The following is a 57,368-nucleotide window of genomic DNA, read 5'->3' on the forward strand; positions in this document are numbered from 1 at the left end:
CGTGCAGATGTTCGGCGGCTACGGCTATATCGCCGACTACGGCATCGAGCGTTTCTATCGCGACGTGCGGCTGTTCCGCCTGTACGAGGGCACCAGCCAGATCCACCAGCTCAATATCGCCAAGCGCACGCTGGCGCAGGCCGGCGCCTGACCTTTGCGCCGCAGCCGAAAAAACACAACAGGAGACACCATGTTCAAGACCCTTGTCGCCACGATGGCGCTGGCGATCGGCACCGCCATGCTCTCCGGCGCGGCCCACGCCGAAGCGCCCTACCCCGGCAAGCCAATCCGGCTGGTGGTGCCGTTTGCACCGGGCGGTTCGTCCGACATCCTGGCGCGCCTGCTGGCCGATCGGCTGAAGGCCGAACTGGGCCAGGTGGTAGTGGTCGAAAACAAGCCCGGCGCGGGCGGCAATATCGCCGGCGAGAGCGTCGCGCGCGCCGCGCCCGACGGCTACACGCTGCTGCTGGCCGCGGCCGGGCCGACCGTGATCAATCCGAGCCTGTACAGCAAGATGCCGTTCGATCCGGCGCGCGATCTCGCTCCGATCACGGTGCTCGCGCGCGAGCACAACCTGATGGCGGTGAAGGCGCAGCTGCCCGTGCGCAATCTGTCGGAGTTCCTGGCCTATGCGCGCAGCCATCCGGGCAAGCTGTCGTTCGGCTCGCCCGGCAACGGCACCGTCGCGCATCTGGGCGGCGAGCTGCTGAACCGGACCGCCGGGCTGAACATGCAGCACGTTCCCTACAAGGGCAGCGGCCCGGCCGTCGCCGACCTGATGGCCGGCCATATCGACCTGATGATCGACAACATGCCGGCGCTGCTCGCCCAGGTGCAGGGCGGCAAGCTGCGGCCGATCGCGGTCGCCAGCGACAAGCGCGCCGCGGCGCTGCCCGACGTGCCGACCTTCGACGAGGCCGGCGTCAAGGGCTATCTGGTCACCGCGTGGAAGGGCCTGATGGCGCCGGCCGGCACGCCCAAGCCCGTCATCGCGAAGCTGCACGAGGCCTGCGCCCGCATCCTGGCCACGCCGGAGATGCGCAAGCGGGTGATCGAGCTCGGCGCGGAACCGGTCGGCAACACCCCCGAAGCGTTCGCGGCGCAGATCCGCAGCGAGACGGCGTGGTGGGCCGCGCAGGTCAAGGCGACCGGCACACGGCTCGATTGATGCCGATTGACGGCAACATCGCTGACAAGCACCGTATATGCATGACGTCGGCCGCCCTGTGACGCCAGGCAACTGGCCGCGTTGCGCGGCCAGACCGTCATCCAGCGGGGACGCCAGCCGCGCGGAGCGTTGCGCCTGCGGCCCCATCGGCCATTGCGGAATTACATGCCGCTGTAAGAACGACGCGTCCGCATCGACGGCATCGACGGCATCGACCGCACGCGGTGCGCGCCGCCTGACTCACAGCGTGCCGCCGCCGGACAGCCAATACGGCTCGCGCTCGTAGTACTGGTGCAGCTGCGTACCCCACTGCGGGTCCGCCATGCGGGGCCATTGGTCCTTGTTGAAGCCGGGCGCCGACTTGATGCGATCGGCCGTGATGCCGAGGCGGAAGCATTTCTGGTCGGTGTCCATGACCAGCGCATTCCACGGAATCGCGTGCAACGTATCGCCGATACCCAGAAAGCCGCCGGTGGTCAGCACGGCATAGGCAATGCGGCCGCGCGGTACATCCAGCATGATTTCGCTGATTTCGCCGACATGCTCGCCGTCGGACGAATAGACCTTGGTGTCCTCGAGGCTGGATGCCGCCATCACTTCCGGGCCGGGGCCTTCGCCGACGCCCGATCCTACGATGCTGGCACCGCCCTGATTCGTGCCGGGTTGCGAGGGGTTCATCGCCATCTCCTTGATCGTGGTACGCGGAAACCGGTGTTTCGCAACGACCATGCCATCCCGGTTCAAACCGCCTGTCCCGACGGGGGCGCCGGCTTTCATCATTCTTTCGCAATCGCCCGCTAAGGTCCTGCCTTTCCCTTCCCCACCCCCCAAAAGGCAAGAGGCAGGACATGACCCGATCCCCCTACCCCCGTCGACGTTTCCTGATCCACACCGGCGCACTTGGCCTTGGCACCAGCTTCGGCCTGGCCGCCTGCGGTTCCGACGACTCGCCCGAGGCGCCGGCGGTGATCGTGCCCGACAGCGAACGCCCCAAGCTGCCTTACGGCATCCAGATCGGCGATGTGGGCGGCGGACGCGCGGTGGTCTGGGCGCGCGCCGACCGGCCGGCGCAACTGCGCGTGGAGTACGACACTACCGACAGCTTCCGCAATCCGCGCAAGGTGCTCGGGCCCACCGTCAGCGCGGCATCCGATTTCACCGGCCGCGTGGAACTGACCGATCTGCCGGCCGGCGAATCGATCTTCCTGCGCGTGGCCTACGACAGCATCGACAACCCGCGCGCGACCGGCGTGGTGGTGCCGGGCCAGTTCCGCACGATTCCGCGTACCGACGCCAACCGCGCGGTGCGCTTCGTCTGGGGCGGTGACGTCGCCGGTCAGGGCTGGGGCATCAACACCGAATTCGGCGGCATGAGGATCTTCGAGGCGATGCGCCGCCGCGAGCCGGACTTCTTCCTGCACAGCGGCGACACCATCTACGCCGATGGCCCGATCCTGGCCGAAGCCACCGCGGAGAACGGCCGCGTCTGGAAGAACCTGGTGACGCCGGAGGTCTCCAAGGTCGCCGAGACGCTGGACGAATACCGCGGCCGCTACCGCTACAACCTGATGGACGAGAACGTGCGCCGCTTCTCCGCCGAGGTGCCGCAGATCTGGCAATGGGACGATCACGAGGTGACCAACAACTGGTCGCCGACCAAGGACCTGAGCGCCGATGCGCGCTACACCGAGAAGAACATCGCCACGCTGGTGGCCCGCGCCACGCAGGCCTTCCGCGAATACGCGCCGATGCGGATCGGCAGTACCGCGGCCGAGCAGACGCTCTATCGCAAGGTCTCGTACGGCCCGCTGCTGGACGTGTTCGTGCTCGACATGCGCACGTATCGCGGCGGCAATACGGCCAACCTGCAGACCACCGAGAACGGCGACACGGTGTTCCTCGGCAACGAGCAGCTCGAATGGCTCGTCAATGGTGTGAAGCAGTCGCAGGCCACCTGGAAGATCATCGCCGCCGACATGCCGATCGGCCTGTGGGTGCCGGACGGCAAGGACGCGGCCGGCAACGCCCGCTGGGAGGCGATCGCCAATGGCAACGACGGCGCCGCCATGGGCCGCGAACTGGAAACCGCGCGGCTGCTGCGCGCGATCAAGGGCGTGCCCAATGTGGTGTGGCTGACCGCCGACGTGCACTATTGCGCCGCGCACTTCTACGATCCGTCGAAGGCGCAGTTCACCGACTTCTCGCCTTTCTGGGAATTCGTCGCCGGCCCGCTGAACGCCGGCACCTTCGGCCCCAATCAGCTCGACGGCACCTTCGGTCCGCAGCTGGTGTTCCAGAAGGCGCCGCCTGCCGGCCAGGCCAACCTGTCTCCCTACTCCGGGTTCCAGTTCTTCGGCGAGGTCAATATCGATCCGTCGACGAAGGCACTGACGGTGGACCTGCGCGACCTGGATGGCGTCAGCGTATTCAGCAAGACGTTGCCGGTGGCTTGAGGCTGCGGGCGCTGGCGGACCGCCGACACTGATTGTTGCCGGCGGTATTCTCCCTCTCGCCCTCAGGGGGAGAGGGTTGGGGAGAGGAAGGTGGTTTTTCGAGCGTTGGCCGCATGACGAACGCCGCTCGCCCTCTCCCCCGCCCCTCCCTCCCGCAAGCGGGAGAGGGGCGAACACCTCGCGCGCCTGCACGTGTTGTGGCTTTCGCTGCTGCCCTCTGCGCTACCTCAACATGAACGACATCGCCGACAGGCAGTTCAGCATGCGTACCGCGTCGGTCACGTTGGGCGCATCGAAGCTTAGCGTGACGCCGTCGAGCCGCTGCAGCGTGGGCCATTGGCAGAACAGGTCGGCATGCGCGGGCGTCAGCGTCCGCAATCGGCAGTTCACCGGGCCAGCGATGGTGAAGGGCCGAACGGCAGCCGGATCGGTTCGCAGCGAGCGGACCGCGGCTTGCGCCGCCGCGGCGATCGCCTCGCACGCGGCGGCGGGCGTCATCGAGTCGCCGGTGCCCTGCCCCTGCGCGCGCTTGGTGGCGACATAGCGGACCCACGGCAGCAGTGCCGACGTCTCGTCGACGAACACATCGTCGCCGCTGGCCATCAACACCGGCACACCGGCCTCGCCAGCGAGGGCCGCATACAGGCCCGCCTCGCCGAGCTCGGTGCCGTTGAGCCTGACGCTGGCGAACGCGCCGCTATTGATCGTATGCGCCAGGATGCCGTGCCCCTGTGCACGGCCGTGATAGCCGATCATCAGCACACCATCGCAGCCCTGCTCGATGCCGCTCATCATGCCGGCGTAGCGCGGCTTGCCGAGTACGAGGCGCACACGCGGGTCCAGCAGGTCCGGCAGCAGATTGCGGAAGCCGCCGTGCGAGTCGTTGACCCAGACGGCCTCGGCCCCGGCTGCAAAGGCGCCGCGCGCCGCGGCGTCGGCCTCCCGCGTCATCCAGGCGCGGGCACGCTCGTATTCGCGGTTGCCCGGGCGCGTCTGTTCGGGATGGAAGACGCCGGCGACGCCCTCGATATCGGTGGAAATCAGGATCTTCATCGGATAGGCGCTCCGGCGCAGGCCGCGAGCAGGCAAACGGTTCAGTCGACGGAATTCAGTTCAGGCATCACCGCCAGCAGACCGCGGCGGCAATGGCCGTCGCGGCCGCTGACGGTCTGCGCATGCCACAGCGCATGCACGATGGCCTGCTCGACGCTGTCGGCAGCGGCATGGAACAGCGGATCGAGCGCGGTCTCATGGACCATCGCGATGGCAGGCATCGGCACGGCAGCGTCGTGCGGCACGGTATAGGCGGTGCTGAAGGCCAGCGCGATATCGCCGGAGCCATGGCCATAGACCGAACCGGTGCGTGCCAGTCCCGCTCCGGCGCGCCGTGCCAGACGCCCCAGCTGGCGGGAATCGAGCGGCGCGTCAGTGGCGACGATCATGATGATCGAGCCCTTCTCCGGCGCGGCGTCCGCTGCCGCAGGCGCGGCAAGCCGTTGCGCCAGTTCCAGACCGATCCGCTGGCCGGCGAACGTCAGTGTCGACGGCGTGCCGTAATTGGCCAGCACCAGCGCGCCTACGCGGTACGGCCCGGCAACACGAGACGCCGTACCGATGCCGCCCTTGACGCCGAACGCCGACATGCCGCGCCCGGCCCCCACCGCGCCTTGCGCAACCTCCACGTCGGCCGCTGCGCAAGCCTGCAGATAGTGCGTGTCGCCGATGGCCATCGCCTGGATGTCGTTCAGATAGCCGTCATTGCATTCGAACACCAGCGGATTGACGGTGGGCCAGCCGCGGCCGATCTCGGCGTGGGCAGCGATCGCCTGGCGGATCTGCGCCTGCGCCACGGCCCCGACCGCAAAGGTATTGGTCAGTGCGATCGGCGTCTCCAGCACGCCAAGTTCGTCGACCTGCACCAGGCCGATGCTCTTGCCGAAGCCGTTCAGCACCGCGGCCGCGGCTGGCACCTTGTCCAGATATGGATCGCCGGCGTGCGGCAGCACCACGGTGACGCCGGTCTGCACGGCGCCGTCGGCCAGCGTGCAATGGCCGACGCGCACGCCCGGCACGTCGGTGATCGCATTGCGCGCGCCGGCCGGCAGCTCGCCGATATGGGGCGGTACGCCGGACGCGGCGGAAGGTTCGTGCGGCATCGCGATGGTCCCCGGTCAGCGACGATCGATCTTCGGATCGAGCGCGTCGCGCAGCCCGTCGCCGAGCAGGTTGAAGGCGAGCACCGTCAGGAAGATCGCCAGGCTGGGGAAGATCGCCACATGCGGGGCCGTCACCATGTCGGCGCGCGCTTCGTTCAGCATCGCGCCCCACTCGGGCGTCGGCGGCTGCGCGCCCAGGCCGAGGAAGGACAGGCTCGCCGCGGTGATGATCGAGGTGCCGATCCGCATCGAGAAATAGACGACGATCGACGAGATCGTGCCCGGCAGGATATGCCGCATCAGGATGGTCCAGTCGGACGCGCCGATGCTGCGCGCGGCCTCGATATAGGTCAGGCGCTTGAGCATCAGCGTATTGCCGCGCACCAGCCGCGCGAACGCCGGGATGCTGAAGATCGCGACCGCAAAGATCACGTTGACCATGCCGTTGCCCAGGATGGCGACGATGCCGATCGCCAGCAGGATGCCCGGGAACGCGAACAGCACGTCGGAGATCCGCATCACGATCCGGTCCCACCAGCCCTCGTAGTAGCCCGCCAGCAAGCCGAGCAGCGTGCCGACGATGGCGCCGACGATCACCGAGAAGAAGCCGGCGGCCAGCGAGATGCGCGTGCCCGCCAGGATGCGGCTGAAGATGTCGCGGCCCAGCGAATCGACGCCGAACCAGTGCGCCGCCGATGGGCCGGCGTTCAGCGCGTCGTAGTCGAAGTAGTTCTCCGGATCGTAGGGCACCAGCTGCGGCGACAGCACCGCGACGATCACCAGCAGGATCACGAACACGCCGGCGGCGAGCGCCAGATGCTGACGGCGGAACTTGCGCCAGAACTCGGTCCACGGCGTGCGGACGGGCTCGGCCTGCGCCGCCGCGCCTTGCACGCCCGCCGAGGCGGCCTCGTTGGCCACGGTCGATAGCTCGGTCATGGACGGCCTCACTTGTAGCGGATGGTGGGGTTGATCACCGTGTACAGCAGATCCACCACCAGATTGATCAGAATGAATTCCAGCGAGAACAGCAGCACCTCGGCCTGGATCACCGGGTAGTCGCGCATCTCGACGGCGTCGACCAGCAGCCGGCCGAGACCGGGCCAGTTGAACACCTTCTCGACCACGATCGAGCCGCCCAGCAGAAAGCCGAATTGCAGCCCCATCATCGTGACGACCGGGATCATCGCGTTGCGCAGGCAGTGCTTGGCGACCACCAGCGACTCGCGCACGCCCTTGGCGCGCGCCGTGCGCACGTAGTCTTCCTGCAGCACCTCGACGAACGACGCGCGCGTAAATCGCGCCATCACCGCGGCCACCGCCGCGCCGAGTGTCAGCGACGGCAGGATGTAGTGCTTCCAGCTTTCCGCGCCGATCGACGGCAGCCAGCCCAGCTGGACCGAGAAGATCTCCATCAGCAGCATGCCGAGCGCGAAGGCCGGGAACGAGATGCCCGACACCGCCAGCGTCATGCCGATGCGGTCGGGCCAGCGATTGCGCCAGACGGCGGAGCCGATGCCGATCAGCATGCCGAACACCACGGCCCACAGCATCGAGGCGACGGTCAGCCACAGCGTCGGGAAGAAGCGGTCGCCGATCTCCTCGCTGACCGGTCGCTTGGTGCGCAGCGAGGTGCCGAATTCCCCTTGCAGCGCATTGCCGAAGAAGGTGACGAACTGCTCGTGCAGCGGCTTGTCCAGCCCCAGATCCTTGCGCACCAGTTCGACGGTCGCGGCATCGGCCTCGGGCCCGGCGGCCAGCCGCGCCGGATCGCCGGGCAGCAGATGCACGAATAGGAAAACCAGCACCGCGACGATCAGCATCGTCGGCACCACGCCCAGCACGCGCTTCAGAAAGTAATTCAACATGACGACTCCAGACCCGCTTTTCCTCTCGCGGCTCGACGTGTCGCCCCCGCGAACGCGGGGGCCCAGCGGCTTTGATCCGCCACGGCGCGTCGAAAGCCGCTGGGTCCCCGCCTGCGCGGGGACGACGACGGCATGCGCAAAAGACGAACGCGGGCGCGACGCTTACTTGATATCGATGTTCTCGAACTCGAACGAGCCGTCCGGCATCACATAGGCGCCGCTCAGCCGCTTGCTGCGGGCATACAGCACCTGCTCGGTCACCAGGAAGGCCCACGGCGCGTCGTTCCAGATGCGCTGCTGCGCGTCCTTGTACAGCCGCGCCTTCTCGTTGCGATCGGTGGTACGCAGCGCGCCCGCGATATCGGCATCGACCTGATCGTTCTTGTAGTAGGCCGTGTTCAGCAGCTTCGGCGGCATCGATTCGGATGCCAGCAGCGGACGCAGCGCCCAGTCCGACTCGCCGGTCGACGACGACCAGCCGACGTAGTAGATGCGCACGCCGGCGTCTTCCGGCTTGGGCACGCTCTCGACCTTCTCGACGCGCTGGCCGGCCTCGAGCGCCTGCACCGAAGCCTTGATGCCGACCTGCTGCAGCTGCTGCTGCACGAACTGGATCACCTTCTGCGCGGTGGTGTGGTTATAGGCCGACCACAGCGTAGTTTCGAAGCCGTTCGGATAGCCGGCCTCCTTCAGCAGCGCGCGTGCCTTGGCCGGATCGTACGGCCACGGGCCCAGCTTCTCGGCGAAGTCGACGCCCGGCGGCACCACGCCCTCGGCCGGCACCGCATAGCCGGCGAACGCCACCTTGGCCAGCGCCTGCTTGTTGATCGCGTAATTGATCGCCTGGCGCACCTTCGGGTCGTTGAACGGCTTGACCTGCGTATTGAGCGACAGATAGCGCTGGATGATCGACGGCGCGGCGATCAGGTCGACCTTCGGGCTGGCCTTGAGCACCGCGGCCTGCTCGAACGGAATGCTGAACGCAAAGTCGGCCTCGCCGGTCTGCATGATCGCCGAGCGGCTGTTGTTGTCGACCACCGGCTTCCACGTAATGGTGTCGATCTTCGGCAGACCGCTCTTCCAGTAGCCGGCGAACTTCTTGCCGCGCAGGTGATCGGGCTGCTTCCACTCGACGAATTCGAAGGGACCGGTGCCGACCGGATGGAAGGCGATGTCCTTGCCGTACTTCTTCAGCGCGGTCGGCGAGATCATCACGGCCGACGGATGCGCCAGCACGTTGATGAACGGCGAGAACGGCTCCTTCAGCGTGATCTTGACGGTGGTCGGGTCGACCACGTCGGTGCGCGCGACACGGTTGAACAGCGTGTAGCGCTTGAGCTTGTTGGCCGGATCGGTGACGCGGTCCAGGTTGGCCTTGACCGCGGTGGCGTCGAAGCTGGTGCCGTCGTGGAACTTGACGCCCTTCCTGACCTTGATCGTATAGACCAGTCCGTCCTTGCTGACGTCATAGCTGTCGGCCAGCACGTTGACGAGCTTCATGTCCTTGTCCAGGCCGAACAGGCCCTGGTAGAAGGTCTTCGAGACCGCCTGCGACAGCGTGTCGTTCGAATCGTAGGGATCGAGGGTGGTGAAGGTCGAGGCCACCGCCATCACCGCATCCTTGGCGGCGAAGGCCGGTCCGGCCGCGAACGCGGCCATCAGCAGGCCGCCGGCAAACAGGCGCGCCGCGCCACGTCGGGACAAACTGGCTTGGATCATTGTCGATTCTCCTTGGTAAGACGGACAGGTAGCACAGGGTGAACGGGCTGGACCGGCTCTTGGTGGCCTTGCCGCCCGGGTTGACTCAATAGGCTTGTTCGGCAGGCCCGCTCGACGTCAATAGGCGCCGCCGACCGCGTGCCGCGCGACGAAGTGGTCCGGCGCGACGGCGACCAGCGGCTGCACCACCGGCTCGTCGCCGATCGCGCGGATCGGGCTCGGCAGCTCCTCGGTCCGCGGCTCGCGCCGCAGATGACGGCGCGCCGGGTCGGCCACCGGCACCGCCGACATCAGCTTCTTCGTATAGGGATGCTGCGGGTTCTCGAAGATCGCGCGGCGCGGGCCGATCTCGACGATCTGGCCCAGATACATCACCGCGACCCGATGGCTGATGCGCTCGACCACCGCCATATCGTGCGAGATGAACAGGAAGGCGATGCCCATCTCGCGCTGCAGGTCCAGCATCAGGTTGACGATCTGCGCCTGGATCGAGACGTCCAGCGCCGACACCGACTCGTCGGCAATCACCACCTTCGGGTTCAGCGCCAGCGCGCGCGCGATGCAGATGCGCTGCCGCTGGCCGCCGGAGAACTCGTGCGGATAGCGCGCGGCATGGGCCGGCGACAGGCCGACCTTGTCCAGCAGCCATGCGACGCGCTGCTCGGCCTCCTTGCCGCTGGCGACCTTGTGCACCAGCAGCGGCTCCATGATCGAATAGCCGATCGGCACGCGCGGATCGAGCGAGGCGAACGGGTCCTGGAAGATGAACTGGATATTGCGGCGCAGGCTCTGCAGCGCGGGCCCCGACAGTTCGCCGATGTTCTGGCCGGCGAACTCGATGGTGCCGCTCTGGCTGTCGACCAGCCGCAGCAGCGAGCGGCCCGTCGTCGATTTGCCGCAGCCCGATTCGCCGACCAGCGCCAGCGTCTCGCCGGGATACAGGTCGAAGCTGACGCGCTCGACCGCGTGCACGCGGCGCGTCGGCCGGCCGAACAGGCCGCCGGGCACGTCGAAACGGGTCACCAGGTCGCGCACGCGCAGGATCGGCTGGGCCGAGGCATCGGGACGCGTCGCCGCGGCCGGCGTATCGCTGCGGCCATCGGCGCTCGCCTGCCCCTCACCGCCTTCGACCCGCACCAGCGGAAACTTGGCCGGCAGATCGGTGCCAGCCATTGCGCCGAGCTTGGGCACCGCGGACAGCAGCGCGCGGGTGTAGGGATGCGCGGGCCGCGCGAACACGGTCGGCGCCTCGCCCTCCTCGACCTTCTCGCCGCGGTACATCACCAGCACGCGGTCCGCCATTTCGGCGACGACGCCCATGTCGTGGGTGATGAACAGCACGCCCATCTGCATCTCCGCCTGCAGATTGCGGATCAGCTGCAGGATCTCGGCCTGGATGGTGACGTCCAGCGCGGTGGTCGGCTCGTCGGCGATCAGCAGCGCGGGCCGGCACGACAGCGCCATCGCGATCATCACGCGCTGGCGCATGCCGCCGGACAGCTGATGCGGGTAGCGGTCCAGCACGCGACGCGCCTCGGGGATGCGCACCAGCTCGAGCATCCGCAACGCTTCGGCGCGGGCCGCCGCGTGGCTCTTGTTCTGATGCAGCCGGATCGATTCCGCGATCTGCTCGCCGACCGGGAACACCGGATTCAGCGAGGTCATCGGCTCCTGAAAGATCATCGCGATATCGGCACCGCGAATGCCGCGCATCGTGCCGCCATCGGCCTGGGCGAGGTCCAGCACGTCGCCGCCACGGCGGCGCAGCATCATGCTGCCGCTGGCGAGGCGTCCGCCGCCATGTTCGACCAGGCGCATCAGCGCCAGCGAGGTCACCGATTTGCCGGAGCCGGACTCGCCCACGACCGCCAGCGTTTCGCCGCGGTCGATATGGAAGGACAGGCCGCGCACGGCCTCGACGGTGCGCTCGGACGTGGCAAAGCGCACCGTCAGGTCGTTGACGGACACGACGCGCTGCGACGGCAGCGCCAGGCCGGATGCGGAAGACGAAGTAGACGCGGAAGTCGATGGGGCCATGGAGTGTTCCTCGAAACCTGCGGGCATGGTGTCAGCGGTAGATCGCCACGTGGACCGGCTCGCCCACGCGGGCATGGCCTCGGTACATGCCTTCGGTATTGAACGGCAGCGCGACATTGCCGGACGCGTCGATCGCGACCAGCCCGCCCCGGCCCTGGATCGCCGGCAGGCTCTGCATCACGACGGCATGCGTCGCCGCTTCCAGCGAGCTGCCGGCATAGCGCATGCGCGCCGAGATGTCGTAGGCGGCCACCGCGCGGATGAACATCTCGCCGGTGCCGGTGGTCGACACCGCCACCAGTTCGTCGGCATAGCAGCCGGCGCCGATCACCGGCGTATCGCCGACCCGGCCGAGCTGCTTGTTGGTGATGCCGCCGGTGGACGTGGCCGCGGCAAGCCGGCCCTGGCCGTCGAGCGCGACCGCGCCGACGGTGCCGAACTTGGTACCCGGATCGAGCGGCTCGCCACCCGCCTCGTCGGCGCTGGCCCGTGCGGCCAGCGCGGCGGCATCGTGATCCAGCAGGGCCATGCCGCTGCCCGCGCGGGCGCGTTGCCACTGCGCGTGGCGCTCCGGCGTGTAGTAGTAGTCCGCCTCGACCAGCGGCAGGCCTTGCGCCTGCGCAAACGCTTCGGCGCCGTCGGCGGCGAACAGCACATGCTCGCTGTGCTCCATCACCGCGCGCGCCGCCAGCACCGGGTTGCGCAGCCGCTTGACGCAGGCGACCGCGCCGGCATCGCGCGTGGCGCCGTCCATCACCGCGGCGTCGAGTTCGTAGGTGCCGGCGTTGGTCAGCACGGCGCCCTTGCCGGCATTGAACAGCGGGCAGTCCTCGAGCAGCCGCACCGCTTCGGTCACCGCATCGACGGCGCTGGCGCCATCGGCCAGCAGGCGCTGGCCCGCGCGCAGGGCGTGTTCGAGGGCGGCGATGTACTGCGCTTCCTTGTCCGCGTCCATCGCGGCGCGGGTGATGGTGCCGGCCCCGCCATGGATGGCGATCACGGGCGTGGGCTTGGAGGTCGATCGATCTGCGTTCATGGTGCTTGGGCCCGCCTGGATGGCGGGCAACTCGGTAAGGCTCGGAAGCGTTAGTCGTTATCGGTGTCCGGGCGCCGGCGCCGCGGCGCCTTGCCGGACCCCGGACGGGGCCTGGATTGCGGATCGCCGGCCGCGGCGGTGCGGCCGGCGTCGGCGCGCGCATGGGTCTGATGCAGCCAGGGCAGCACGAATTCGGTCATGTCGGCGGCGGCCTTGACCGAGCCCGTGGCGCGGTGCGCGACCGCGCCGCACAGCGCCTCGATCATCGCCAGCACCGCCGCGTCGGAGTTGGCCGACAACTGCCGGCCGGCGCTGACATACAGCGCGATATCGGCAAAGGGCGCCAGCGGCGAGGTGGGCCCATCGGTCAACGCGAGGATCCGCGCGCCATGGGCGCGGGCGCGCTCGGTCAGCGCGACGCTGTCATAGACATAGCGGGGAAAGGCGATCGGAATCACCAGATCGCGGCTGGTCAGCTTGAACAGCTGCCGCGCCGCGGTCGACGCGCCGCCGACGCCGGCGACCGTGATCACCGTGCGGCAGTACATGTCGAGGCCATGTTGCAACAGGCCGGCCAGATAGCCGCTCGCCCCGAAGCCCAGCACATAGACATGCTCGGCCTCGAGAATTGCCGTCACCGCGCGTTCGCACGCATCGGCATCGAGCGCGCGGCGCGTGGCCTGCAGGTTGCGCTCGTTCTCTTCCAGCGAGGCCGCGATGATCTCGGTGATCGTCGCCGGCCGCTCCAGTTCGGTGCGCAGCTTCTCCACCGGCGCCAGCGTGGCTTCGAATCCGCGCACCGGTTCGGCGCGAAATTGCGGGTAACCGTCGAAGCCCAGCGCATGCGCGAAGCGGTTTGCCGTCGCCACCGACACCTGCACCGCCTGCGCAAACTCGTCGATCCGCATCGTCGCCGCGCGGAACGGGTTGGCCAGCACGTAGTCCGCCATGCGCTGGTGCGCCGGCGTCAGCGACGGGAATACCTTCGCAATGCGCTGGGAGACGGTGGTCTCGGGCGCGGGGTCTGGCGGGGAATCGGCCGGCCTGGCGGCCGGGTCCGGACGGGAAGCAGTCATGGCTCTGCGGTGGGCCGGACGCAAATTGGTGCATCCGGCGAACGGCTATCGATGTAAACAAATTTACACGCAATAGCTGTGCCATGAAAATAGAGTTTACGAGAGCAAGGGTTTACCCGTATCTATTCGGCGGCTTCGCTCCCTGCTGTCATTGACTGTGCTGTCCAACTCGTTTAGATTGCCTGGATCGAAGCGACTGACCGGATGAGATCGAGCGCTTCCCAGCGGCGAAAGCCGTACCCGCGCAAGGCGAGTCGAAAGTGGTGTCCGGATCTGCTGTACAGAAAGGCGCCCCAGTGGCGCCTTTTTTATTGTCGGCTTATCTTTTGGTGACCACTGGGTGACCCAGATACACCTTTCCACACAGCAAGACAAAGCCTATGGAACCAAGGAAGACTGGCGCCCGTTCGGTCTGGTGGTAGGCAATCTCCACGATCAGATTCAGGTCCTGGGACCGCCTCCGCTCGCCCAAGGCTCGACGGACCTCAAAGAAGACATGATATGGACCTCAGGGGTCCTGGACGGTCATCGAGTACGCCCAGTTACGCCGTGACGATGTTTGCCAGACTTTTGCCTTCGGATGATTTAGCCCAAGAATCACGCTGGGAAGCTTCCGAGACAGACGATAGCGCACCGGGCAAAAGACACGTGGCCGGTGCGTGTTGCCGTCGAAGATGGGTTGTTTGAAGTCGGGCGCCGCATCCAGGCACCTTTTCGTGAAGCAATGATTCGAAAAGGTGACGCGCATGCGAAGCGTCTTCTTGGCGAGGCCGCTTTCAACTTCCAAATTGAACGGCTCCAGGTGTGCAAAATCGATGATCTCGCCCTCGACCGCTGCAGGCGGGAAGTAAGGTCGTGCCACGAGCTGGTCCTTGCAGTCGCCCCTTGAACGAGGCACAAAGCGGCGATTCTCGGACAAGCGCTACCGTATCGCTTGCCATGCGGAACGCTTCTTGCAACTTTCGAACTTCCCCGAAAAAGCAGGAGGCACCCATGCCAGCGCAACGCCGAATCCTGGTGGTCGCGACCAACGTCGACCAGTACCAAAAAGTGGGCTTTCGTACCGGCCTGTGGCTCAGCGAACTGACGCACTTCTGGGATGTGGCCGAGGAAGCGGGCCATACGCTGCAGCTGGCGTCGCCGTCGGGCGGCAAGATCCCGATCGATCCCGAGAGCCTGATGCTGTCGGAACTTGCACGAAGTGCCGGCATGCGCAGCAGTGTTTTCAAACGCTATGAAGACCGGATCTTCATGGACCTGCTGAACGACACGGCCAACGTGGCGGCGGTCGATTCCGGCGAGTTCGATGCGATCTACCTGACCGGCGGCCACGGCGTGATGTTCGACTTCCCGGGCTGCGAGCCGCTGGCGCGGCTGATCGCGGCGATGTACGAGCAGGGCCGTGTGGTCGCGGCGGTATGCCATGGCCCGGCCGGACTGCTGGACGTCCGGCTGTCCAACGGCGAGCCGCTGGTGCAGGGCAAGCGCGTGACCGGCTTCTCGTGGAACGAGGAAATCATGGCCAAGCGCGACTTCGCCGTGCCGTTCGGGCTCGAGCAGGAGCTGGGCAAGCGCGGCGCGCAATACAGCAAGGCGATGCTGCCGTTTGCGCCCTATGTGGTCGAGGACGGGCGCCTGATTACCGGACAGAACCCCGGCAGTGCGTATGGCGTGGCCAAGGCGGTGCTGCGCACGTTGCGGTTGTCGGAGCCGGCGGCCGAGCCGGCCTGAACGTGCCGGCTGGAGCGTGCCGGCTTGAATTGCCGGGTGACTGCCCGGGCGGCGGCCCGAACGGTCAGCCGCCCTCGCCCATCGCCGGCAATACCCGGCCCGGATTCATCAGGTTCTTCGGGTCGAGCGCCCGCTTGACCTGCCACATCAGTTCGAGCTCGACCTGCGACTTGTAGCGGCGCAGGTCGTCGCGCTTGACCGCGCCGATGCCGTGCTCGGCCGAGATCGAGCCGCCCTCGCCATGGGCGAGGCCATCGACCAGGTCGGACACCGGCTTGTACCACTGCGCGAGGAACCCCTTGGCGTCGGCGTCCTTGGGACGCAGCGGATTGAAGTGGACGTTGCCGTCGCCCATATGGCCGTAGATCACCATGCGGGCATCGGGCACCAGTTCCAGCACGCGGCGCGACGCCTCGTCGACGAAGCCCGCGATGCGCGACAGCGGCACCGACACATCGCACTTGATGCTGCCGCCGGTGCGCGTCTGCGCGTCCGAGATTTCCTCGCGGATGCGCCAGAAGGTCTGCGCGTCGGCGACGCTGGCGGCGATCGCCGCGTCCCGCACCAGTTCCTGTTCGTAGCCGCTCTCGAGAATTTCGAGCAGCGTCGCTTCGAGGCTGGCGGCATCCGCGCCCGAGCTCAATTCGATCAGCACCATCCAGTCGTGCCGCTGCGCCAGCGGCGAGGCGACATTGCCCAGATAGTCGAGCACCAGGTCCAGCGCCGCGCCCGAGATCAGTTCGAACGCCGTGACGGCGCCGCCCGACAGGCGCTTGGCTTCGCCCAGCAGGCGCACGGCCGCGTCCGGCGACGCCACCGCCACGAAGGCCACCGCGCTCGCGCGCGGTTGCGGCATCAGCTTGAGCACCGCGGCGGTGATGATGCCCAGCGTTCCTTCGGCGCCGATGAACAGGTGTTTCAGGTCGTAGCCGGTGTTGTCCTTGCGCAGGCCCCGCAGCGACGAGTAGATGCGCCCGTCGGGCAGCACCGCCTCGATGCCGAGCACCAGGTCGCGCATATTGCCGTAGCGCAGCACCGCGGTACCGCCGGCATTGGTCGACAGATTGCCCCCGATCTGGCACGAGCCTTCGGAGCCGATGCGCAGCGGAAACAGGCGTCCGGCTTCTTCCGCCGCGGCGCGTGCGGCGGCCAGCGTCACGCCGGCCTGCACGGTCAGCGTGTCGTTGACCGTATCGATCGCCAGCACCTGGTTCATGCGGCGCAGGTTCAGCACTACGGCATCGCCGCGCGTGTCCGGCACCGCGCCGCCCATCAACGAGGTATTGCCGCCCTGCGGCACCACCGGCACGCCGTGCGCATGGCACCACGCCATCACCGCGGCAACCTGCTCGGTGGTCGAAGGCAGCACCACCACGCTGGCCTTGCCGCGGCTGATGCGCCGGTAGTCGGTGACGTAGGACTCGGTATCGGCGTCGGCGATCAGGCAGGCATTGTCGCCGACGATGGCTTGCATGGCGCGCAGCGTGGCGTCGCGCGCGGAACTATCCAATGGCATGGTCGAAGAAATCGGCAAAGCGTTCAGTAGGCGGCGGAGGGCCGTTGCGCGGGCGCGGCGCCTTCCTGGCGGAAGGAGGCGGCCAGCTGGCGTGCGGCCTTGGCGAACAGCAGCACATCGACGCCGGTCGCCACGAAGGTACAGCCCAGCTCCAGATATCGCCGGGCCAGCGCGGAATCGGAAGTCAGCGTGCCCGCCGCCTTGCCGCTGGCGACGATGGTACGCATCGCGTTCTCGATCGCGGCCTGCACTTCGGGATGGCCGGGATTGCCGCGATGGCCCATCGACGCCGCCAGATCTGCCGGTCCGATAAAGACGCCGTCGATGCCATCGACCGCGCAGATCTCCTGCAGATTCGCCAGCGCGGTCACGGTCTCGGCCTGCACCAGCAGGCAGACCTCGTCGTCGGCGACATCGAGATAGTCGGCACGGCCGCTCCAGCGGGAGGCCCGCGCCACCGCGCTGCCGACGCCGCGGATGCCTTGCGGCGGATAGCGCGTCGCGCTGACCAGCATGCGCGCCTGCTCGGCGGTATCGACCATCGGCACCAGCAGCGTGGTGGCGCCGATATCGAGCAGCTGCTTGATCAGCGGGACGTCGCCGGCCACGGCGCGCACCACCGGCGCGCTCGGATAGGCCGAGACCGCCTGCAACTGGGCCAGGACGCTGCGCACATCGTTGGGGGCGTGCTCGCCGTCGATCAGCAGCCAGTCGAAGCCGGCGGTGGCCGCAACCTCGGCGAGGTACGGCCCGGCCATCGACAGCCACAGGCCGATTTGTGGCCGGCGGGCGGCCAGTGCGGTCTTGAAGGGATTGGATGCGGGCATGACGGGTCCTGTCAAAGCGATACGGGTTCGATGGACTGGGGACTGGGCCGTGTACGTGCTTGTACGGCTTGGGTCGGGCTCAGTCCAGCAGACCCTGGCACAAATACTTCAAATGCAGATAATCGTCCAGTCCATGGCGCGAGCCCTCGCGGCCATAGCCGGATTCCTTGACGCCGCCGAATGGTGCGGCCTCGGCCGCGATGGCCCCTTCGTTGATGCCGACGATGCCGGTCTCCAGCGCCTGCGCGACGCGCCAGATGCGGCGCACGTCGTTCGAATAGAAGTAGGCTGCGAGCCCGAACGGCGTGTCATTGGCGTGGCCGATCACCTCGTCCTCGCTGGCGAAACGGAAGATCGGTGCCACCGGGCCGAAGGTTTCCTCGCAGGACAGCGCCATCTCCGGCGTGGCGCCGACCAGCACGGTCGGTGCGTAGTAGTGCGGTCCGTCCCCGGTACGCACGCGCCTGCCGCCGGTGACGACGCGCGCGCCCCGTGCCACCGCATCCTCGACGTGGCGGGCGATCTTGTCGACCGCGCGCGCATTGATCATCGGGCCGATCTGCGAGCCCGCCTCGCTGGCCGGCCCGACCTTCAGTGCGCCGACGCGCCGCGCCAGCCGTTCGACGAAATCGTCATGGACGGCCTCGTGCACGTAGATGCGGTTGGGGCAAACGCAGGTCTGGCCGCCATTGCGGAACTTCGATGCCATCAGCCCTTCGACCGCGGCATCGAGGTCGGCGTCCTCGAACACAATGAACGGCGCGTTGCCGCCGAGCTCCAGCGACAACTTCTTCAACGTCGCGGCGGACTCGCGCGCCAGATGCTTGCCGACCGGCGTCGAGCCGGTGAAGGTGATCTTGCGCACGCGGCTGTCGGCAAGCCAGACGTCGACCACCTCGGGCGTGCGTTCGCGCGACGCGGTGACGATGTTCAGCACGCCCGCCGGCACGCCGGCGAGCTCGGCCAGATAGACCAGCGCCAACGCGGTCAGCGGCGTGTCCTCGGCCGGCTTGGCGACCACGGTGCAGCCGGCCGCCAGCGCCGGCGCGATCTTGCGCGCGATCATCGCCAGCGGGAAGTTCCACGGCGTGATCGCCGCGACCACGCCGACCGGTTCCTTCAGCACCAGCATCTTTCGGCCCGGCATCGGCTCGGCCACGATGTCGCCGCAGATCCGGACCGCCTCGGCCGCGAACCACTCGACATACGCGGCACCGTACTGCACCTCGCCGTGGCTCTCGTGCATCGGCTTGCCCTGCTCGGCCGAGATGATGCGGGCCAGGTCTTCCTGGTGTTCGAGGATCAGCGCGTGCCAGCGCTGCAGCAGCCTCGCGCGTTCCTTCGCCGGGCGGCGGCTCCAGCCGGCGAAGGCGGCGTGGGCGGCATCGGCGGCGCGGCGCGCATCGGCGGCGCCACTGTCCGCGACCTGCGTCAGCGTCGACCCATCGGCAGGATTGGTGACATCGAGCCGATCGCCGGCCGCTGCGGGCTGCCACTGGGCGCCGATCAGGTTCTGGCCGCGCAGCAGCGCGGCATGGGAAAGCTGCAGGGACATGATGCGATGGAAGTCCTGGAAAGGATGCGGCCGGTCAACTGACGATGCCCATATGCCAGGGCACGAACTCGTTGTCACCGAGGCCTAGCAGTTCGCTGCGGGTCTTCTCGCCGGAGGCGACGCGCAGGATATGTTCGAAGATGCGCTGCCCCATCTCGGCGACGGTCAGTTCGCCGTCGACGATGACGCCGCAGTTGATGTCCATGTCGTCGGCAAGGCGCCGGTACATCGGCGTATTGGACGCCAGCTTGATCGTCGGCGCCGGTTTGGAGCCGAACATCGAGCCCCGGCCGGTGGTGAAGCAGATCAGGTTGGCGCCGCTGGCGATCTGGCCGGTCACCGCAACCGGGTCATAGCCGGGCGAATCCATGAAAACGAAGCCGGCCTTGTCGATCGGCTCGGCGTACTGGTACACGGCCTGCAGCGGCGTGGTGCCGCCCTTCATAGCCGAGCCCAACGATTTCTCGAAGATGTTGGCGAGCCCGCCCTGCTGGTTGCCGTGGCCGACCACGCCATTGAACTGCGCGTTGTGGCCGGCGGTGTAGCGCTCCCACCAGGCCAGCCGGTCGAGCAGCTTCTGGCCGACCTCCGGCGTGACCGCACGTCGCGTCAGCATGTATTCGACGCCGTGGATTTCCGGGGTTTCGGACAGGATCGCGGTGCCGCCGTGGCGCACCAGGATATCCATCGCGGCGCCCAACGCGGGATTGGCGGTGATGCCGGAGAACCCGTCCGAGCCGCCGCATTCGAGGCCGATCTTCAGATGGCTGGCGGGAACCGGCTGGCGTCTCGCCGCATTGGCCGCCGGCAGCATCGATTCGATCGCCCGGATGCCGGCGGCGATGGTCTCGCGCGTGCCACCGGTGTCCTGCATCACCATCGTATGCAGATGGCTGCCGGGCTCCAGTTGCTGCGACTCGACCAGCGAGGCGACCTGATTGCGTTCGCAGCCCAGGCCGACGATCAGCACGCCCGCCAGGTTCGGATGGCGCGCATAGCCGGCCAGCGTGCGGCGCAACAGATCGAAATGCTCGCTCGGCGACGACATGCCGCAACCCGTGCCATGAGCGAACGCCACCACGCCATCGACGTTCGGATAGGCCGCCAGCCGCTCCCGCGTGAAATGGTCGGCGATATGCCGGATCACCGTGGCCGAGCAATTGACCGACGACAGGATGCCGATGAAATTGCGCGTGCCGACACGGCCGTCCGGACGCACGAAGCCCTGGAAGCTCGCGCGCTCGGCCTCGGGCACATAGTCGATCGGCCGCACGTCGCTGCAGAAGGCCGGATCGCGATAGAAGTCGACCAGCTTCAGGTTGTGCGAATGCACGTGCTCGCCCGGCGCGATATCGCGATCGGCCACGCCGATCACGGTGTCGTACTTGCGCACCGGCTCGCCCTTCGCGATCGCGCACGCCGCGATCTTGTGGCCGGCAGGCACCTGGGCCCGCGCCCGCACGCCAAGCTCGGGCAGCGGCTGTCCCAGCGCCAGGTCCTGGCGGGCGATCAGCACGTTGTCGTTGGCGTGCAGGCGGATGACGGCATTGACGTTCACGTCGAACAATTCCTGTGGTTGGCGAGGGCGATGGTGGTCTGCACTAGGCACATCGGCGCTGAAGGGATCAGCTCTGCTGCAGCATTTCCTTCAGCTTCAGGCGCTGGATCAGCTGGGTTTCCTGCTCGTAGACCGCCGCCACGTACTTCTTGTAGTCGGGCCCGTCGAGGTACATCACCGGCGCATCGATACGCGACGCAACCTGCTTGAATTCCTTGCTGGCCACCGCGGCACGGAAGGCGTCGCGCAGCTGTTTCTCGATCGCCGGGTCCAACCCCTTCGGTGCGCCGATGCCGTTGGGCGCTTCGACCACGACGTCGTAGCCGAGCTCGCGCAGCGTCGGCGTGTCCTTGAAGCGCGGCGTCCGCTGCTCGCCCCATGTGGCCAGCAGGCGGAGCTTGCCGGATTCGACATGCGGCGCCCACGAGCTGGAATCGGCCAGCAGATCGACCTGACCGCCGAGCACATCCTGCAGCGCCGCCGAGCCGCCCTTGTAGGCGATCGCGTTGAAGCGCACGCCGGCGGCCAGCGCGAACTGCTCCATGCCGACATGGGTCGCCCCGCCGATACCGGCGTGGGCATAGGTCAGCTTGCCCGGGTTGGCCCTGGCCGCGGCAACGACATCCTGCAGCGTCTTGTACGGCGAGCCGGCCGGCACCGCGATGCCGAAGGTCTGGCCCGAGGTACGCGCCAGATAGGTCAGCTCGGTGCGCGGATCGATCTCCAGCATGCCGAGCTGCGAGAAGCGCGTGACCGAGATCGGAATCTGGCCGATGGTGTAGCCATCCGGCTTGGCTCGCGCCAGCGCGCGGGTGCCGATCATGCCCGAGGCGCCGGCGCGGTTCTCGACGACGATCGACTGCTTCAGGATGCCGGAGGCGACCTGGCACAGCGCGCGCATCGACTGATCGGCGGTGCCGCCGACCGGCCACGGGCAAATGAAGGTGATTGGGCGATCGGGATAGGTTGCGGCGCTGGCGCTCCGGGCCAGCAGCATGCCGGCGGTACCGGTGGCCGCCGCAGCGGCGGCCGTGGCAACACCGGCGCTGGCGCCGAGGATCAGGCGGCGGCGCGCGGGATTGATGGGGGAACCCTGGTTCATTGTCGTCCTCGCACTGTGTTATCGGTGGTGGCCGGCGCGCTTCGAGGCAACGCCATGGGCGGCATTGTGGCCGGCTACGACATAACGATCCAATCCAATATCGTCATTGCTTGATAACCTTCCCGTTAAGTAGGCCGCGAGGTAGACTGCGCGCCATGCCTCATATCGACCGCGCGCTGCGCTCCAATATCAAGCTACGCCATCTGCAGTTGCTGGTGGCGCTCGACGAGTTCCGCCATCTCGGCAAGACCGCCGAATTCCTGTCGATCAGCCAGCCGGCGGTGTCGAAGACGCTGACCGAAGTCGAGAAGATGCTCGGCCTGGTACTGTTCTCCCGCTCGACCCGCGGCACCGAACCGACCACGGCCGGCGAAGCGCTGATCCGCTTCTCGCGCCGCGTGCTGGCCCAATACGACCGCACGCGCGAGGAGATCGAGGCCGTGGACACGGGCGCGGCCGGGCGCGTACGCGTCGGCGCAATGGGCGCCGCGCTGCCGGTGCTGCTGGCACGCGCCACCGCCCGGCTGAAGGCGCGCTCCGCGCAGGCCGCCGTGCTGATCGAGGAAGGCGATCTGACGCACCTGCTGCCCAAGCTGCGCCTTTCCGAGCTCGACCTGATCGTGGGTCGGCTCGAGCCAGGCTATGCGGCGCCGGACCTTGCAACCGAGGCGCTTTACAACGAACCAATGGTGGCCGTCGTCCGGCCCGGACATCCGCTCGCCGGCAAGCGCAAGGTTGGCTGGGCCGATCTGGCGCAGCTGCCATGCGTGATGCCGCCACCGTGGGCCTCGCTACGGGTCAAGCTGGAGCAGGCGTTTCTCGCGCAGGGCCTGGAGCCGCCGTCGGACCGGATCGAAACCTCGTCCTATCTCGCGGTCTCGACCTTCGTCGCGCAGCGCGAAGCCGTCGGCTTCCTGGCGCGCTCGGTGGCAAGGCAGTTCGCCAGCGAACGCAGGCTCGACATCGTGAAGATCGCCGTGCCGATCGAATTGCCGCCGGTGGGAATCATCACGCTGCGCGCCTCGCGCGAAGCCGGACTGGGCGCCAGCGCGGACCATCTGATGGATTGTTTGCGGTTGGCGGCGGCGGAGATGGGTGAAGCCCCGCGGCGGCGAGGTGTACGACAGGGAAAATGAGTTCCGTTGAGGGTGTTATCAAACGTCGGCAATTTTCCCGAATTTGCCGACGTTCGATAACGGTGTGTGCGCCACTGTCCCGACGACAGACACGCCGCTCCGGCACCTCGCTTCCAGAACGCGAATAGTCACCGGCCCTTCCCTGCTGGCACGCCGCCCTTGGTAAGCGCCTCGATGGCGCGGGCCGCGGCCAGATGCTGGGGCACCGACAAGCCCTGCGTTGCCGTGGCAGGCGAGATCTGCGCGCCTTGCGCACTGCCGCGCGCGGTGAAGTCGGCGCCTGGTGCATAGACGTTGCGTGCGATCGCGCCGACCTCGGCGTCGGACAGGTCGGCGGCTACCAGCAATTGCGCGGCGACGGCCACGGTAGCCACGCTGTCGGACTGGTTCGCATAGGTGCCTGCGGGCACCGTATAGCGCAAATAACCACGGCCGGAATCGGCCAGCGCGGCGGCGGCCTTCTCGCTGAGCGGCAACAGACGCAGGGGAATCGCGGCCAGCGCGTCGCGGATGCTTTCCGATGGCACGCCGATGATCTGGATCACGGCGTCGACCTCGTTCTGCCGAAGCGCCACCAGCGATGCGTTGATGCCCAGCTCGCGCCCGGAAAAATCCGCCGGCCGCAGCCCGTGCGCCGCGAGGACGCGCAGGGCAGTCCGCTGCGACGCGCCGCCCTTCTCGCCGATGGCGATGCGCTTGCCGCGCAGATCCGCCACCGTCTTGACGGCGGCATCGGCGCGAACGAGAACATGGACGGCCTCCGGATACAGGCTGCCGATCGCGCGTAGTGAGGTGAAGGGTCCGTCGGTGGCAAAGTCGCCGTCGCCGCGGTAGGCGTCGAGCGCCGCATCGGCTTGCGCCAACGCCAGCGAGGCCTTGCCCTGGCGCAGCATGCGCAGGTTCTCGTCGCCGCCTCTCGTGACCAGCGGCACTACCCTGGCGCCCGGATTGGCGGCCAGCGCCTGGGCGAAGCGCAGGTATTGCCCGCCTTCGGCGCCTCCCGCCAGCGGATAGCCCTGGTTGGCGCGCGCGAGCCGGGCGCGAATGCTGGCGTGCGCGGCGGCAAGTTCCTGCGTGATCATCGCGTGCTGTTCGGGTGAGGACTCTGCCGGCACGGATTCGACGATGCGGCGGACCGCTTCGAGCATCGCGGCCGCGCCCTGCGGAGCGCTGGCCGCATAGGCGGGCGCGGCGACCGGACGGTAGCCGCCGGATGCGACCGGTACCCAGCGGCCATCCTGCTCGCGGTAGACCGCGGCGCCGTGCGCGCGAATGATGTCGCCGGCCTTGTTGCCGCCCAGCGCAATGCCCTGCACGCCCTTGGGCGCGGCACCGAGTGCGGAGATCAAGCCGGCAACGCCAGCGGCATCCCATGCGCCGAAGTCGAAGTCGCGCGTCAGCTTCAGCTCGGCGTCGAAGTAGACGACACGCCGGTCCTCGCCGGGCGGACCGCGCCGATCGGTCTGCGAGCCTTGGCGCCGCAGCTCCGCCAGTTCCACTGTTCCGGGCGGCAGCGCCTGCCCAAGCCGCGCGGCGACATCCTTTCGCAACGCGTCGGCATCCGGGCCGCGCTGGCATCCGGCCAGTAGCAACACCACGGTCGCGGCAAACAGCGCGGCAAACAGCGTGGGGAACAGCGCGGGGAACAGCGCGGGGAACAGGCGGCGCACGATCAGCCTCCCATCAGCGGCATCGCCAGCATCAGCGTCAGCACGAAGGCATTCATGATGTCGACGAAGAATGCGCCGGCCAGCGGCGCCACCACGAAGCTTTTCGGTGCCGGTCCATGCTTGGCGGTGATCGCCTGCATATTGGCCATCGCGGTCGCGGTCGAGCCCATGTTGAAGCCGATGAAGGCGGCAGACAGTACCGCGGCCTCATAGTCGCGCCCCATGAAGCGGAAGCAGACCAGCACCACGTACAGCACGATAAAGACGACCTGCATCGCGATGATCGCGAGGAACGGTCCCGCGGACAGCGCCACGTCGACCAGGTCGAGCGCCATCATCGTCATCACCAGGAACAGCGACAGGCTGACATTGGAAATCAGCTCCGCGGGACGGTCGTCGAAGCGCACGCCTGCCAAGGGCAGCAGGTTCCGGATCGCGATGCCCGTCAGCATGCACCAGAGGAAGCCCGGGATGGTGATGGCCTGACCCGAGAACTGCGCGGCGAGCCAGCGGCCGATCACCACCGCCACCAGGATGCCGCCCAGCGCGCCGATCGCGGCGACGGTCGTGATGGGGAAGCCATGCGCTTCGGCTTCGACGCTGGCTTCGTCCTCCCCCTGCGAGCGCAGCCGATACCGCGAGATCAGGTACTGCGCGACCGGCCCCGCGATGATGCCGCCGACGATCAGGCCGACCGTCGCCACCGTCATCGACAGCTCCATCACCGACTGCAGGTTGTTGATCTCGGCAAAGCGCTCGGCATAGGCGGCGCCGGTGCCGTGTCCGCCGACCAGCGTGATCGAACCGCCGACCAGCCCGAAGATCGGATGCAGGTCCATGGCCTTGGCCATGCCGACGCCGACGATGTTCTGTACGGCGATATAGGGAAACAGCACGATCAGGAAGATGACCAGCGCCTTGCCGCCCTGCTTGAGCGCGCGCAGGTCGGCGCCCATGCCGACGCCGGCGAAGAACATCAGCAGCAGCACCGGCTTGATGCCGGCGTCGATGACAACGCGGAAGTCGAACAGCGCCACCGCGATCGCCGCGACGGCGGCAAACAGGATGCCGCCGGTGATCGGGTCGGGAATGTTGTAGCGCGACAGAAAGGCGACCCGGCGATTGATCAGCGTACCGAGCAGCAGGACCAGCACGGCGATCAGCACCGAGGCGACCGGATCGAGGCGAATCTGCATCGAGTTCCCATCCTTGCCCGCCGGTACCGGCGGAAAAGTGACGCGTATGGATCTATGCCAGCATAGACGCGACAAATGCGAACTGCAATGCGCAAAAAAAATGCCGGACGCGATCGATCGCGTCCGGCCTTAGCTTGCTTGCGAATCCGTCGTCCCCGCGAAGGCGGGGACCCAGTGACTTGGAAAGCCGCTGGATTCCCGCATGCGCGGGAATGACAAGCGAGGGCTACGCCGCCGACTGCGTCAGCTCGGGCGTGCCCGGCGTATTCGACGCGGCAGGCGCGACGGCTTCGCCAGCCATCGCCTTGCGCAGCTGCTCCTTGTCCAGTTCGCCCTCCCAGCGCGCGACAACGATCGCGGCGGTGGCGTTGCCGACCAGATTAGTCAGCGCGCGGCATTCCGACATGAAGCGGTCGACGCCAAGGATCAGCGCCATGCCCGCCACCGGCACCGACGGCACCACCGCCAGCGTGGCGGCCAGCGTGATGAAGCCCGCGCCGGTCACGCCGGCCGCGCCCTTGGAGCTGAGCATCGCGACCAGCAGCAGCAGGATCTGGTCGCCGAACGACAGGTGGATGTCGCAGGCCTGCGCGATGAACAGCGCCGCCATCGTCATGTAGATATTGGTGCCGTCCAGGTTGAACGAATAGCCGGTCGGCACGACCAGGCCGACCACCGACTTGGCGCAGCCGGCCCGCTCCAACTTCTGCATCAGCGTCGGCAGCGCGGCTTCCGACGAGCTGGTGCCCAGCACCAGCAGCAGTTCCTCGCGGATATAGCGGATCAGCTTGACGATCGAGAAGCCGTTATAGCGCGCGACCAGACCGAGCACGATCAGCACGAACAGCAGCGACGTCAGGTAGAAGGTGCCGACCAGCATCGCCAGGTTGGCCACCGACTTGATGCCGTACTTGCCGATCGTGAACGACATCGCGCCGAACGCGCCGATCGGGGCGACCTTCATCAGGATCGACACCAGGCGGAACACCGGCAGCGTGACGGCCTGCAGGAAATCGACCACCGGCTTGCCGCGCTCGCCGACCAGCGCCAGCGAGATGCCGAACAGCACCGCGACGAACAGCACCTGCAGGATGTCGCCATTGACCATCGGGCTGAGCACCGTGGTCGGGATGATGTTCATCAGGAAGCCGGTGATCGTCGAATCGTGCGCCTTGGCGACATAGCCGGACACCGCGTTCGAATCGAGCGAGGCCGGGTCGATGTGCAGGCCGTGGCCGGGCTGGACCACGTTGCCGACGACCATGCCGACCGCCAGCGCCAGCGTCGAGAACGTCAGGAAGTAGACCATCGCCTTGCCGGCGACGCGGCCGACCTTCTTCAGGTCCGACATGCCGGCGATGCCGGTGACCACGGTCAGGAAGATCACCGGCGCGATGATCATCTTGACCAGCTTGATGAAGCCGTCGCCGAGCGGCTTCATGCTCGAGCCGAGATCGGGCCAGTAGTGGCCCAGCGCGATGCCGGCGACGATGGCGACCAGCACCTGCACGTACAGATGGCGATAGAACGGACGAGGCTGCGCGGCCGTGGCCGCGGCGGTGTGGGTGTCGATCATGCGGGTGTCCCCTGCCAATGGGCTGCCGGGCGCCATGGGAACGCGCGGCTGCGAGTTTCTTGAAATATCCTGGCCGAGCGGATGCGGCGCCGGACCCGCCGCTATCGCAATGCGTGTGCCAACCAGGATGTCTTTCGCAACCCGTTGATCTTTAAAGAAAAAATCTGGAAGCGGCGTCCGCCTCGCTGGCGCTTGAGTGGAATTCCACATAGAATTCGGGCCGGTTGTATGGAAATCCACACAACCTTTGCCGTACACAGCCCGAGATCGCAACTCAAAGTGCGTCCCCTAGCCCGTTCAGTGGTCCACCGCTTCCACCCACCCCTCGCCGATGGCCCAACCGCCCCCCTCCACCCTGCCGACTGACCACGCGCCCGTACGCCGGTCCCTGTCGCCGCGCAGCGCTGCGGGCGTCGCGCTGGCGGTGCTGGTGATGCTGGCGCTGACCGTCGCGGTGCTGCGGCTGGTCGAACGGGCGGCGCATCGCGAGGCCGCCGCGACGGTGACCCAGCGTGCGCTGACGGCCGCCCAGTTCAACGTCGCCACGCTGCGGCGCGATCTCGACAAGCATCGCGCGCTGCCCTTCGTGCTGGCGCAGGACCCGGACCTGAAGACCGCATTGGCAACGGCCGACCCGCAACGCATTGCCGCGTTGAACGGCAAGCTGGAGGCATTGGCCGCCGGTACCGGCGCTTCGGTGATCTACGCGGTCGATCGTCGCGGCCTGGCGGTCGCCTCGAGCAATTGGCGTGGTCCAGACAGCTTCGTCGGCGAGAACTACGCCTTCCGCCCGTACTACCAGGGGGCGATGGCCCGCGGCGCCGCCGAGCACTTCGCCCTGGGCACCATCAGCCGCCGTCCCGGCCTGTACCTGTCGCACCGGCTGGACGATGCCGGCGGACAGCCGGTCGGCGTGGTGGTCGTCAAGGTGGAGTTCCCCGGCCTGGAGGAAGACTGGGCACATCTGGCCGAGCCGGTCTTCGTCACCAACAGCGACGGCGTGGTGCTGCTGACCAGCGAACCCGGCTGGCGCTTCCGTTCGCTGGTGCCGCTGGGCGAGCCGGCGGCCGAGCAGTTGCGGCGCAGCCTGCAGTTTGGCGATGCAACCTTCGCCCCGCTGCCGATCCGGCCATTTTCGGCCGCGGCCGGTGGCGCGCCGGCGCGCAAGCCGCCTGCCAGCGGCGAGGAGGTGCGTGCGGACGTGCCCGGTCATCCGGCCGGCGACAGCTATATCCACGTTGCGCTGCCCGTACCTTCCACGCATTGGACCTTCCACCTGCTGGCACCCAGCCGCGGCGAACGGACCGGCATCGCGGCGCGGATGCAGGCCCAGGCGCTGGTGGTGCTGCTGCTCGCCTATGTCGCCATGGCCACCGCGTTCTATGCGCGGCGCCGGCTGCGGCGGCACAACGCCCAGCAGGCGGCGATCCGTGCCGAACTGACCGCGCGCGTGGAGGCGCGCACCGCGGAATTGCAGGCGGCCAACGACCAGTTGCGCGCGGAAATGGAGGAGCGCCGCCAGGCCGAACTGCGGTTGCACGCCGCTCAGGAAGAACTGGTACAGGCCAACAAGCTGACCTTTCTCGGCCAGATCGCCGCCGGCGTCGCGCACGAGATCAACCAGCCGGTGGCCGCGATCCGCAGCTATGCCGACAACGCCGGCAGCTACCTGGAGCGCGGCGAGGCCGAGGGGGCCCGCTCGAGCCTCGCGCGCATCGGCGCATTGACCGAGCGTATCGGCGCCATTACGGGCCAGCTGCGCGCGTTTGCCCGCAAGGGTTCGGGCGCACGAGAGCCGACGCCGGTGGACGACGCGATCGACGGCGCGCTGCTGTTGCTCGGGCCGCGCCTGCGCACGCAGTCCGTCGCGCTGGTGCGTTCCGGCGACAAGGGACTGCGCGTACAGGCCGAACGCCTGCGGCTCGAACAGGTGCTGGTCAATCTGCTGCAAAACGCGCTGGACGCCGTCGCCGGCCGCGACGATGCGCGGATCGATATCGTGACGCATGCCGACGAAGCGCGCGTCCGCATCGAGATCGCCGACAACGGCCCGGGCATCGCGCCCGACATCGCCGAGCGGCTGTTCACGCCCTTCTCCACCTCGAAGCGCGAAGGCATGGGGCTGGGGCTGGTGATCAGCCGCGACATCGTCGCCGACTTCGGCGGCACGCTCGATACGCGCTCCGGCAGCACGGAAAGCGGCGGGCCTGGCGGCGCCATCTTCACCATCACATTGAATTCATCCCCATGATGCAAACCACCGAAGGCCAGGCCAGCCATGGCCCGGTGCGCCGGGTCGCCCTGGTCGACGACGACCACGATGTCCGCGCAGCCGCGGCCGAGAGCCTGACGCTGGCCGGCTATCGGGTCGACGCGCACGCCAGCGCGCAATCGTTTCTCGACAGCCTGCGCGACGGCTATCCGGAGGTGCTGGTCACCGATATGCGGATGCCGGGGCTCGACGGCCTGCAACTGTTCGAACGGGTGCTGGAGCGCGACGCCAGCCTGCCGGTGATCTTCATCACCGGACATGGCGATATCGCGCAGGCGGTCGAGGCGATGCGCCGAGGGGCCTACGATTTTCTGGAGAAGCCTTACGCCACCCATCGGCTGCTGACCGCGGTCGGTCATGCCTGGGAACAACGCCGGCTGGTGCTGGAAAACCGCCGGCTGCACGACGCCGCATCGCAGGCCGAAAGCGCCTGGCCGCTGATTGGCGTCACGCCGGCAATGGAGCGGCTGCGCCAGACCATCCGCCATATCGCCGATGCTGACGTCGACGTGCTGGTGGTCGGCGAAACCGGCAGCGGTAAGGAAATGGCCGCGACCGCGCTGCATCGGTGGAGCCGTCGCAGCGCCGGCGAACTGGTGGCGCTCAATTGCGCGGCGCTGCCGGAGAGCGTGATCGAGAGCGAGCTGTTCGGCCACGAGCCCGGCGCCTTCACCGGCGCGCAACGCAAGCGAATCGGCCGCATCGAACATGCCAATGGCGGCACGCTGTTCCTCGATGAGATCGAAGGCATGCCGCCGTCGGTGCAGCTCAAGCTGCTGCGCGTGCTGGAGACGCGCAGCGTCGCGCCGCTGGGAACCAACGAAATGCGGCCGGTCGATCTGCGCGTCATCGCGGCCAGCAAGGTCGATCTGGGCGACCCCGCACAGCGCGGCGATTTCCGCGAGGACCTGTATTACCGCCTCAACGTCGTCACGCTGTATATGCCGCCGCTGCGCGAGCGGCGCGAAGACATTCCGCTGCTGTTCGAGGTCTTCACCGGCCAGGCCGCGCGCCGCTTCCAGCGTGAGGCGCCGCCGGTCACCGATGCCGTACGGCGCTACCTGAACACGCACACCTGGCCGGGCAACGTACGCGAACTGCTGCATTTCGCCGAACGGTTCGTGTTGGGGGTGCATACGCTGCCGGCCGCGCCTGTCGCGGCGAGCACGACGTCAGACGGTACGAGCGGCGAAGGCACATTGGCCGAACGGATGGACCGCTACGAAGCCCAGCTGATCCGCGACACGCTCGCCGCGAACGGCGGCAATGTACGGGCGACACTGGAATCGCTGGGCATCGCGCGCAAGACGTTCTACGACAAGCTGCATCGGCATGGGATCGAACGGCGGGAGTATTTGGCGGAGAAGGGGGAGTAGTCGAGGAGACGCTGGCTATTCGCGCGCTCTTCATTGGCCGAAGGGACCGTCTGATCCAGCTTGGTGAGGTGCTGAACTCGTTGGGCGCTCAGACTTCTCACCATAGGCGCTCCGGCATTGAGGCGCCGCCAGCAGTCGAGCCTGCGGCGCCTTGTCCGCCGCTATCCAGGCAGACCAGGCAGCTTGGAGTCGACAATGGCCGTTGCACCAGCGCGGCACCGTGTCGTCTATCCACGCGAGCATGGCGACGCCGTCCTGATAGATCTTCCCGAGATCCGTGGGGCTGAGCCACAACACTGGTTCGTGGTGGAAGACGCGATTTCGCAATGCCCGTAGGCGGTTCAAGATCGGGGACACGTTGTGGCGTTGACGTTCGACTTTGGGCAGGTGCCGAAACGCCTTCCTCAAAGGTTTCCACAGCAGCGACTGGAATTCCGCATTGAACAAGGTCACCCAGAAACCAAAGGTCAGTTCGGCGATGACCTTGTCCGGCGTACCGCGCTCTTTACGAAAGTGGAGTTTCGCTTTTGCAGCCTGGATTTGCGCAAATTGCCTCTCAAACAACGGGACGCCTATCCATGCCTCCCACCAGTCCAAGCGCCCGTAGTGTTCGACCAACTGCCGATTGACGGCATTGCGAAGACACACCTCTACGACGGCCAGAAACGGAGTCAGCGCGCCGGCGATCAGGAGGTTATGGCGGTATGCCTCCATCGCCCTGATCCGGTCGCCACGACAGTGCGCCAAGTAGCGGCCAACTCTTGGCGATGAAAAGGCCTGCTCAAAGTTTCGCCAATCCACAACGCCTCCATGCTTTCGTGCGGTGCGCTATGGTGTGCCAGCTTCGGAGTTTTTTCGAGCGAAGCTCGTCGCGAAGTTTCGAATACGCCAAAGGTGGGGTAGAATCGCCGGGCAGCCCTAATCTGTCCTCTCCCGGATGACCATGCCGGTGATGACTCTAGGTACGTCAGTGGCCCGCCTCGCGCGGGCCACTTCATTTGGTACGCCGCACAGCCGATGCCGGAAGAAGTTTGGTCCAGCGGACCACGATCCGATGCGCTACGGCTGCTTCCGTTGCGTGGCAGCGCGACGGCGCGGCGCGGCCAGCGGTTCGGCCGCCTCTCCGCCGGGCGCCTCCCCTGGGAACGCCGGCTCGGCCAAGCGCCGCACATGATCGCGCAGATCGCGCGGCCATGATTCGGTCAGCATCACGAAGCGCTCGCCGTCACCGGCATACAGCGCGCGGGACGCGTCCTCGTAGCCGGGCCGGTTGCCAAGCATCGCAAGCATGAAGCGGTCGGCTGCCTGCTGCGCTTCGCGCATCGCCTGCCGTCCTCCGTCCTGGGCACGCGCGTGCTCAACCAATTTGCGCAGCGTCACTGACGCGCCGCCCGGCTGTGCGGAAAGCCATTCCCAGTGGCGCGGCAGCAGGGTTACCTCGCGTGCCACCACGCCGAGCCTGGGACGGCCTGGCGTCCGGGGTTCGCCCCTGCTCTCTTCCCCTTCGCGTTCCGCCTGCTCCGAGGCCGGCTGTCGCCCGTCCGGTTGCAGCCTCGCGACAACCTCCTGATCCGTGCCGCGCAGATCGAAATCGATCTGGCGGCCGCTGCGATCGTCGAAGATCAATACCGCTGGCGCCGACGCGTCGTCGCCCCGTTGCGCGAGGGCGCGCTTGACGGCAAGGGCCACGGCGCCGGGCGCGCCGGAAGCCAGAATGCGTTCGCCGATGAACGCGGTGCAGGTGTCTGGTTTCGACATGTTGGATCTCCGTGAACTGGCGGTATTTTATCCGGGTAAAACAAGATGTCAATATTACCCGGGCTAAATTCGCCAACACGGTCACGCCCCTGCTGTCCACTCACTCCACCGAAATCCCCCGCTGCTTGATCACCGCTCCCCAACGCGCCGTCTCCTTCTGGATCGTCTCTCCCAGCTGCCGTGGCGTGCCGCCGCCGACGTCCATGCCGAGCGTCGCGAGCTTGCTCTTCAACGCCGGATCCGCGAGCACCTCGCCGGTCTGGCGGTTCAGTTGTTCGACGACCTCGCGCGGCGTGCCGGCCGGGGCCATCAGCGCATACCAGGACACCGCCTCGAACTGCGGGAAGCCCTGTTCGGCGACAGTCGGCACATCGGGCAGCACGGCGGAGCGCCTGGCGCTGGCGACGCCCAGCGCGCGCAGGCGCCCGGCCTGGATATACGGCAACGCCGCCGACATCTGCGCAAACATCATCGTGACCTGGCCGCCGACGAGGTCAGTCATCGCCGGACTGACGCCCTTGTAGGGCACGTGGATCAGCTTGACGTTGGCGTCGAGCTGCAGCAGTTCACCGGCCAGATGCGCCTGGCTGCCCGCGCCCGGCGAGGCGAAGGTCAGCTTGCCGGGCTGCTGGCGTGCGAGCTTCAGCAGGTCGGCAAGCGACTTCGCCGGGACGCCGGGGTGAACCACCAGCACGTTTTCGGCCGTGGCCAGCATCGCGACCGGCACCAGGTCGGCCGCCTTGTACGGCAGGTTCGGCATCAGCGACGGATTGACGGCGATATTGCCGACCGGCACCACGGCCAGCGTATAGCCATCGGGCGCGGCCTTGGCGACCTGATCGACGCCGATCGTGCCGGCCGCGCCGGCCTTGTTCTCGACGACGACCGGTTGGCTCCAGCGTTTGGACAGCCCCTCGCCTACCGTACGTCCGAGCACGTCGGCCGGACCGCCCGCCGCAAACGGCACGACCAGCCGGACCGGCTTGGCGGGATAGGCCTGCCCGCCGCCCTGCGCCGACGCGCCAAGCGGCACGCTTGCCGCGAGCAGCGCGCCCAGTATCGTGGAAAGCAAACGCATCATCGTGATTCTCCGAGAGTGGATCAGGCCAATGGATCGGATGGGTGCCGCGAGGACTCCAGCGAAGGCTCCGACAATGACGCCGGCACGGACTCCGGCAAAAACGGCAAGACACCCTGCACAACCGGTGTCGCCGCGGTCAGCGCCACTCCCGCGCGATCCGCCTCGTGCGCCCAGCGGACCAGGCGCCGATAGTCGTCCGGCACCATTGCCGCAAAGCGCGACAACCGCAGCGCGGCAAGCGCCTCGCCGCATTCCGGGTCGCGATGCGCATGCAGCAATGCCTCGCGCAGCCGCGCCGCGATGTCTTCGCCGATGCCGGGAGAAGCGACCAGCGGCGGAATCGGCGAGGACTGCGTCACCGCCAGCGTGCGCACGGCGGCGATCCGTTCCGGCGCATGCAGCCGCAGCAAGTCGAGCACATAGCTGTCGACCACGCCGACCTCGGCGCGCCCCGCGATCACCGCGTCGATCACGTCCTGCGGTGTCGGCGTGGCGTCATCGGTCGGCAGATACAACGCGCCCTCGACCAGCCCGAACTCCATCAGATAGCGGCGCGGCGCGTTGTAGCCCGAATTCGATTCCGGCAGCATGCACGCAAGGCGCGTGCCGAAGGTCTGTGCCAGCGAGGTGCAGGGCGCATCGGCGCGCACGATGAATTCGCTGAAATAGCGCGGCATGCCGCCGTAGCGCGGCAGATCGGGCACCGGCGCGGCCAGCAGCCGGTAGCGCACCGGCGACGCCGCAAACGGATAGCCGCACATCAGCACGCAGGCGCAGTCGTCGCGCTCCCACAGCGCGCGGATCGGCGCCGGCGCGTCATGCTCGACATAGTCCAGTGCCACGCCGGCGCGCTGCGCCACGCGCATCAGCAGCGTCCGCCAGGCGCTGGCTGCCTGCGGCGACACCGAATACATCCTGGCATTGGCGATCATGCGTAGACCAGCCTTTGGCCGATGCCCATGCGCTGCGCCTTCTGCATGATCGCGTGGCCGAGCGCGATATCGCTGAGCGACAGGCCGCGATGCCAGAACAGATTGGTTTCGTCGTCGCTCTGCCGCCCCGGCTTGCGGCCCGCGACAATCTCGCCGAGCTCGGCATGCAGGGTCTGCTCCGACAGCTTGCCGGCCTCGACATGGGCGCGCAGCGAGCCGAACATGCCGCCCTTGCATTGGCTCCAGTCGTCGACCACCAGCTTGTCCATGATGTCGGTCAGCGACAGCTCGACCGCGCTCATCGTGCCGTAGGGCACGACGAAGGCGCCGCGCGAGATCCATTCGGTCTTCAGCAGCGGCGTCGGCCGCTCGAGCCGCGAGGCCTCGACGACGATATCGGCGCCGCGCAAGCAGGACTCCCAGTCCTCGGTCACGATGATCGCCTTGCCGAGGTCGCGCTCGAGCTTCGCGGCGAACGCATTGCGGCTTTCGGGGCGGCGCGAGTGCACGCGGATCTCGTCGAAGTCGAACAGGCTGTCGAGCAGCCGGATATTCCAGTACGAGGTACCGCGCGCACCGATATGGCCGAGCACCTTGCTGTTGCGTCGCGCCAGATGCCGCGCGCCGAGCGCGGTCAGCGCACCGGTGCGGGCATCGGTGATGAAGGTTGCGTCGATCACGGCGACCGGCATGCCGGTGCGTGGATCGAACAGGTTCAGCAGCGCCATTTCCGATGGCAGGCCCCGCTTGTAGTTGTCGACGAAGTCGCCGACGATCTTGACGCCCGCCAGCCCGAGCGGCGCGACATAACCGCGCAGCACGTTGAAGTGCCCGTTGAAGGCGGGATCCGGAATCAGATGCATGCGCGGCTCGATCACGGTCTGCCCATTGCCCTGCGCCACCAGCCCCTGCTCGACCGCGGCAAGAATCTCCGCGTCGGTCATCGCCAGCCGGGCGATGTCCTTGCCGTTGAGGTAAGTCAGATGGATGTCGCTCATACCGTCTCCTGATGTCGTGGAACCGTGAAATCGTCGAAGTCAGTGTAGGGAGCGCGGCCATGACTGTCATATGCTTATATATCGGTGACGCTTAACATCGTGTTATGTGATGAAAATCAATCTGCGCCAGATCGAAGTGTTCCGCGCGGTGATGCTGACAGGTTCCATCAGCGCGGCCGCCAAGCTGTTGTATGTCTCGCAGCCGGCGATCAGCCGCCTGCTGTCGCATACCGAGCAGCGCCTGGGCTTCGCGCTGTTTCGGCGCACCAAGGGGCGGCTGTATCCGACGCCGGAAGCGCGCCGCATGCTGGCCGAGGTCAACGCGGTCTATGACGGCATCGAGCGCGTCAACGAGATCGCCGAGGATCTGGCAGCAAACCGAACCGGCAGCCTGCGCGTGTCGTGCAGCCCCAATCTGGGGCAGACGGTGCTGCCCCGTGCGATTGCGCGCTTCCGTCTGGCGCATCCCGAAGTCCGCATCGTGGTGCGCACGCAGATTCCCGCCAACATGCTGCGCGCGCTGCTGTCGGGGCAGGCCGAGCTCGGCGTATCGACGATGCCGCTGACGCATCCGAACCTGGAGGCGCGCGTGCTGGCGCGCAATCCGCTCGTCGCGCTGGTGCCCGAGGGCCATCGCCTCGCCGGCCGCAGTGCGGTACGGCCCGCCGATCTGGCCGGCGAGCCGCTGATCGGCTACGGCGACGATGTCCCGTTCGGGCTGCTGATCCGGGAGATGTTCGGCGGCGAGGCCGATCAACCGGACTTCAGCGTGCAGGTGGAACAGGCGCACGTCGCCCGTGCGCTGGCGCAGGCCGGGGCCGGCATCGCGCTGGTCGATGCGATGACGGTGTTCGGCCAGAGCTGGCCCGATATCGTCGCGGTGCCGGTCAGGACGCGCGTCACCGCGTCCGCGCAGATCTTCCATGTCGAGACCGAGCCGTTGTCGCGGCTGGCGCTGGACTTCGTCGACACGCTGGTGGCGATGATGAAGCGATAAAGATCACGGCGCGTACGGCCACGCACCGCGGCTGGGCCTTCCGCTAATGCACGATGCCGCCCTTGACGAAGCGCACCGGCTCGGCGTCCATCCGCAACAGCACCGCGGTCAGGCCATCGGGCGCCGGCTTTTCGGTCGTCGCGCTCGTCGTCGGCTTCGCCCCCTGCCCCGACTCGCACAGCAGATCGGCATCGGACCAGCCCTTCTGCTGCGGCGTACCCCGCGCGCGCAGCCAGCCATCGCGATCGGCCAGCAGCTCGGTGCCGCCGAGGCGCTCCGGCGCGACGCCGGCGAGCCGCGCGACGGTATCCCAGGCCTGCGGCGACACCGCCGCGCAATCGCTGCGGAACTGCGGCACAAAAGCGGGGGGCTTGCCGTCGGGCGTCACGAGCAAGGTCAGGAAGCGCGGGTCCTCGAGCGGGATGCGGTCGGACGAGCCATCGAAGGCCACCAGCCTCAGCCGCTGGCCGTCGCGCCACTGCGCCAGCCGGCGCGGCGTGCCGGCTCCGCAGCGGATCGCCATGTCGGGAAGCGCCACGGCCATCGGCCAGCTGCCGGCCGACTTCGCGCCCTCGCCCGCGGCCAGCGCCTTGGCATAGTCGAGCACCGCCCAGATCTCGCCGTCGCTCAATACCCCGGCGAATGCGGGCATGACAGGGCCGCCATGGTCCTCACGCATGCCATCGGCGATACGCCAGAACAGCTCGCCATCGGCGCGGCGCCCCAGCAAGGGCCCGACCAGCGTCGGCGGCCAGCGCGGCAACGTCGCCGCCAGTGGCCCTTCGCCACGGCCATCGTCGCCGTGGCAGGCGGCGCAATGCTGCCCGTAGATTCGTGCGCCGAGGGCAATCGCTTCCACCGAAAATCCGGTCGGACTCGCATGAAAGCTGGTCGGCGCGGCCGGCACGAACAACAGCACCGGCGCAGGCCAGGGAGCCAGCAGCAGGCCGGCGGCGGCGATCGCCAGCAGCATCGCGCGGCGGCGCCGCCATGGCAGCGCCAGCAGCATCGCCATCAGCGACAGCGCGACGGCGATGCCGGTCCAGGCCAGTTGCCTTGCCACGCCAAGATCGATCAGCAAGGTTTCGCCGGCGATCCGATGGCTCCATGGCCAGGCCGGTTGTCCGTGCACATCGCCGGTCAGACCCAGCCAGTGCCATAGCTGCAGCAAGCCGAACTGCGCCTGCTCGACGATGGCCAACAGCGTATCGAGCCAGGCCGGCAACACCACGCCATTCATCGCACCGCTCGCGCCACGGCGTCTCCAGACGCCGCTCCCAACGCCGCTGCCAACGCCGCTCCCAACGCCGCCGCCAACGTGTCGGTCATCACCAGCTCGCGTCCAGGCCCAGATGACGCAGCGCCTCGTGCCGCATCTCGGTCAGCCTGGGGTCGCCGCGATGGCGGGGATACGGCAGATCGACGTCGATCTCCGCGCGGATGCGGGCCGGCCGATCGCTGAACACGATCACGCGCTGCGCGAGGAACAGCGCCTCCTCGACATCGTGCGTGACCAGCAGGGCCGAGAACCCGGCGCGCTGCCACAGCGCGACCAGTTCGCTCTGCATCGCCAGCCGCGTCAGCGAATCGAGCTTGCCTAGCGGCTCATCGAGGACCAGCAGGCGCGGATCGTTGACCAGCGCGCGCGCCAGCGCCACGCGCTGCGCCATGCCGCCGGACAGCTGATGCGGAAAGGCGCGCGCGAAGTCCTTCAGGCCCACCCGTTCGAGCGCCGCGTCGACCCGTTGATGCTCGCGGCCCAGCAGCCCGCGTGCCTGCAGGCCGAGCGCCACGTTGTCCCAGACGCGTCGCCACGGAAACAGTGTCGGGTCCTGGAACACGACGATGCGCGACGGGTCCGGGTCCGTGATCGTCGCGCCGTCCTGCAGGATCTGTCCTTCCACCGGCGCGTCGAGGCCCGCCACCAGCCGCAGCAACGTCGACTTGCCGCAGCCGCTGGGACCCAGCAGCGCGACAAATTCCCCCGGCTCGACGTTCAGGTTCACGTGGTCGAGTACCTGCAGCCGCGTCTCGCCTTCTCCGAACCAATGGCTGACCTGCCGTACCTCGATGCCAGCTCCGGCGCCCTCGCCCTCGATGCCCCCACCCGTTCCGTTGTTTTGTTGTTGATGCGAGCCGGCCAGTCCCCGCGCCACCGTCGCCCCTGCCTTGTCCGCAATCGCCGCGCTCACCATTTGACGGTCCCCTTCTGCCACGACAGCGCCCGGTCGCGCAGCGCAAACAACAACGTGATGACGCCGGAGAACAGCAGCGCCATCACGATCAGCGCCGCGTACATGTTCACGTAAGAGGCCCAGCCCTGCGCCCACGTCAGATACCAGCCAAGTCCCGACTTGACGCCCATCATCTCGGCGGTGACCAGCACCGAGAACGACGCGCCCAGCCCCATGAACAGGCCGACGAACACCTGCGGCAGGGCCGCCGGAATCGCGACGCGCAGCACCAGGAACCAGCCCGACGCGCCCATCGTCCGCGCCACGTCGTAGTAGCGCTTGTCGACGCTCGCGACGCCGGACCACGTCAGCACCGCGACCGGGAATGCCGTGGCCAGCGCGATCAGGAACACCGCGGCCGAATAGCTGGACGGGAAGAAGTAGAAGGTCAGCGGCAGCAGCGCGGTCGATGGCAAGGGGCCGAGCACGCGCAGCACCGGATGCACCCAATAGCCGATCCGGCGCGACCAGCCGATCGACACGCCGATCAGGAAGCCGACGACCGCGCCGTGCGCAACGCCGAAGCCGAGCAGCTTCAGCGTGTTCAACGCGCTGTCGCCGAGCCGGCGCCAATCATCGAGATAGACCTCGATCAGCGCCTGCGGCGGCGCGAAGAACGGCGTCGGCAGTGTTCCGGTCTTGGCGGTCAGATATTCCCAGGCGGCCAGCACCAGCGGCACGGCCACCAGCCACGGCCCGGCGGCGCGAAGTGCCCCCCAGGCGCGATGCCGGGCCCACAAGCGCGGACCGACCGCGGCCGACAGCGCGAGCACTGCGGCCACGACCAGTGCGGCGACGCCCAGCTCGGCGGTATAGGCCCAGTCGCTGAACCCGGCGACCACGTTGGGCCGGCGCCAGGTCAGCAGGCCGAAGCCGGCCCATGCCAGCGCGGCAACGTAGCCGACCGGCCATGGCCTGGACACGCCCGCCCCCGCGCTCCGGCGCTTGGTCCGGCCGGCGTCGCGCGCCGCCTCGAACGCAGCTTGATGCGTACTCATGATTTATCCCAGGACATTGGCGTAGACATGCTGCGCCAGGCGTTGCGGATCGGTGGTCTTCTTGATCACGCCGATCTTGCGGAAATCCTCGGCATAGAAGGCGATTTCATCGCGCAGGTCGACGCCGGTCGGATGATGGGTATAGGTCAGCGTCGCGTAGAGCTTGCGCAGATCGTCCAGCGAGATCTTCGGCGAGTACCTGGCGAACACCTTGGCGGCCTCGTTCGGGTTCTCGTGCACGAAGTCGGTCGCCTGCACGATCGCGCGCGCCAGCGCGGACGCCGTGGGCCGATCGTTGCGGACCAGTTCGCCGCGCGCGCCGACCACGCAGCAGACCTTGCGCGCGTACTCGCCGCTCAGATTGGTCGCCAGTTCGACGTAGGCGCCATGGGTGCGCTTCTCCAGCAGATAGAGATTCGGGTCGCCGTCGGCGATCGCCTGGATCTCGCCCTTGTCGACCGCGACGCCGAGCAGGTCGGCCGGATACTGGCGCCAGGTCACGTCCTTGTCCGGATCGATGCCGTTCTTGGCCAGCAGGATCGTGAAGAAGTGCTTGCCCGGCGCGGCCAGATCGCTGACGCCGACCGTCTTGCCCTTCAGCGCCCGCAGGCTGGTGACGCCGGCCGCCTTCGAGCCGACCAGCCGCACGCATCCGCCGTGCGAGCTGCCGATGATCTTGACGTCGAAGCCCGCCTCCAGCGGCTTGAGCCAGCGGTGGATCATGCCGACCGCGGCATCGGCCTTGCCGGTGGCGATCGATTCGAGCAGCTGGTCGGTGGAGCCGCTGTAGTTGATCAGATCGACCTGCAGGCCGTTCTTCTCGAAGAAGCCCTTCTCCTGCGCGACCACGATCGGCGTCAGGCAGAACGAATTCTGGTTCCAGGCGAAGGTCAGCTTGCGCGGCGCGGACCAGGCGCGCCGGCCGAGTATCAGCGCCGGGGCGGCGATGGCCGCGGCGCCGGCCAGGCGCAGCACGTCGCGCCGCCGCCCGGCGCTTGGCGCTGCATCGGCAGTGGGTTCGAGATGGCTCATGGTGATACGGCTCCCGTGGTTCTACGTGTTGTTGGTTTCGTCTCGGTATGTCGTGCGCGGTGTTGCCGGCGCGGCGGTCATGCCGCCTGCCGTTGCCCTTCTGCCTGCTCGAGCCGCCGCTGCGCATCGCGCTCGGCGACCAGCGCCCGCAGCCGCGGAATAAGCTCGCGGCCATAGTCGACCGCATCGTCGAGCGGATCGAAGCCGCGGATCAGGAAGGTGGTCACGCCCAGGTCGTAGTAGTCGAGCAGCGCGTGCGCGACCTGCTCCGGCGTACCGACCAGCCCCGTCGAATTGGACCGGCCGCCGGTCTCGCGCGCGATCGCGGTCCACAGCCGGGTATCGACGCGATCGCCCTGTTCGGCGGCGGCCAGCAGGCGGCGTGCGCCCTCGCTCTGCTGCGGCCCGCCGCGGCTGTAGCCCTGCTGCACGCGCAGCGCACGGGTGCGCTCGAGAATGCGGTCGGCACGTTCCCATGCCTTCTGCTCGGTGTCCGCCAGCACGGGACGGAACGACACCGAGAAGCGGATCTGCCGGCCGTGCCGCGCGGCCTCGGCACGCACCCGCGTGGTCAGCTCGCGGACCTGGTCCAGCGACTCGCCCCACAGCGCATAGACGTCGGCGTGCTTGCCGGCGACCGCGATCGCGGGCGCCGACGCGCCACCGAAGTAGATCGGCACATGCGGCTGCTGCGCCGGCTTGACCTCGGAGAAGCCGCGCTGGAAGCGGTAGTGGCGGCCCTCGTGATCGAACGGCTCGGGCTCGGTCCAGATCCGGCGCAGGATGCCGAGGTATTCGTCGGTACGCGCATAGCGTTCGTCGTGATCGAGGAAATCGCCATCGCGCTTCTGCTCGTCGTCCGAGCCGCCAGAGATGAAGTGCACGCCGAGCCGGCCGCCGCTGAACTGGTCCAGCGTCGCGATCTGCCGTGCGGCCAGCGTCGGCGCGGTAAAGCCGGGCCGATGCGCCAGCATGAAGTGGATCCGCTCGGTCACCGCGGCCGCATACGCGATCGTCAGCGTGGCCGACGGGCCGGTGGAATGGTGCGGCACCAGGATGCGGTCGAAGCCGGCCTGCTCGTGCGCCTGCGCGAAGGCCCTGACATAGTCGCGATCCACCACGGGCCCGCTGGGCGGATGGATCTCGGATTGCTTCTGGCTCTGGATCATGCCGATGATGTCGACGCTCATGGGTTCTCCTGTGTCGCCCGCTGCGGTCACGGCGGCGGAATCTGGCGACAAACGTAAGGCAAACCCGCGTGTGGCCGAACGAATAAAAACGAAACTCCATATTCGATTTGCATCGTTCATCGAAGCGGCGTCTCGGCGTTACGCTAGGCGCCCATCCGAATCCGCACAGGGAACGACCGTCATGCCCTCTTCCACCTTGCTTCGACTGCGAGGCAGCGAGCCGCATCTGGACCGAATGCGCGACCGCATGCGCAACGACACACTCGACGACACACTCGACGAGACGCTCGACGACACGCTCGACGCCTTGCGCACCGCCTTCGCGGCGAGCGCCGCACGGCACGACGCCGATGGCAGCTTTGCGCACGACAACTTCGCGCTGCTGCATCGCCACGGCCTGATCGCGCAGGTCGTGCCGCAATCCCATGGCGGCGGCGGCGCGAACCTGGCGCGCGCGCGCCGCATCGTCGCGGCGGTCGCGGCGGGCGATGCCGCCACCGCGCTGGTGCTGACGATGACCTATCTGCAGCACCGCGCGATCGCGCGCGACGACACGCATTGGCCACCGGCAGCCACTCAACAGGTGTTCGACAGCGCGGTGTCCGAGGGCGCGCTGATCAACGCCCTGCGCGTCGAGCCGGAACTGGGCTCGCCTTCGCGCGGCGGACTGCCGGGCACGGTGGCAACGCGCACGGCGGACGGCTGGCGCCTGCACGGGCGCAAGCTCTATTGCACCGGCATCCCGGCGCTGCGCTGGCTCGCGGTCTGGGCGCGCACCGACGAGCCGCAGCCGCGCGTCGGCGTGTTTCTGGTGCCGGGTCCCGCCGATCCGGCACGCGGCATTCGCGTGGTCGAAAACTGGAACCATCTGGGGCTGCGCGCTTCGGGCAGCCACGAGACGGTGCTGGACGATGTGTGGATTCCGCCGGAATACGCGGTCGATCTCCGCCTGCCCGAGCAATGGACGCCGGCGGGCGCCAGTCAGGCCGATATCGACGCCAATGCCGATCAGCAGGCCTGGATGGTCGTACTGCTCGGCAGCCTCTACGATGCGGTGGCGCGTGCCGGCTTCGACTGGATTCGCGGCTTCGTGCAGACCCGTGCGCCGGCGAGCCTGGGCGCGCCACTGGCGACGTTGCCGCGCGTGCAGCAGACCATCGGCGAAATCGCCGCGCTGCTGCAGGCCAACCGGGCACTGCTCGACGACGCGACCTCGCGCATCGATGCCGGCCACCCGCCGACGCCCGGCGACAGCGGGCTATTGAAGTTCACCGTGACCGGCAATGCGATCCGCGCGGTCGAACTCGCGCTGCAACTGGCGGGCAATCACGGACTGAGCCGCAACAACCCGCTGGAGCGCCACTACCGCGACGTGCTCTGCAGCCGCGTGCATACGCCGCAGGACGACGCGATCCTGATCGCGGCGGGCAGGCATGCGCTGGCGTGATGGTTCATGATGCCGCCCGCCCGGCGATGTATGCGCTGGCGCCGCGCTCGAGCAGTTGCAGGGCCTGCGCCGCCGGCACCGGCGGACTGAACAGATAGCCCTGCCCCTCGTCATAACCCTCCTCGCGCACCGCGGCGAGCTGGCTCTCGGTCTCGATGCCCTCGGCCGTGGTCACCAGCTCGAACGCCGCGCCGAGGCTCGCCACCGCGTGCAGGATCGCGCGCGCTTCGTGGCCGCCGTGCAGATCGGTGACGAAGGAGCGGTCGAGCTTGATCTTGTCGAAGGCAAAGCTGCGCAGATAGCCCAGCGACGAATAGCCGGTACCGAAGTCGTCCATCGCGATGCGCACACCGACCTCGCGCAGCGCCTGCAGCGTCGACAGATTGGTCTGGCTCTCCTGCAGTAGCACCGACTCGGTGATCTCCAGCTGCAGCCTTTGGGGTGACAGCCCGGCCTCGCCCAGCGCTTGCCGCACCGTGCCAACCAGCGCCGGATCGCGGAACTGCAGCGGCGACAGGTTGACGGCCACCGACACCGCGGCCGGCCAAGCCGCGGCCTGCCGGCTCGCCTCGCGCAACACCCAGGCGCCGATCGGCACGATCAGGCCGGTCTCCTCGGCCATCGGCACGAACTCCGCCGGCGAAATCATGCCGCGGTCCGGATGCTGCCAGCGCAGCAGCGCCTCGAAGCAGCGGACCTGTCCCGAGCGCAGGTCGTACACCGGCTGGTAGTGCAGCACGAACTGTCCGTCGGCCAGCGCCTGGTGCAGGTCGCGCTTGATCGCGACGCGGGCGCGCAACTGCGCGTCCATGTCGGCGTGGAACGCGAGCACGCTCGAGGCGCCCTCGCGCTTGGCGTGGTCGAGCGCGATATCGGCGGCGCGCAGCAGATCGTCGGGCCGTTCCCCGTGTTCGGGCGCGATCGCGATGCCGACACTCGCGCCCATGGTCACCGTATGCTCCTCGATCGTGAACGGCTCGGACAGGCAGGACTGGATGCGGCGCGCCAGCGCCGCCGCCTGCGCGCCGTCGGCAACCGGCGTCTGCACCACGACGAATTCGTCGCTGCCCAGCCGCGCGACGGTATCGGCCTCGGTCAGGCAGCCGCGCAGCCTGTCCGCGACCTGGCGCAGCACGGCGTCGCCGACCGCATGGCCGAAGGTGTCGTTGACGCCCTTGAAGCCGCTCAGATCGACGCAATGCAGGGCGGCGCGGCTGCGCTCGCGCAGCAGCAGCTCCAGATGCTCGCGCAGGGCGACGCGGTTCGGCGTGCCGGTCAGCGCGTCGTGCCGGCTCAGGTAGGCCAGGTGCTGCTGCGCGGCCAGGCGTTCCTGTTCGGCGCGGCGGCGTTCCGTGATGTTGCGAAAGAAGATCGACAGGCCCTCGGCCGTCGGATAGGCGTGCACTTCCAGCCAGATCGCCAGCGGCGGCAGGTATTCCTCGAAGGCGACCGGCACCTGTTCATCCAGCGCGCGCCGGTAGTGCCGCGCGAACACGCCGTCGGCCTCCTCGGGAAACATCTCCCACAGGCTGCGGCCGATCGCGGGGGCGCGTTCCTGCAACGCCCGGGCGGCGTTGCCGTTGAAATAGGTCAGGCGCCAGTCGCGGTCGATCACGATCACGCTGTCCATGGTGCTCTCCAGCACCGCGGACAGCCGCTGCGCCAGCTGCTGCGCCTCGCGTTGCGCGCGGTCGGCCGCGTCGCGCGCCTGGCGCGCCTCGGTGGCATCGAGCGAAATCGCCAGCAGGCGCGCCGGCCGGCCCTGCTCGCCCGGGATCGACGCGGTCACGGTATCGAGCCACTGCACGGCGCCATTGCGGGTATGGCGGCGGATCGTGAAACGGCCGATGCCGCCGGAGCGGGCCGCGTCCAGCGCCGCGCCGGCGTCCGCGCGGCAGGGCTCCGGGACCAGGTCGACCCATCGTTCGCCCAGTACCGGCTCGTCGTCATCGAGCTCCAGCAGGCGATACGCGGTCGCATTGGCGTACAGCACACGGCCATCCAGATCGAGCACGCGAATGCAGTTGGGGCTGTTCTCGAGGATGCTGCGGCTGAATCGCTCGCTTTCGCGCAGCGCCGCCTCGGCACGCTTGTGGTCGTCGATGTCTTCCAGCGTGCCGTACCAGCGCACCACCTTGCCATCGTCGTCGCGCCGGGCCGCGGCGCGCGAGCGGAACCAGCGGTATTGGCCGGCCTGCATCCGCAGCCGGAACTCGTGGTCGAACGGCTGCCCCGTATCGACGCTGTCCCGCCAGCGCCGCAAGGTGTCGGGCAGATCGTCGGGATGGACCTGCTCGGCCCAGCCGGTGCCCTTGCCCTGCTCCACCGATCTGCCGGTCAGCTCCTCCCAGCGCGGCCCGGCTTCGGACACCAGCCCTTGCGCATCGGCGGTCCACGGCACCTGCGGATTCAATTCGACCGAATGGCGGTAATGCGCCTCGCTCTCGCGCAGCGCGCTCTCGGCGCGGCGGATGTCGGTGATATCGATGATCGAGGCGATCACCACCGGCATCGGCGCGCCGTCGGGCCCGGCCAGCATCACGCGGCGCTTGCGCGTTGCCAGCACGCGCGTGCTGCCGTCGGCGGCGGTCAGCGTCTCCTCGACCTCGCGTTCCTCGCCGGTGTCGAACACCTCGTCGTCGACCGCCCAATAGCCGTCGGCCTGTTCCCTGGGCAGGAAGTCATGATCGGTGTGGCCGAGCAGCGCCGCACGGCTGTGGCCCATCAGGTCGCACATCTGGTCGTTCAGCAGCAACCAGCGATGGGCGCGGTCCTTGACCAGCACCGGATGCGGCAGCGCGTTCAGCAGCGCCTCGAGCGCGGCCGCGCCGCGGTCGCCGTGAAACAGCGCGAGCGCTGATGGGCCATCCTCCGATGGCGCTTCCTGTCGATCGGGCGCTGCGCGAGGGGTCATGAACGGGGCGATGGTTGCGTGGCGACAGCGGCGCGGTGCGGAGATGGCCGCGTCCGTACGGTGTCCATTGGGCGGCACTGTAGCGCACATGTCATCCGCCTTGCTGTCCACCGCTGTCCGACACTCGGTGAGCGGCGATACGCGATCGTGGCGTTGGGCGATGGCTTCGCATGGGCTGGCGACCGAGTCGCGCTTCTAATGCAACTGGTTGCATACGCTGAGGCGCACTGCTATTCTCAATGCAACCAGTTGCATAAGCAAGCGTGCGGCGGCATCGGTCGATCCCCTCGGCAGGCTTTGCGCCGTCCCTGCCGTTGACCCGAAGAGGAGAGCCTGATGGAAATCGACGACCAGCCCTTGTCCGATGCCGCGCGCCGTACCCTGGCGGCCTGGCATCGGTTGCTGGAGCGCAATGCGATGGAGGAACTGGATCCGCTGCTGTCGGACCGCATCGTGTTCCGCTCGCCGGTCGCGCATACGCCCTATCCCGGCCGCGACGCGATCAAGCTGGTGCTGAAGACCGTCAATACGGTGTTCCAGAACTTTCGCTATCACCGCACCTTCGCCAGCAGCGACGGCAACAGCGTCGTGCTGGAATTCAGCGCCGAGGTCGACGGCAAGGCGCTCAAGGGCATCGACATGCTGCGCTTCGACGAGCAAGGACGGATCGAGGAGTTCGAGGTGATGGTGCGCCCGATGAGCGGCCTGCAGGCCTTGGGCGCGGCGATGGGCGAGCGCCTCGGCGCCGCCCGCGAGACGCTGACGGGCAAGGCGCCGCGGCATTGAACCGGCGGCGCCCAGGATAGCCGGTGCCGGCGCTCAGTCGGCGAAGGCGCCGGCCTTGCGCAGCATCGGCTGCCACTTGTCGCTTTCGGCCTTGAGCCAGGTCTTCAGGCCTTCCGGGGTCTGCTTGGCCGGCGGCACGATCTCGGCGCCCAGTTCGTCCAGCCGCTTGACCACCGCCGGGTCCTTCAGCGCCGCCTGCAGCGCGGCGGTCAGGCGCGCGACCACCGGGGCCGGCGTGCCCTTGGGCGCATACACGCCGTGCCACACCTTCATCTCGAAGCCCTTGAGGCCGCCTTCCTGCAAGGTCGGCGCATTGGGCAACGCGCGGATCCGCTGCGGCGTGGTGACGCCGTACAGCTTGACCTTGTTGGCGGCGATCTGCGGCAGCGTCGCGGTGGTCTGGTCGCACAACACGTCGACCTGGCCGCCCAGCAGCGCCGTCATGGCGGGCGCCGTGCCCTGGAACGGAATCACGTTCAGCTTGACGTTGGTGGCCTGCTCGAACAGCAGCCCGCACAGCTGCGAGACCGCGCCGAGCCCCGCGTTGGCAAGATTGATCTTCGACTCGTTCTGCTGCACGTAGCGGACCAGTTCCGCCGTGTTGTTGGGTGGCAAGTCCTTCTTGCCCAGCAGCGTCATCGGCACGTCGGCGACCTGGCCGACGTATTCGAAGTCCTTCAGCGGGTCGTACGACAGCTTGCGGTACAGCGCCGGCGCGGTGGCCATGCCGTTGTGGTGGATCAACAGCGTATAGCCGTCGGCCTCGGCGCGGGCCACATAGGCCGGCGCGATGGTGCCGCCCGCGCCAGTACGGTTCTCGACCACCACGCTCTGGCCGAGGTGTTTCGACATGGCCTGGCCGAGGCTGCGCGCGACCACGTCGGTGGGACCGCCGGCGGAGAACGGCACCACCAGCGCGATGGGCTTGTGCGGGAAGGCATCGGCCGCCTGCACGGCGGCCGCGGCGAGCAGGCCGAGCGCCGCGACGGTCAGGCGCAGCGAAGCGAGCGGTCGAAGGGAATGGGTGGACCCAATACGAACAGCCATGGCGATGTCTCCGGATGTAATGCCCTGCGTACCCAGGGCTCGAAATCGCCGTAGTGTCGGCCAACCGGCCGCTTCGGCGCCATCTGCCATTGCTTAAGCCATCGTACGGGTCAGCGGAAGCCGGGTTTATGCGGATCGCTGTTGCGGCCCGCCGGCGGACGCTGACAGCGACGGCTCAGCCGCCGGCGCGCCTCACTCCCCGGCGGCCATCCGCTCGAGATGCGCCACCAGCATGCGCACGGCCGGCGACAGGCTCTGCTCGTCACGGAAACAGATCGCAAAGCGCCGATGCGCCCAGCCATCGGTCAGCGGCACGACCCGCACGTCAAGACTCGCGGCGACCGGTTCGACCACCTCGCGCGGCATGATCGCCAGGCCCAGCCCGGCGCGCACGCAGCGCAGCGACGCGTCGAAGGTCGACACCACCGCGCGATAGGTCACGGGCCTGCCGACGATGGCCGCATGGCGCGCCAGCATGGTGTGTACCGCGGTCTGCGCCGGCAGGCCGATATGGTCGAAGTCCAGCGTATCGGAGAACGCGCACTCGATTGCCTCGGCGAGCGGATGCGAGGCAGGCACCACCGCGGCCAGATGGTCGGCGCGATAGGGGCGCGTGGCGAGCCCTTCCAGATCGGCGGCGTCCCAGCAGATGCCGAGCGGCGCGGAGCCCTCGCGCACCGCGCGCACCACCTCGCGGCTCACGGCTTCCTCGACCGACACGCGGATATCGCGGTGCTCGGGCTGCTGCAGAAAGCCGGCAATGTCGTCGGGCAGCGATTCCGCCATCGACGACACCGTGGCGAGCAGCCTGACCTGCCCCTTGATGCCCGAGCCATAGTCGGCCATGTCGCGCGCGACCCGGTCGGCCGCAGCCAGCATCGCCCGCGCATGCTCGAGCAGGATCTCGCCGGCCGGAGTCGGAATCACGCCGCGCCGGCGCCGTTCGAGCAGCTGCGCGCCGACCGTATCCTCCAGTTGCGCCAGCCGCTTGCTGATCGCCGACGCAACGATATGCTGCTGCTCCCCGGCCCGCGCCATGTTGCGCGTCTCGCAGACCGCGACAAACAGGCGCAGGCTGGTCAAATCCAGGTCCCGCATGTGGGCTTGCTCCTTGGCACCTCGCGCGATCAACGAAACGACGTTGCGTCATGCACTTTCGACTACGCGCATCTCCACGTGCATACCGGCCGCGGCTGCCATATTGACCAGGGCATCGAGACCAAACAGATTGATCTTGCCGCGCATCAGGTCCGAAATGCGCGGCTGGGTCACGCCGAAAAGCCGGGCAGCCTCGGCCTGGCTCATTTCGCTGCGGGTAATGTAGTTCTTCAGCGCAATCATCAGTTCGGAACGCAGCTTCATGTTCTCCGCTTCTGCCGGCGTGTTTTCGATGGCGTCCCAAACGCTTGCATACTGGTTCTTGCTCATTGCCCTTGCTCCTTGAGCAGCTCGCGATAACGCCTGGCGGCGAGATCCAGGTCGGGCTTGCTCGTCTTCTCCGTCTTCTTCTGGAAACAGTGAAGCACGTGCACGGCGTCGGCAAGCTTGGCTACGTAGATCACACGGAACACTCCGCACTCATCGCGAATCCGGATCTCTCGCACACCGGGACCCACGGTGTTCATCGGCTTCCAGTCATCCGGCTCCTGTCCGCGTTGGACCTGGTCCAGTTGATGGCCTGCTTCTCGTCTGGCTGCCGGCGGGAATTCGCGCAGGTCGTCAAGGGAGCTGCCGCAGAACCGGATGGGTTTGAGCACCGACATGGCGATTATACAAATTTGTATATAAGTGAGACAGGAAAATCGCGCTGACAGCGCGATCGCTTCATCACTTGTCGTCGCCCCCATCAACGGCATGCCGGCTGACCTGCATGGCTTCGTGCCGCGACCGTTGCCCGCAACGCCCGTCAGGAATCCGGCTGGATGGCCGCCTATTCTGCGGCGGCCGTGCGCAGCCGGAGCGCAGGATTTTCCGCGGACTATTGATCTGCGGCGCGACCGTCAAGGATCGCTGCCGGGGCACGCCGGTCCGCAAGCTGCCGGAGTGGACCTGCGTACTTCAATCGAGGCTCAGCTTCGCCTGCGCCGCGACCTTCTTCCACTTGGCGATTTCCGCTCGGCGGAAAGCATCGAGCTCGGCCGGCGTCGAGCCGACGGTCTCGGCGCCAAAGCCCGCCAGTTGCTCGGCCACGACCGGATCCTTCAGCACCTGCGCCAGCGCGCGCGAGACCTGGTCGACGATCGCCGGCGGCGTGCCGGCCGGCGCGAACACCGCGTTCCATTCGTAGCTCTCGTAGCCCGGCACGCCCGCCTCCGCGATGGTCGGCAGCTCGGGCGCGGCCTTCGAGCGCTTCGAGCCGCCCACCGCCACCACACGCAGCTTGCCGTTCTTGATGTGCTGCCAGGCCGAACCCATGCTGGCGAACATCACCGGCACCTGGCCTGCCATCACGTCGACCATCGCCGGACCGCCGCCCTTGTAGGCGACGTGCTCGAGCCGCGTGTTCGCCATCAGGTTGAACAGCTCGCCGGCCAGATGCTGCGCCGAGCCGTTGCCGGCGGAGGCGAAATAGACCGGCTTGCCGGCATTGGCCTGGCCCAGCTTGATCAGGTCGGCCACCGACTTGACCGGATACGACGGCGTGACCACCAGCGCATTGGGCACGCGCAACAGCAGCGACACCGGTGCGAAATCCTTCAGCGTGTCGAACTGCATGCGGCTGTGCAGAGCCGGGTTCTGCGCGTGATTCGACGCATCGAGCATCAACGTGTAACCGTCCGGCTTGGCGCGCGCGACATAGGCGCCGCCGATCATGCCGCCCGCGCCGCCGCGATTCTCGATCACGACCGGCTGGCCCAGCAGGCTGGACAGCTTCGGCGCCAGCAGCCGCGCGACGACGTCGACCGTGCCGCCCGGCGGATAGGTGACGACCAGCGTCACCGGGCGGTCGGGGTAGGCCGCGGCGGCGGGCGCGGCCTCCGCCGCGAGCAGCACCGCGGCGGCGGCGGCCAGGCACGCGCCGGCACGGCGCGACAGCTTGTGGAACAGGACGGGCAACATCATGCGAAGTCTCCTTGGAATTGAAATAGGTGCAGCGCGGTATCGCCGAGCAATTGCCGGCGCTGCGCGGCATCGTCGATCCAGTCGTCGAGCCATTGCCGGGTCGCCCCGTAGGCCACGTGACGATGTTGGGTATGGGGCCAGTCGCTGCCCCACAGCAGGCGTTCGGCGGTGAAGGCCTCGAGCAGCCGCCGCGCCGCCAGCCGTCCGGCCTGCGCGCATTGCGCATCGGCCCAGTTGCGATAGGCGCCGGACAGCTTGACCCAGACCCGGCCGCTGTCGGCGTGGCGCAGCAGATCGTCGAAGCCGGGATCGGCCACGCCGAGCGCCGGATCGGGCCGGCCGAAGTGATCGACGACGATGCGGCAGCCGGCCGCCAGCAGCGCCGGCATGACCTGCTGCAGCCGCGCCGCGGGCAGATGCAGTTCGACGTGCCAGCCTCGCGCATGAATGCGTTCGAGCAGGCCTCGCCACGGCGCGGAGCCGAGATCCGGCGCCGGCAGGCCGATCAGGTTCAGCCGGATGCCGGCCACGCCGGCGGCGGCCATCGCGTCCAGTTCGGCGTCGTCGGCGGCGGGATCCACCACGGCCACACCGCGCAGCCTGGCCGGTGCGGCACGCAGCGCCGCCAGCAGGTAGCGGTTGTCGGTGCCGAGAAAGCTCGGTTGCACCAGCACGCCGTGGCTCAGCCCATGCGCGTCGAGCTGCGCCAGGTAGTCGCCCAGCAGCGCGTCGTGGTCCGGCGCGTAGCGCCGGTTCACCGCCAACGCAAGGCCGTGCTCGAACACATGCGCATGCGAGTCGACTGCAGGTATTGGCGAAGCGGTCGGCGAGGTTGGCGAGGGCTGGGACAAGACGCGGCTCCGAACGGAAAGCAGATGAAATCGGGAAACGAAGTTCGGACGGATTCTAGGGACGGCGGGTATAGTTTTCCATTATCCAGAATCTGTTTATTCATATCGTTTCAGTATGGAAACTCGCCATCTGCGCTACTTCCTGGCGGTGATCGACCATGGCAGCGTCAGCCGCGCCGCCGACTGGCTCGGCATCGCGCAGCCAGCATTGAGCACCGCGCTGGCCCGCATGGAGAAGGATCTTGGCGTCCGCCTGTTCGAGCGCTCGCGCCGCGGCGCCCAGCCGACCCCGGCGGCGCTGGCGATCCTCGACGATGTGCGTACCAGCGTCGAACGCATCGACGCGGCGGCAAGGCGCGCGCAGGAGATCGGGCGCGGCAGCGCGGGGCAATTGACGATCGGCCTGGTCTCGTCGGCGCTGTTCGATACGCTGCCGCGCGCGCTGCGCGAGCTGCGCCGGCGCGCGCCGGGCGTGCGCGTGATCCTGCGCGAGATGAGCAATGCCGAGCAGGCCGAGGCGCTGCGCACCGGTGCGATCGATATCGGCCTGATGCATACGCCGGTGGCGGTCGGCGGCCGCATGCGCGAGCGTCCGCTGCTGCGCGACCGGCTCGTCGCGGCAATCCCGGACGAGCTGGAACCCGGGCCGGATGGCAAGGTGTCGCTCGCGCAGATCGCCGACGCCGGCCTGGTGATGTATCCGCAGTCGCAGCTGCCGGCCTTCCATGCCGGCATCCTCGACGCGATGCGCAAGGCGGGCCACGAGGCCCACGTCGCGCAGGAGGCCAACCGGACGCTGACGGTGCTGGCCTGCGTCGCCGGCGGCTGCGGCGTGGCGCTGCTGCCGAGCTGGATCCGATCGATGAACTTCCGCGGCGTGCGCTTCTGCGAGGTCCGCGACGGCGCCGCGCTGCCGACCTTCGACTTGTCGGTGATCTGGCCGGCGCGGTCGGTGCCGACGCTGGCCGATCTGTTCGCCGGTCTGGAGATGGGGCCGGCCTAGCGGCATGGGCTGACAGCACGGCGGCGGACAGGCTCGGCGGCCGATCAGCCGTGGCATGGCGTTTGCATCGTCACCCCGCACGATTGCCGATCCGCGAAGGAGTGACCATGCGCCCGTCCCGTCCCGTCACCATCGTCATCACCGGCGCGTCCAGCGGCATCGGACGGGCCACCGCCGAGGCCTTCGCCCGCCGCGGCGTGCGCCTGGTGCTCGCGGCGCGCGGCGAAGCGGCGCTGCGCGAGGTCGCCCATGTCTGCGCCGCGCACGGCGCCGACACGTTGACCGTGCCGACCGACGTCGGCGACGCGGAAGCGGTGGCGGCGCTGGCCCGGCTCGCGGCCGACACTGGCGACGGCCGCATCGACGTCTGGATCAACAACGCCGGCGTCGGCGCGGTCGGCCTGCTGGAGCAGACGCCGGTCCATGCGCACGAGCGCGTGCTGCGAACCAACCTGATCGCCTACCTGTACGGCGCGCACGCGGTGCTGCCCTACTTCAAGCGCGAGGGCCACGGCACGCTGATCAATGTGCTGTCGATGAACGCCTGGTCGCCGTCGGCTTATGGCGTGTCCTACACCGCGAGCAAATACGGGCTGCGCGGCTTCAGCGAAGCGCTGCGCGCCGAACTGTTGCCCTTCCCCGGCATCCACGTCTGCGACATCTTCCCCGCGGTGGCCGATACGCCCGCCTTTCGGCATTGCGCCAACTACACCGGCAAGGCGATCCGGCCGCCGCGGCCGCTGGTCGATCCCCGCACGATCGCCCGCGCCATCGTGCGCGCGGCTGCGCAGCCGCGCCGCCAGGCGACCACCATCGGCAGCGTGGCGTGGCTGTCCCGCCTCGGCAATCTGGTCGCGCCGGGCCTGACGCGCCGCTTTTCCCAGCAGCTGGCCCAGCGCTATCTGGACCGCGCCGACCACGCGTCACGCACCGATGGCAATCTGTTCGATCCGACCGAAGGCTATCTGGCCGTGGACGGTGGCTGGCGCAATCGCACGGACGCGTCTCGCGCGGCGCAGGTCGGCGTGATCGGCGCCGGCCTGCTGGCGTTCGGGATTTGGGCGCTGTGGCGGCGGCAGGCCGGCTAGGGACGGCCAAGGTCGACCCGCGTGCCGGCGGCGTCATGCTGCGCTGCCGCACGATCGCGCGTTTTGCTTCACAATAACGTCGAAGCCGGCCGCTTGTAACTCGACGAGCGTGTCAGCGGGCCGCAGAGCCCGCGCTCCGGCCAATCACAAGATCCAAACAACACGCGTCCGCGCGATCTCTTGCAGTCATCTCCTCATGTCCGCCCCTGACGGTAGCCCATACGATCCGATCGACTCCATTTCACACGCCCCCGCCTCTTCCGCAGCCTCCGTGACTTCGTCTGACGTCCCCGGCAAGGCCGCACGCCGCGCCGCGCGGCTCGCGCTGCTGGCGCTGGGGGTCGGCGGCTTCGCCATCGGCACCGGCGAATTCGTCATCATGGGCCTGTTGCCCGACGCCGCCAGCGACCTCGGCATCACGATCCCGGCCGCCGGCCATCTGATCAGCGCCTATGCACTGGGCGTGGTGATCGGTGCCCCGCTGCTGGCGGTGCTGGGCGCGCGGCTGCCGCGCCGCACGCTGCTGCTGGCGCTGATGGCGGTCTTCGCCGTCGGCAACTTCGCCAGCGCGCTGGCGCCCGGCTACGGCCCGATGATCGTCGCCCGGCTGCTGACCGGCTTTCCGCATGGCACCTACTTCGGCGTGGCGGCGCTGGTCGCCGCCAGCCTGGTTGGGCGCGAGCGGCGCGCGCAGGCGGTCGGCATGGTAATGCTGGGGCTGACCGTCGCCACGCTGGTCGGGGTGCCGATCGCCGCGGCGATCGGCCAGTGGTTGGGGTGGCGCTCGGCGTTCGCGCTGGTCGGCCTGATCGGCGCGCTGACGGTGCTGCTGGTCTGGCGCTGGGTGCCCTTCGTGCCGGCCGACCGGCACGCCAGCCCGCTGCGCGAACTGTCGGCGCTGGGGCGCAAGCAGGTCTGGCTGACCCTCGGTATCGGCGCGATCGGCTTCGGCGGCATGTTCGCGGTGTTCAGCTATATCAAGCCGACGATGATCGAACTGGCGCACATGCCGGCCAGCGGCATCCCATTCGTGCTCGCGCTGTTCGGCGTCGGCATGGTGATCGGCAACCTGGCAGGCTCCAAGCTGGCCGACAAGGCGCTGATGCCGACCATCGGCGGCGTGCTGGTCTGGTCGGCGGCCGTGCTCGGCGCCTTCGTGCTGACCGCGCCGCACGCCTGGCTGGCATCGGCCAATGTGCTGCTGATCGGCACCGTGGTTGCGCTCGGACCGGCGCTGCAGATCCGGCTGATGGATGTCGCCGGCGATGCGCAGACGCTGGCCGCGGCGCTCAATCACTCGGCCTTCAACATGGCCAACGCGCTGGGCGCCTGGCTGGGCGGCGTCACGATCGCCGCGGGCCTGGGCTGGCAATCGACCGGCTGGGTCGGCCTGCTGCTGGCGGCCGGCGGCCTGCTGGTCTATCTGCTGTCGCTGTCCGACGCCTCGCGCCGCCGCGCGCCGGCCGCTGCCTGACGATGCGGTAGCCGCGCCTTGCCGCCGCGGCGTCATCGGGCTGCGCTACCATGGCGCTCCCTGCACTCGAGCCGACGCTCGTACCGGTCCAGCACCATGGAGCCAGAACCGATGCCGGCCACCGACGGCCATCCCCTCGCCCCCAACCGCCATCCGGTATGGGAGGTGTTCGTGGCCTTCCTGCGGCTGGGCCTGACCTCCTTCGGCGGCCCGGTCGCGCATCTGGGCTATTTCCACCAGGAGTTCGTGGTGCGCCGGCGCTGGTTCGGCGAGCGCGTCTATGCCGATCTGGTCGCGCTGTGCCAGTTCCTGCCGGGGCCGGCCAGCAGCCAGGTCGGCATGGCGATCGGGCTGTCGCGCGCCGGCCTTGCCGGCATGCTGGCGGCGTGGATCGGCTTCACGCTGCCGTCGGCCATCGCGCTGATCCTGTTTGCGCTGACCCTGTCGACCTGGGGCAATGTGCTGCCCGCCGGCATGCTGGCCGGGCTGAAGATCGTCGCGGTCGCGGTGGTGGCGCAGGCGGTCTGGGGCATGGGCCGCTCGCTGTGTCCGGACCGCCCGCGCGCGACGATCGCCGCGGTCGCGGCCTGCGTGGTGGTGCTGGTGCCGGGAGCGCTGGCGCAGATCATGGTGATGGCGGTGGCCGCATTGCTCGGCCGCGCGATGCTGAAGACCGCGCCGGCCGCCGAGCACGACCCTTTGCCGATCGCCGTCGGCCGCCGGCTCGGCGCGCTGCTGCTATTGCTGTTCGCCGCATTGCTGGTCCTGCTGCCGCTGGCGGCGCAAACCTGGCCCGGCCAGGCGCTGGCGCTGATCGATGCGTTCTACCGGGCCGGCTCGCTGGTGTTCGGCGGTGGCCACGTGGTGCTGCCGCTGCTGCAGGCGGCCGTGGTTCCCACCGGCTGGGTCGACAACGACGCCTTCCTGGCCGGTTACGGCGCGGCCCAGGCGGTGCCCGGTCCGCTGTTTACCTTCGCCGCCTTCCTCGGCGCCGCGATGCGGATCGCGCCGAGCGGCTGGGCCGGCGGTGCGCTGTGCCTGGTCGCAATCTTCCTGCCGTCGTTCCTGCTGGTCGCCGGCGCGCTGCCGTTCTGGGAGCGGCTGCGCCGCAGCCCGCATGCGCAGGGCGCGCTGGCGGGCGTCAATGCGGCAGTGGTCGGCGTGCTGCTGGCGGCCTTGTACGACCCGGTCTGGACCAGCGCGATCCACCGCCCGGCCGACTTCGCGCTGGCGCTCGCCGCGCTGGTGGCGCTGATGTTCTGGAAGCTGCCGCCGTGGCTGGTGGTGCTGGCCTGCGCGTTCGGGGGTTGGGGGTTGTCGCTGTTGCCGCTGTGATTCCGCTGTGATTCCGCTGTGATTCCGCTGTGATTCCGCTGTGATCCCGCTGTGATCGCGCTGTGATCCCGCTGTGATCCGATCCCGGCGGATCGGACCCGGCGCCGTTGGC

General features: G+C 68.2%; 49 protein-coding genes (1 of these 49 running past the window's edge). 14 read left to right on the forward strand and 35 right to left on the reverse strand.

Going from position 1 to position 57,368, the window contains the following annotated elements:
- On the forward strand, positions 1-151 hold the end of the coding sequence (locus LRR16_RS15600; RefSeq protein ID WP_232206448.1) for an acyl-CoA dehydrogenase family protein. The gene continues 1,004 nt to the left of window position 1, outside the view; the window shows 151 of its 1,155 coding nt (coding positions 1,005-1,155); its start codon lies off the left edge, out of view; the stop codon is at positions 149-151.
- Positions 152-190: 39 nt separating this feature from the next.
- On the forward strand, positions 191-1,168 hold the full coding sequence (locus tag LRR16_RS15605) for a Bug family tripartite tricarboxylate transporter substrate binding protein (RefSeq protein ID WP_370646822.1): 978 nt from the start codon (positions 191-193) through the stop codon (positions 1,166-1,168).
- Between the two features lie 240 nt (positions 1,169-1,408).
- Here LRR16_RS15605 and LRR16_RS15610 read toward each other — a convergent pair whose 3' ends face one another.
- The gene (locus LRR16_RS15610) at positions 1,409-1,846 is read right to left on the reverse strand and encodes a PRC-barrel domain-containing protein (RefSeq protein WP_043439357.1); all 438 of its coding nucleotides are present in this window, start codon (positions 1,844-1,846) and stop codon (positions 1,409-1,411) included.
- Between the two features lie 170 nt (positions 1,847-2,016).
- Here LRR16_RS15610 and LRR16_RS15615 point away from each other — a divergent pair, with 170 nt between their 5' ends.
- Positions 2,017-3,621 carry an alkaline phosphatase gene (locus LRR16_RS15615; RefSeq protein ID WP_232206449.1) on the forward strand — a complete coding sequence of 535 codons (1,605 nt, stop codon included), beginning with the start codon at positions 2,017-2,019 and terminating at the stop codon, positions 3,619-3,621.
- Between the two features lie 222 nt (positions 3,622-3,843).
- Here the strand turns inward: LRR16_RS15615 and LRR16_RS15620 are convergent, their stop codons facing one another.
- From LRR16_RS15620 to LRR16_RS15660, 9 genes are all read right to left on the reverse strand, one after another.
- Positions 3,844-4,674 (reverse strand): M55 family metallopeptidase, encoded by an 831-nt coding sequence (locus tag LRR16_RS15620; RefSeq protein ID WP_232206450.1) that lies wholly within the window; start codon positions 4,672-4,674, stop codon positions 3,844-3,846.
- Between the two features lie 41 nt (positions 4,675-4,715).
- Positions 4,716-5,777 carry a P1 family peptidase gene (locus LRR16_RS15625; protein WP_232206451.1) on the reverse strand — a complete coding sequence of 354 codons (1,062 nt, stop codon included), beginning with the start codon at positions 5,775-5,777 and terminating at the stop codon, positions 4,716-4,718.
- A gap of 15 nt (positions 5,778-5,792) precedes the next feature.
- On the reverse strand, positions 5,793-6,716 hold the full coding sequence (gene gsiD, locus LRR16_RS15630; RefSeq protein WP_023264237.1) for a glutathione ABC transporter permease GsiD: 924 nt from the start codon (positions 6,714-6,716) through the stop codon (positions 5,793-5,795).
- An 8-nt stretch (positions 6,717-6,724) separates the two neighbouring features.
- Positions 6,725-7,645, reverse strand: a complete 921-nt coding sequence (gene gsiC, locus LRR16_RS15635; protein WP_006576461.1) for a glutathione ABC transporter permease GsiC — start codon at positions 7,643-7,645, stop codon at positions 6,725-6,727.
- Between the two features lie 162 nt (positions 7,646-7,807).
- A complete protein-coding gene (gene gsiB / locus LRR16_RS15640; protein ID WP_370646823.1) occupies positions 7,808-9,364 on the reverse strand; it encodes a glutathione ABC transporter substrate-binding protein GsiB in 1,557 nt (518 codons plus the stop codon).
- Positions 9,365-9,481: 117 nt separating this feature from the next.
- On the reverse strand, positions 9,482-11,401 hold the full coding sequence (locus LRR16_RS15645; protein WP_232206452.1) for a dipeptide ABC transporter ATP-binding protein: 1,920 nt from the start codon (positions 11,399-11,401) through the stop codon (positions 9,482-9,484).
- A 31-nt stretch (positions 11,402-11,432) separates the two neighbouring features.
- Positions 11,433-12,437, reverse strand: coding sequence for an isoaspartyl peptidase/L-asparaginase family protein (locus LRR16_RS15650; protein ID WP_043439343.1), 1,005 nt, complete (start codon positions 12,435-12,437; stop codon positions 11,433-11,435).
- A gap of 50 nt (positions 12,438-12,487) precedes the next feature.
- Entirely contained in the window at positions 12,488-13,513 is a 1,026-nt protein-coding gene (locus tag LRR16_RS15655) for a MurR/RpiR family transcriptional regulator (protein WP_232206453.1), read from the reverse strand.
- A gap of 508 nt (positions 13,514-14,021) precedes the next feature.
- A complete protein-coding gene (locus tag LRR16_RS15660; protein ID WP_232206454.1) occupies positions 14,022-14,375 on the reverse strand; it encodes a hypothetical protein in 354 nt (117 codons plus the stop codon).
- 131 nt (positions 14,376-14,506) lie between these two features.
- On the opposite strand from LRR16_RS15660, the gene LRR16_RS15665 reads away from it, so the two are divergent.
- Entirely contained in the window at positions 14,507-15,244 is a 738-nt protein-coding gene (locus LRR16_RS15665; RefSeq protein ID WP_023264502.1) for a type 1 glutamine amidotransferase domain-containing protein, read from the forward strand.
- Positions 15,245-15,308: 64 nt separating this feature from the next.
- Here the strand turns inward: LRR16_RS15665 and LRR16_RS15670 are convergent, their stop codons facing one another.
- The 5 genes from LRR16_RS15670 to LRR16_RS15690 all read right to left on the reverse strand — a co-directional run bounded on the left by LRR16_RS15670 (position 15,309) and on the right by LRR16_RS15690 (position 21,802).
- A complete protein-coding gene (locus LRR16_RS15670) occupies positions 15,309-16,718 on the reverse strand; it encodes an FAD-binding oxidoreductase (RefSeq protein ID WP_232206493.1) in 1,410 nt (469 codons plus the stop codon).
- Positions 16,719-16,783: 65 nt separating this feature from the next.
- The gene (hpaI, locus tag LRR16_RS15675) at positions 16,784-17,587 is read right to left on the reverse strand and encodes a 4-hydroxy-2-oxoheptanedioate aldolase (RefSeq protein ID WP_232206455.1); all 804 of its coding nucleotides are present in this window, start codon (positions 17,585-17,587) and stop codon (positions 16,784-16,786) included.
- Positions 17,588-17,666: 79 nt separating this feature from the next.
- Positions 17,667-19,142: an NAD-dependent succinate-semialdehyde dehydrogenase gene (locus LRR16_RS15680; RefSeq protein ID WP_232206456.1), complete on the reverse strand. Its 1,476-nt coding sequence runs from the start codon at positions 19,140-19,142 to the stop codon at positions 17,667-17,669.
- 34 nt (positions 19,143-19,176) lie between these two features.
- Positions 19,177-20,700: an altronate dehydratase family protein gene (locus tag LRR16_RS15685; RefSeq protein WP_232206457.1), complete on the reverse strand. Its 1,524-nt coding sequence runs from the start codon at positions 20,698-20,700 to the stop codon at positions 19,177-19,179.
- 67 nt (positions 20,701-20,767) lie between these two features.
- Positions 20,768-21,802, reverse strand: coding sequence for a tripartite tricarboxylate transporter substrate binding protein (locus LRR16_RS15690; RefSeq protein WP_232206458.1), 1,035 nt, complete (start codon positions 21,800-21,802; stop codon positions 20,768-20,770).
- A gap of 155 nt (positions 21,803-21,957) precedes the next feature.
- On the opposite strand from LRR16_RS15690, the gene LRR16_RS15695 reads away from it, so the two are divergent.
- Entirely contained in the window at positions 21,958-22,938 is a 981-nt protein-coding gene (locus LRR16_RS15695) for a LysR substrate-binding domain-containing protein (RefSeq protein WP_232206459.1), read from the forward strand.
- A 128-nt stretch (positions 22,939-23,066) separates the two neighbouring features.
- On the opposite strand, the gene LRR16_RS15700 is transcribed toward LRR16_RS15695, so the two are convergent.
- The 3 genes from LRR16_RS15700 to LRR16_RS15710 all read right to left on the reverse strand — a co-directional run bounded on the left by LRR16_RS15700 (position 23,067) and on the right by LRR16_RS15710 (position 27,380).
- Positions 23,067-24,608 (reverse strand): TAXI family TRAP transporter solute-binding subunit, encoded by a 1,542-nt coding sequence (locus tag LRR16_RS15700; protein WP_232206460.1) that lies wholly within the window; start codon positions 24,606-24,608, stop codon positions 23,067-23,069.
- Positions 24,609-24,610: 2 nt separating this feature from the next.
- Positions 24,611-25,804: a sodium/glutamate symporter gene (gltS, locus tag LRR16_RS15705; protein WP_006578871.1), complete on the reverse strand. Its 1,194-nt coding sequence runs from the start codon at positions 25,802-25,804 to the stop codon at positions 24,611-24,613.
- Between the two features lie 226 nt (positions 25,805-26,030).
- Complete coding sequence (locus LRR16_RS15710) at positions 26,031-27,380, reverse strand: dicarboxylate/amino acid:cation symporter (RefSeq protein ID WP_232206461.1); 1,350 nt, start codon at positions 27,378-27,380, stop codon at positions 26,031-26,033.
- Between the two features lie 331 nt (positions 27,381-27,711).
- Between LRR16_RS15710 and LRR16_RS15715 the strand changes: the two genes are divergently transcribed.
- Together LRR16_RS15715 and LRR16_RS15720 are read left to right on the forward strand one after the other, a co-directional pair.
- On the forward strand, positions 27,712-29,631 hold the full coding sequence (locus LRR16_RS15715; protein ID WP_232206462.1) for an ATP-binding protein: 1,920 nt from the start codon (positions 27,712-27,714) through the stop codon (positions 29,629-29,631).
- Entirely contained in the window at positions 29,628-31,028 is a 1,401-nt protein-coding gene (locus tag LRR16_RS15720; RefSeq protein ID WP_232206463.1) for a sigma-54 dependent transcriptional regulator, read from the forward strand. Before LRR16_RS15715 ends, LRR16_RS15720 begins: the two co-directional genes overlap by 4 nt.
- 30 nt (positions 31,029-31,058) lie before the next feature.
- On the opposite strand, the gene LRR16_RS15725 is transcribed toward LRR16_RS15720, so the two are convergent.
- From LRR16_RS15725 to LRR16_RS15745, 5 genes are all read right to left on the reverse strand, one after another.
- Positions 31,059-31,742, reverse strand: a complete 684-nt coding sequence (locus LRR16_RS15725) for a hypothetical protein (RefSeq protein ID WP_232206464.1) — start codon at positions 31,740-31,742, stop codon at positions 31,059-31,061.
- A 345-nt stretch (positions 31,743-32,087) separates the two neighbouring features.
- The gene (locus LRR16_RS15730) at positions 32,088-32,786 is read right to left on the reverse strand and encodes a DUF2239 family protein (protein WP_232206465.1); all 699 of its coding nucleotides are present in this window, start codon (positions 32,784-32,786) and stop codon (positions 32,088-32,090) included.
- Between the two features lie 100 nt (positions 32,787-32,886).
- On the reverse strand, positions 32,887-33,864 hold the full coding sequence (locus LRR16_RS15735) for a tripartite tricarboxylate transporter substrate binding protein (protein WP_156526514.1): 978 nt from the start codon (positions 33,862-33,864) through the stop codon (positions 32,887-32,889).
- A gap of 23 nt (positions 33,865-33,887) precedes the next feature.
- Positions 33,888-34,799: a phosphate/phosphite/phosphonate ABC transporter substrate-binding protein gene (locus LRR16_RS15740; RefSeq protein ID WP_232206466.1), complete on the reverse strand. Its 912-nt coding sequence runs from the start codon at positions 34,797-34,799 to the stop codon at positions 33,888-33,890.
- Positions 34,796-35,797 (reverse strand): ornithine cyclodeaminase family protein, encoded by a 1,002-nt coding sequence (locus LRR16_RS15745; protein ID WP_232206467.1) that lies wholly within the window; start codon positions 35,795-35,797, stop codon positions 34,796-34,798. Before LRR16_RS15745 ends, LRR16_RS15740 begins: the two co-directional genes overlap by 4 nt.
- 109 nt (positions 35,798-35,906) lie before the next feature.
- Between LRR16_RS15745 and LRR16_RS15750 the strand changes: the two genes are divergently transcribed.
- Positions 35,907-36,794 (forward strand): LysR family transcriptional regulator, encoded by an 888-nt coding sequence (locus LRR16_RS15750; RefSeq protein WP_232206468.1) that lies wholly within the window; start codon positions 35,907-35,909, stop codon positions 36,792-36,794.
- Between the two features lie 43 nt (positions 36,795-36,837).
- Here LRR16_RS15750 and LRR16_RS15755 read toward each other — a convergent pair whose 3' ends face one another.
- The 5 genes from LRR16_RS15755 to LRR16_RS15775 all read right to left on the reverse strand — a co-directional run bounded on the left by LRR16_RS15755 (position 36,838) and on the right by LRR16_RS15775 (position 42,248).
- The gene (locus LRR16_RS15755) at positions 36,838-38,034 is read right to left on the reverse strand and encodes a cytochrome c (protein ID WP_232206469.1); all 1,197 of its coding nucleotides are present in this window, start codon (positions 38,032-38,034) and stop codon (positions 36,838-36,840) included.
- 88 nt (positions 38,035-38,122) lie between these two features.
- The gene (locus tag LRR16_RS15760; protein ID WP_232206470.1) at positions 38,123-38,989 is read right to left on the reverse strand and encodes an ABC transporter ATP-binding protein; all 867 of its coding nucleotides are present in this window, start codon (positions 38,987-38,989) and stop codon (positions 38,123-38,125) included.
- Positions 38,983-40,026 (reverse strand): ABC transporter permease, encoded by a 1,044-nt coding sequence (locus tag LRR16_RS15765; protein WP_232206471.1) that lies wholly within the window; start codon positions 40,024-40,026, stop codon positions 38,983-38,985. Before LRR16_RS15765 ends, LRR16_RS15760 begins: the two co-directional genes overlap by 7 nt.
- A gap of 3 nt (positions 40,027-40,029) precedes the next feature.
- Positions 40,030-41,058, reverse strand: a complete 1,029-nt coding sequence (locus tag LRR16_RS15770; protein ID WP_064575562.1) for an ABC transporter substrate-binding protein — start codon at positions 41,056-41,058, stop codon at positions 40,030-40,032.
- 77 nt (positions 41,059-41,135) lie between these two features.
- Complete coding sequence (locus LRR16_RS15775) at positions 41,136-42,248, reverse strand: LLM class flavin-dependent oxidoreductase (protein ID WP_232206472.1); 1,113 nt, start codon at positions 42,246-42,248, stop codon at positions 41,136-41,138.
- A 247-nt stretch (positions 42,249-42,495) separates the two neighbouring features.
- Between LRR16_RS15775 and LRR16_RS15780 the strand changes: the two genes are divergently transcribed.
- Positions 42,496-43,695: an acyl-CoA dehydrogenase family protein gene (locus tag LRR16_RS15780; RefSeq protein ID WP_370646827.1), complete on the forward strand. Its 1,200-nt coding sequence runs from the start codon at positions 42,496-42,498 to the stop codon at positions 43,693-43,695.
- A gap of 4 nt (positions 43,696-43,699) precedes the next feature.
- Here the strand turns inward: LRR16_RS15780 and LRR16_RS15785 are convergent, their stop codons facing one another.
- Entirely contained in the window at positions 43,700-46,609 is a 2,910-nt protein-coding gene (locus LRR16_RS15785) for an EAL domain-containing protein (protein ID WP_232206474.1), read from the reverse strand.
- Positions 46,610-46,945: 336 nt separating this feature from the next.
- Here LRR16_RS15785 and LRR16_RS15790 point away from each other — a divergent pair, with 336 nt between their 5' ends.
- Positions 46,946-47,395, forward strand: coding sequence for a nuclear transport factor 2 family protein (locus tag LRR16_RS15790; RefSeq protein ID WP_006576799.1), 450 nt, complete (start codon positions 46,946-46,948; stop codon positions 47,393-47,395).
- A gap of 33 nt (positions 47,396-47,428) precedes the next feature.
- On the opposite strand, the gene LRR16_RS15795 is transcribed toward LRR16_RS15790, so the two are convergent.
- The 6 genes from LRR16_RS15795 to LRR16_RS15820 all read right to left on the reverse strand — a co-directional run bounded on the left by LRR16_RS15795 (position 47,429) and on the right by LRR16_RS15820 (position 52,356).
- A complete protein-coding gene (locus LRR16_RS15795; protein WP_006576798.1) occupies positions 47,429-48,442 on the reverse strand; it encodes a tripartite tricarboxylate transporter substrate-binding protein in 1,014 nt (337 codons plus the stop codon).
- Between the two features lie 192 nt (positions 48,443-48,634).
- Positions 48,635-49,540 carry a LysR substrate-binding domain-containing protein gene (locus tag LRR16_RS15800; protein WP_232206475.1) on the reverse strand — a complete coding sequence of 302 codons (906 nt, stop codon included), beginning with the start codon at positions 49,538-49,540 and terminating at the stop codon, positions 48,635-48,637.
- Positions 49,541-49,588: 48 nt separating this feature from the next.
- Positions 49,589-49,870 carry a helix-turn-helix domain-containing protein gene (locus tag LRR16_RS15805; protein WP_232206476.1) on the reverse strand — a complete coding sequence of 94 codons (282 nt, stop codon included), beginning with the start codon at positions 49,868-49,870 and terminating at the stop codon, positions 49,589-49,591.
- The gene (locus LRR16_RS15810; protein ID WP_064575703.1) at positions 49,867-50,205 is read right to left on the reverse strand and encodes a type II toxin-antitoxin system RelE/ParE family toxin; all 339 of its coding nucleotides are present in this window, start codon (positions 50,203-50,205) and stop codon (positions 49,867-49,869) included. Before LRR16_RS15810 ends, LRR16_RS15805 begins: the two co-directional genes overlap by 4 nt.
- A gap of 295 nt (positions 50,206-50,500) precedes the next feature.
- Positions 50,501-51,505 carry a tripartite tricarboxylate transporter substrate binding protein gene (locus LRR16_RS15815; RefSeq protein ID WP_370646824.1) on the reverse strand — a complete coding sequence of 335 codons (1,005 nt, stop codon included), beginning with the start codon at positions 51,503-51,505 and terminating at the stop codon, positions 50,501-50,503.
- Positions 51,502-52,356: an amidohydrolase gene (locus tag LRR16_RS15820; protein ID WP_232206477.1), complete on the reverse strand. Its 855-nt coding sequence runs from the start codon at positions 52,354-52,356 to the stop codon at positions 51,502-51,504. Before LRR16_RS15820 ends, LRR16_RS15815 begins: the two co-directional genes overlap by 4 nt.
- Positions 52,357-52,471: 115 nt before the next feature.
- On the opposite strand from LRR16_RS15820, the gene LRR16_RS15825 reads away from it, so the two are divergent.
- The 4 genes from LRR16_RS15825 to chrA all read left to right on the forward strand — a co-directional run bounded on the left by LRR16_RS15825 (position 52,472) and on the right by chrA (position 57,256).
- Positions 52,472-53,359, forward strand: coding sequence for a LysR family transcriptional regulator (locus LRR16_RS15825; RefSeq protein WP_006579852.1), 888 nt, complete (start codon positions 52,472-52,474; stop codon positions 53,357-53,359).
- Positions 53,360-53,466: 107 nt separating this feature from the next.
- Complete coding sequence (locus tag LRR16_RS15830; RefSeq protein WP_232206478.1) at positions 53,467-54,447, forward strand: SDR family oxidoreductase; 981 nt, start codon at positions 53,467-53,469, stop codon at positions 54,445-54,447.
- A gap of 196 nt (positions 54,448-54,643) precedes the next feature.
- A complete protein-coding gene (locus LRR16_RS15835; RefSeq protein WP_255674145.1) occupies positions 54,644-55,921 on the forward strand; it encodes an MFS transporter in 1,278 nt (425 codons plus the stop codon).
- Between the two features lie 111 nt (positions 55,922-56,032).
- Complete coding sequence (chrA, locus tag LRR16_RS15840) at positions 56,033-57,256, forward strand: chromate efflux transporter (RefSeq protein ID WP_232206480.1); 1,224 nt, start codon at positions 56,033-56,035, stop codon at positions 57,254-57,256.
- Positions 57,257-57,368 lie beyond the last annotated feature (112 nt).

Source organism: Cupriavidus sp. UGS-1 (genome assembly GCF_021213615.1).
Classification (GTDB): domain Bacteria; phylum Pseudomonadota; class Gammaproteobacteria; order Burkholderiales; family Burkholderiaceae; genus Cupriavidus.

Coding starts and splice junctions, on each gene's coding strand:
- LRR16_RS15815 (WP_370646824.1), bottom strand. CDS start 51,505: ATGATGTTGCCCGTCCTGTTCCACAAGCTGTCGCGCCGTGCCGGCGCG.
- LRR16_RS15715 (WP_232206462.1), top strand. CDS start 27,712: ATGGCCCAACCGCCCCCCTCCACCCTGCCGACTGACCACGCGCCCGTA.
- LRR16_RS15785 (WP_232206474.1), bottom strand. CDS start 46,609: ATGACCCCTCGCGCAGCGCCCGATCGACAGGAAGCGCCATCGGAGGAT.
- LRR16_RS15720 (WP_232206463.1), top strand. CDS start 29,628: ATGATGCAAACCACCGAAGGCCAGGCCAGCCATGGCCCGGTGCGCCGG.
- LRR16_RS15665 (WP_023264502.1), top strand. CDS start 14,507: ATGCCAGCGCAACGCCGAATCCTGGTGGTCGCGACCAACGTCGACCAG.
- LRR16_RS15735 (WP_156526514.1), bottom strand. CDS start 33,864: ATGCGTTTGCTTTCCACGATACTGGGCGCGCTGCTCGCGGCAAGCGTG.
- LRR16_RS15775 (WP_232206472.1), bottom strand. CDS start 42,248: ATGAGCGTCGACATCATCGGCATGATCCAGAGCCAGAAGCAATCCGAG.
- LRR16_RS15780 (WP_370646827.1), top strand. CDS start 42,496: ATGCGCAACGACACACTCGACGACACACTCGACGAGACGCTCGACGAC.
- LRR16_RS15680 (WP_232206456.1), bottom strand. CDS start 19,142: ATGTCCCTGCAGCTTTCCCATGCCGCGCTGCTGCGCGGCCAGAACCTG.
- LRR16_RS15835 (WP_255674145.1), top strand. CDS start 54,644: ATGTCCGCCCCTGACGGTAGCCCATACGATCCGATCGACTCCATTTCA.
- LRR16_RS15730 (WP_232206465.1), bottom strand. CDS start 32,786: ATGTCGAAACCAGACACCTGCACCGCGTTCATCGGCGAACGCATTCTG.
- LRR16_RS15790 (WP_006576799.1), top strand. CDS start 46,946: ATGGAAATCGACGACCAGCCCTTGTCCGATGCCGCGCGCCGTACCCTG.
- chrA (WP_232206480.1), top strand. CDS start 56,033: ATGCCGGCCACCGACGGCCATCCCCTCGCCCCCAACCGCCATCCGGTA.
- gsiB (WP_370646823.1), bottom strand. CDS start 9,364: ATGATCCAAGCCAGTTTGTCCCGACGTGGCGCGGCGCGCCTGTTTGCC.
- LRR16_RS15605 (WP_370646822.1), top strand. CDS start 191: ATGTTCAAGACCCTTGTCGCCACGATGGCGCTGGCGATCGGCACCGCC.
- LRR16_RS15725 (WP_232206464.1), bottom strand. CDS start 31,742: ATGGAGGCATACCGCCATAACCTCCTGATCGCCGGCGCGCTGACTCCG.
- LRR16_RS15805 (WP_232206476.1), bottom strand. CDS start 49,870: ATGAGCAAGAACCAGTATGCAAGCGTTTGGGACGCCATCGAAAACACG.
- LRR16_RS15615 (WP_232206449.1), top strand. CDS start 2,017: ATGACCCGATCCCCCTACCCCCGTCGACGTTTCCTGATCCACACCGGC.
- LRR16_RS15750 (WP_232206468.1), top strand. CDS start 35,907: ATGAAAATCAATCTGCGCCAGATCGAAGTGTTCCGCGCGGTGATGCTG.
- hpaI (WP_232206455.1), bottom strand. CDS start 17,587: ATGCCCGCATCCAATCCCTTCAAGACCGCACTGGCCGCCCGCCGGCCA.
- LRR16_RS15695 (WP_232206459.1), top strand. CDS start 21,958: ATGCCTCATATCGACCGCGCGCTGCGCTCCAATATCAAGCTACGCCAT.
- LRR16_RS15620 (WP_232206450.1), bottom strand. CDS start 4,674: ATGAAGATCCTGATTTCCACCGATATCGAGGGCGTCGCCGGCGTCTTC.
- LRR16_RS15830 (WP_232206478.1), top strand. CDS start 53,467: ATGCGCCCGTCCCGTCCCGTCACCATCGTCATCACCGGCGCGTCCAGC.
- gsiC (WP_006576461.1), bottom strand. CDS start 7,645: ATGTTGAATTACTTTCTGAAGCGCGTGCTGGGCGTGGTGCCGACGATG.
- LRR16_RS15650 (WP_043439343.1), bottom strand. CDS start 12,437: ATGAACGCAGATCGATCGACCTCCAAGCCCACGCCCGTGATCGCCATC.
- LRR16_RS15745 (WP_232206467.1), bottom strand. CDS start 35,797: ATGAGCGACATCCATCTGACTTACCTCAACGGCAAGGACATCGCCCGG.
- LRR16_RS15710 (WP_232206461.1), bottom strand. CDS start 27,380: ATGATCGACACCCACACCGCCGCGGCCACGGCCGCGCAGCCTCGTCCG.
- LRR16_RS15825 (WP_006579852.1), top strand. CDS start 52,472: ATGGAAACTCGCCATCTGCGCTACTTCCTGGCGGTGATCGACCATGGC.
- LRR16_RS15610 (WP_043439357.1), bottom strand. CDS start 1,846: ATGAACCCCTCGCAACCCGGCACGAATCAGGGCGGTGCCAGCATCGTA.
- LRR16_RS15770 (WP_064575562.1), bottom strand. CDS start 41,058: ATGAGCCATCTCGAACCCACTGCCGATGCAGCGCCAAGCGCCGGGCGG.
- LRR16_RS15800 (WP_232206475.1), bottom strand. CDS start 49,540: ATGCGGGACCTGGATTTGACCAGCCTGCGCCTGTTTGTCGCGGTCTGC.
- LRR16_RS15655 (WP_232206453.1), bottom strand. CDS start 13,513: ATGACTGCTTCCCGTCCGGACCCGGCCGCCAGGCCGGCCGATTCCCCG.
- LRR16_RS15625 (WP_232206451.1), bottom strand. CDS start 5,777: ATGCCGCACGAACCTTCCGCCGCGTCCGGCGTACCGCCCCATATCGGC.
- gsiD (WP_023264237.1), bottom strand. CDS start 6,716: ATGACCGAGCTATCGACCGTGGCCAACGAGGCCGCCTCGGCGGGCGTG.
- LRR16_RS15755 (WP_232206469.1), bottom strand. CDS start 38,034: ATGAATGGCGTGGTGTTGCCGGCCTGGCTCGATACGCTGTTGGCCATC.
- LRR16_RS15795 (WP_006576798.1), bottom strand. CDS start 48,442: ATGGCTGTTCGTATTGGGTCCACCCATTCCCTTCGACCGCTCGCTTCG.
- LRR16_RS15765 (WP_232206471.1), bottom strand. CDS start 40,026: ATGAGTACGCATCAAGCTGCGTTCGAGGCGGCGCGCGACGCCGGCCGG.
- LRR16_RS15645 (WP_232206452.1), bottom strand. CDS start 11,401: ATGGCCCCATCGACTTCCGCGTCTACTTCGTCTTCCGCATCCGGCCTG.
- LRR16_RS15760 (WP_232206470.1), bottom strand. CDS start 38,989: ATGGTGAGCGCGGCGATTGCGGACAAGGCAGGGGCGACGGTGGCGCGG.
- LRR16_RS15690 (WP_232206458.1), bottom strand. CDS start 21,802: ATGAACCAGGGTTCCCCCATCAATCCCGCGCGCCGCCGCCTGATCCTC.
- LRR16_RS15740 (WP_232206466.1), bottom strand. CDS start 34,799: ATGATCGCCAATGCCAGGATGTATTCGGTGTCGCCGCAGGCAGCCAGC.
- gltS (WP_006578871.1), bottom strand. CDS start 25,804: ATGCAGATTCGCCTCGATCCGGTCGCCTCGGTGCTGATCGCCGTGCTG.
- LRR16_RS15810 (WP_064575703.1), bottom strand. CDS start 50,205: ATGTCGGTGCTCAAACCCATCCGGTTCTGCGGCAGCTCCCTTGACGAC.
- LRR16_RS15670 (WP_232206493.1), bottom strand. CDS start 16,718: ATGCAAGCCATCGTCGGCGACAATGCCTGCCTGATCGCCGACGCCGAT.